This window comes from Kitasatospora sp. CM 4170 (genome assembly GCF_032110285.1).
GTDB classification, from domain to species: Bacteria; Actinomycetota; Actinomycetes; order Streptomycetales; family Streptomycetaceae; genus Kitasatospora; species Kitasatospora aburaviensis.
In genome coordinates this window covers 6,067,501-6,125,171 of sequence record NZ_CP134877.1, presented here as the reverse complement: position 1 = coordinate 6,125,171, position 57,671 = coordinate 6,067,501, and the positions used below count along the sequence as shown (strand labels likewise).

Sequence of the window (57,671 nt, the reverse complement as noted above, 5' to 3'; positions counted from 1 at the left end):
GTGGGGTGCAGCGGGTGGCCGAGCAGCAGCGACTGCTCGGCGGCCAGGAAGTGCGAGGCCTCCGGCCCGCCGGGGGCGGCGGCGGTGCGGCGGTGGGCGAGGATGTCGGCGGTGCGGACCACCGAGTCCGCGACCCGGGCGGCGAGGTCCGCGACCTGGCCGGGGTCGGGCCGGTCGGCGGCCGCGGCGGCGATCAGGGCGGCGGCGGTGACGGCGTCCACCGGGGCGTCGGCGGTGCCGTCGCCGGCCGAGAGGGTGGCCGGGCCGAAGCGGTGCCAGCCGGCCGGCGACCAGTACCGGACCGGTGCGCAGAGCCGGGCGGCGCCGCCGAGGACGGCGATCCGGAGCCGGCCGTCCCGGCCGGGCAGGGCGCCGGTCTCCCGCGCCCAGCACCGCAACAGGGCTTCCAGACCGGCCTGTTCGGCGGCGACGGCCGGGTCCGGGTGCAGCAGCGGGTCGGGGTCGACGGCGGTGGCCGCGGCGGGTCGGGCCGGGGCGGGACGGCGCGCCGGAACGTCGGGCGGGGCTCCGGTGAGGGCGGTGCTCAAGGCTGCTCCTTGGGGCGCGTGGATGCGGACGCGCACGGGTGGTGGAGGGGTTGGCGGGCGCTCGCACCGTCGCGTCAGGTAAGGGTTACCTATCCCTGACGGGTGATCACAAGGACGACTCACTCGTACGGGTGAAGACCGGTGATTGTTCACCCGTGGGGTGATCACCCCTGCCTGTCGTGGCAACGAGACGGCCCGGCGTTCGTCACAGATCGATGACCTCCCGCCGGTTCCGGAACCCGGGGGCCGCCCGGTGCCGTCCTGGTGGCCAGTGGGAGACTCCAAGGCGGCCGGCCGGCGCCGCAGCGGTGCGGCCGGGAAACAGGACTAGCTGGGGGAAGTGACACCATGCCATCGATCCACAGGCCAGCCGTGGCCGCGGCCCTCGCCGCCGGAACGCTGTTCGCCGTCAGCGCCTGCGGCCCGGACGGCCCCTCCGGAGACGCCGGAGGCACGAACGCCGCGCCTCCGCCGGCCTCGGCGAGCGCCACCGGCTCCGCCGCGGGGGGCGGCGGCGTGATCGGCGGCCTCACCCTGCCGACGGGCATCCCGACCAGTCTGCTGGAGGGCCTGCCGAAGAGCTGGGACGACCTGAAGAAGTGGAAGTACGAGGACTGGGACAACTGGGCGTCCAAGCACGTCTTCAACAACCCGGTCGTCAAGGACTTCTGGAACCCGGACAAGATGGGCGACTCCAAGCCGGCCGACCCGGCGCCGCCCACCGCCAAGCCGGCCGGCGACGCCGGGGTCACCGACCCCGAGCCGCCGGCGGTCAAGGCGGTCCCGGTGGCCCGCCCCTACACCAAGCAGCCGTCCGGGAAGGTGTTCTTCAGCGCCGAGGGCGGCCGGGGCAACTGCTCCGCCACGGTGATCGCGGACCCGGCGCACCCCGGCAAGAGCAACCTGGTCTGGACGGCCGGGCACTGCGTCCACCAGGGCAAGGGCGGCAACTTCTTCAAGGACCTCGTCTTCGTGCCCGCCTACAACAACTCCGGTGCCTCCAGCGGCGGCAAGAAGGCCCCGCTCGCGGAGCTGGCGCCGCTGGGCACCTGGTGGGCCAAGGACGTGGTGACCTCGCCGCAGTGGACGGTCGAGGGCGGCGGCACCGGTGACTCGGCCAGCCAGTACGACTTCGCGGTCATGCGGGTGCAGAACCAGAACGACACCGGCAAGTCGCTGGAGGAGACGGTCGGCTCGGCCGTCCCGGTCTGGTTCGACGCCCCGCGCGACAAGCTCTCCGTCGCGGCCGTCGGCTACCCGCTCTACAAGCCCTTCGACGGGCAGGAGCTGTACAAGTGCGACGGCGGCAAGCCGGTCCGCCTCTCCTTCGACCCGAAGCGGCCGTCGATGCTCACCATCGGCTGCAACATGACCCAGGGCTCCAGCGGCGGCGGCTGGTTCGCGACGATGCCGGACGGCAAGCTCGCGCTGGTCAGCAACACCTCCATCGGCACCCAGGACCACACCTCGCTGAGCGGCCCGTACCTGGAGACGGTCGCCAAGCAGGCGCTGGAGTACATCTCGCGGAAGCAGAAGTAGCGCCAAGCGTCCGAACGACCGAACGACCGACGGGGACCGATCACCATGCGACTGACCATCAGGGCACTGTCGACCGGGGCACCGACCGCCGGGGCACCGACGCCCGGGGCGCCCGACCACCGGCCGCGGCGCGGCCGCCGGGCCGCACCGGCGACGGCGGCCGTGCTGGCCGCGCTCGCGCTCACCGCGACCGCCTGCGGGCCGGACAACGAGAAGAGCACCGACGCCGGGGCGACGCCGGCCGCGACCGCCGCCACCGCGCCCGGGGGCGGCAAGCCCGGGCTGCCCACCAGCCTGCAGGACGTCGCCGGCTGGAAGCTGGACGACTGGGCGCGGTTCATCGGCGACAACGCCTTCGTCAACGAGGTCGTCCAGGGCTTCTGGTCGATCGCCAAGATGGAGGACGCCAAGGGCCGGGCCACCCCCGAGTACTCGCACAAGTCGGCCGGCAGCTCCGTCCAGCGCGACGAGCCGCCGGCCGCGATCCCGGCCAAGCCGCAGCCGCACCCGTACAGCCCGGCGACGGCCGTGGTCGGCAAGATCTTCATGACCGCACCCGAGGGCGACTCGATGTGCTCGGGCACCGTGGTCTCCGACCCGGTCAACCCGGGCCGCAGCAACCTCGTCTACACCGCCGCGCACTGCCTGCACGACGGCAAGGGCGGCACCTGGCTGAAGAACATCGTCTTCGTCCCCGGCTACAACCGGGACGGCCAGGCCAGCCGGGGCAAGCGGTACACCGAGCAGCAGGTCTCCCCCTACGGCCGGTGGACGGCGGTGAAGGCGCTGGTCTCGCCGAACTGGGTGAAGGAGAGCGGCGTCGGCCCGAACTCCCAGTTCGACTACGGGATCATCCGGGTCCGCAACGAGAACGGCTCCGGCCTCTCGCTGGAGGAGGCGGTCGGCGGCTCGATCCCGATCTGGTTCAACGCGCCGCGCGAGCAGATCACTTCGGCGTTCTCCTACGGCTACCCCGCCGAGCGGCCGTTCGACGGCATGGAGCTCAACCACTGCGACTCGGCCGTCCGCCCGGGCCGGCTCTCCTTCGACCAGACCCGCCCGCCGATGTACGTGATCGGCTGCACCATGACCGGCGGCTCCAGCGGCGGCGGCTGGTTCATCACCAGGGACGGCAAGCCGAACCTGATCAGCGTCAACTCGATCGGCAACCGCAACCCGTCCGAGTACATGGCCGGCCCCTCCCTCCAGGAGCAGGCGAAGCAGGCCTTCGACTACTTCTCCAAGAACGCGAAGTGACGCCGGGCAGCCCCGGCACCCGCGAACGCCGGCGGCCCCGGACCCCTCGTACGGGGGTCCGGGGCCGCCGGCGTTCGGTTCGGCCGCGCGCCCGGCCCTACGCGGTCGCGACCGCGAAGTGCTCCAGCTCGGCGGCCAGCTCGGCCGGCACCTTGGCATGCACCAGGGTGCCCTCGGCGGTGTGCTCGGTGGAGAGCAGCTCGCCCTCGGCGTGCACCCGGGAGACCAGGCCGCCCTGGGTGTACGGCACGAGCGCCTGCACCTCGACGGCCGGCCGCGGGAGCTCGTCGTCGATGAGCTTCAGCAGCTCGTCCATGCCCTGGCCGCTGCGGGCCGACACCACGATGGCGTGCGGCTCGCGGCGCAGCAGCCGCTGCAGCACGAGCGGGTCGGCCGCGTCCGCCTTGTTGATCACCACGATCTCCGGCACGTTCTGTGCGTCGACCGAGACGATGACCTCGCGGACCGCCGCCAGCTGCGTCTCCGGCTCGGGGTGCGAGCCGTCCACCACGTGCAGGATCAGGTCGGCGTCGGCGACCTCCTCCATGGTCGAGCGGAAGGCCTCGACCAGGTGGTGCGGCAGGTGCCGGACGAATCCGACCGTGTCGGCCAGCGTGTAGAGCCGGCCGCTCGGGGTCTGCGCCCGGCGCACGGTCGGGTCGAGGGTGGCGAACAGCGCGTTCTCCACCAGCACGCCCGCGCCGGTGAGCCGGTTGAGCAGGGAGGACTTGCCGGCGTTGGTGTAGCCGGCGATGGCCACGGACGGCACCTGGTGGCGCTTGCGCTCCTGGCGCTTGGTGTCGCGGCCCTTCTTCATGTCGGCGATCTCCTTGCGGAGCTTCGCCATCTTCTCGCGGATCCGGCGCCGGTCGGTCTCGATCTTGGTCTCACCGGGACCACGGGTGGCCATGCCGCCGCCGGACGAGCCGGAGCCACCACCACCCATCTGCCGGGAGAGCGACTGCCCCCAGCCGCGCAGGCGCGGCAGCATGTACTGCATCTGCGCGAGCGAGACCTGCGCCTTGCCCTCGCGGGACTTGGCGTGCTGGGCGAAGATGTCGAGGATCAGGGCCGTCCGGTCGACGACCTTGACCTTGACCACGTCCTCCAGGTGGATCAGCTGGCCCGGGGTGAGCTCACCGTCGCAGACCACGGTGTCGGCACCGGTCGCCGCGACGATGTCGCGCAGTTCCCGGGCCTTGCCGGAGCCGATGTAGGTGGCCGCGTCGGGCTTGTCACGGCGCTGGATGACGCCGTCCAGCACCTCGGAGCCGGCGGTCTCGGCGAGGGCGGCGAGCTCGGCGAGCGAGTTCTCCGCCTCCTCGACCGTGCCGTCGGTCCAGACGCCGACGAGCACCACGCGCTCCAGCCGGAGCTGGCGGTACTCGACCTCGGTGACGTCCTGGAGTTCGGTGGAGAGTCCGGCGACGCGCCGCAGGGCGGCTCGCTCGCTGCGGTCGTACTGGTCGCCGTCGTAGTGGTGGCCGAGGTCCTCGTCGATGGCCGCGAGGTCCTCGTCCATGAGGGCGTCCGCTCGCCGGCCGTCGATGCGGCGCGGGGCGTCGGCGTGGTCGCGGGTGTCGAACGTGGAGGTCATTCTGTCCTTTGGCTGCTGGTCGGATGGCCTGTCTGCGTGACCGTACCCGACGGTCACACCCGGAGTCTGCCCAGCTGCCGCCCCGTCTACCGCTCGGGCGAGGTGTGAGCTACCCCTCGGGACCGCGGACCCGTGCGGGCAGGTTCTCCCATTGCCCGGTGAACGCCGCGGACCGGCCGTGAATTCCCCATGATGGTCGCACGCCCGGCGCGGGCGGGTCATCCCCATTTCCCCCGGACGCCGCCGCTCCCCCGGGCCCGGTGCCCTCCCCGGGCGGCGCCGGCTCCGCCGCACCGGCCGGGGTGCGCGCGGCGGCGGCGCCCTCGGGGGCGTGCGGCCGGCTGACGTCGTACACCCCGGAGACCCGCACCATCGCCCGCATCACGGCGGCCAGCACCGCCGGGTCGGGCAGCTCCAGGGTGTAGGTGTGCCGCACCCGCAGCTCCTGCGGCGGCTCGACCTCGGCGGAGACGATCCCGACGCCCTCGCCGGAGATGGCCGCGGTGAGGTCGGCCAGCAGCCGGGGCCGGTTGAGCGCCTCGGCCCGCAGGGTGGCCCGGAAGCCGGACGGCGGGGCGCCGCCGGGCTGCCAGTGGATCTCCAGGGCGCCGCGCCCGTCCGCCCGCATCCGCTCCCCGGCCGGGCAGCCGGTGCGGTGCACGGCGACCGCGCCGCCGCGGATCGCGAAGCCGCTGACCTCGTCCGGCGGCACCGGGGTGCAGCACCGGGCCAACCGGACCGGCACCCCGGGCCGGCCGGTCACCGCCACCGGGGCGGCGCCGCGCTCGGCGGCACGGTGCGCGGGCGGCACGGGCTGGCCGGCCGAGGGGCCGGTGCTGACCACCGGGACGCGGGCCGGGTGGTCGGCCAGCCACCGCTCGATGGCCAGCCGGGCGGACGGGGTCCGGGCGTGCGCCAGCCAGTCGGGCGCCGGGCCGGACGGCCGGGCCGCCGGGTCGCCCTGCTCGGTCAGGACGGCGATCCGGTCGCCGTCCTGGAGCACGGTGGAGAGCGCGGTGAGCCGGCCGTTGACCCGGGCGCCGATACATCGGTGGCCGGTCTCCTCGCCGAGCAGGTAGGCGGCGTCGACGCAGCTGGCGCCGGCCCTCAGCTGAAGCGTTTCGCCGGTCTCGGTGACGACGGTGATCTCGCGGTCGCCGGCGAGGTCGGCGGTGAGGGCGGACCAGAAGGCGTCCGGGTCCGGCGTCTCCTGCTGCCATTCCAGGAGCCGGCTGAGCCAGCCGGGCCGGGCCGGGTCGGTGCGGTCCAGCTCGTCGCCTCCCTGGTCGGCGCCGGCCCCCGGCTGCCGGGGGTCGCCCAGGGCGACCACGCCGGTCTCGGCGACCTCGTGCATCCGCCGGGTGCGGACCAGCACCTCCACCACCGCGCCGCCCTCCAGCGCCACCGCGGTGTGCAGCGACTGGTACAGGTTGAACTTGGGGGCGGCCACGAAGTCCTTGAACTCGCCGGGCAGCGGCGTCCAGCAGGTGTGCAGCTCGCCGAGGACGGCGTAGCAGTCCGCGTTCTCCTCCACCACCACCAGCAGCCGGCCGAAGTCGGCGGGCTGCGGCCCCTGCGGCCGTCCGTCCCGGCCGGGCGCGGCGGCCCGTTTGAGCAGCACCCGGTGCAGCGAGACGCAGTGCCGGGGGCGGACGGCGACCTCGGCGGCCACCCCGGCCTCGGCCAACTGACGGGCCAGGGTCCGGGCGAAGGGATCGAGCAGCGTGTCCGGCCCGTCCTCGTGCCCGGCCAGCAGCGCGCGGGTGCGCCGGCACTCCTCCGGGTGCAGGGTGGCGAAGACGATGTCCTCCAGCTCCGCCTTCAGCACCTGGATGCCCAGCCGCTCGGCCAGCGGGATCAGCACGTCCCGGGTGACCTTGGCGATCCGTACCTGGCTGGCCGGCTTCATGTGCCGGATGGTGCGCATGTTGTGCAGCCGGTCGGCGAGCTTGATCACCATCACCCGGACGTCGTCCCCGGTGGCGACCAGCATCTTGCGGAAGGTCTCGGCCTCGGCGGCCGCTCCGAAGTCGACCTTCTCCAGCTTCGTCACCCCGTCGACCAGGTAGGCGACTTCGGGGCCGAACCCCTCGGCCACCTGATCCAGCGTCAGATCGGTGTCCTCAACGGTGTCGTGGAGGAGAGAAGCGACCAAGGTGGTCGTCCCGGCGCCGAGTTGGGCCAGGATCATGGTGACGGCCAGCGGGTGGGTGATGTAGGGCTCGCCGCTCTTGCGCTTCTGCCCGCGGTGGCTCGCCTCGGCCAGCCGGTAGGCGCGACCGAGCAGGCCGAGGTCGGCCTGCGGGTGGTGGCTGCGGTGGACCCGGACCAGCGGCTCGATCGCGTCCGGCACCGGCGGGCGGCCGGTGGCCAGCAGGGCGGCGCGCCCGGCCCGGCCCAGCGCGGCCCGGCCGAGCCCGCCGAGGGGGCGCCTGGCCCCGGCCTGCCGTGCGGACGTCGGCTGCCCCGCCAGGGGCTGCCCGGCTTCGATGGTCATCAGCGCCTCCGGCAGCAGTCACCGGTTGCCTGCTACCCCGACGCGGGGTGATCGACCCGGTGGTCCATGCTACCGAGCAGAGCACGTTCCGCGACGCCCTGCTTCCCGTCCGTGAGCCGGATCACCCGAACGGGGGGATTCGCCGCCGCGCGAAATGGGCAAACCGCCCGCGGTTCAGCCCTGGAGGGCCGCCAGCCACCCCGCGTCGAGCTCGCCGCGGGCCACGATCACCGCCGGACCGGTCTTCTCCACCCGGCCGTCCGGGTACTCGGTGATCACCAGCCGCCCGCCCAGCACGTCCACGGTGTAGCTGACGGCCTCGCCGGTGACGGCGGGGTCGAGGCCGTCCCGGCGGATCGCGGCGACCGCGACGGCGCAGGCGCCGGTTCCGCAGGAGAGGGTCTCGCCGGAGCCGCGCTCGTGCACCCGCATCGCGACGTGCCGCGGCCCGCGGTCCACCACGAACTCGACGTTGACGCCGTCCGGGTAGGCCTCGGCGGGGCTGGTGAGCGGCGCGCTGCGCAGCTCGCCGGCGTGGTCCAGGCTCTCCACGAAGGCGACCGCGTGCGGGTTGCCCATGTTGACGTTGCGGGCCGGCCAGCGCCGCTCGCCGACCGCGACCTCGATCCCGTCCGGGCCGGGCAGCTCCGCGCGGCCCATCCCGACCGTGACGTCACCCGGCGTGCCGTCCTCGGCGTCCGCGGCGATCCGAACCGTCCGCACGCCGGCCCGGGTGGCGACGGCCAGCTCGCCCGGCTCGGCCAGTCCGGCGTCGACCAGGTAGCGGGCGAAGACGCGCACGCCGTTGCCGCACATCTCGGCGATCGAGCCGTCGGCGTTGCGGTAGTCCATGAACCACTCGGCCCGGTCGGCCTGGTCGGCCGCGGCCGGGTCGGCGGCCGAGCGCACCACGCGCAGCAGTCCGTCGGCGCCGATGCCGGCCCGGCGGTCGCAGAGCGCGGCGACGGCCTCGGGGCCGATCACCAGCCGGCCGTCCGGGTCGGGCACGATGACGAAGTCGTTCTGGGTGCCGTGGCCCTTGAGGAACGGAAGGCCGGCGGGCTGCGGGGAGGATTCGCTCACCCTCCCGATGGTACTGAGCGGGCGCCCGCCCCGGCCCGGCGGACCACCTGTCGGACCGCTCGCCGGACGGCCCGTCGGGCGGCCCCCCGGGGCGGGGTCAGCGCAGGTGGACGACGCGCCAGAGCGCCAGCGCGCAGGCGGCCAGCACGATCAGGGTGTAGACCACGATCGCCTTCCAGCCGGCCCGCCGGCCGGAGCCGCGGCGGGGCAGGCCCGGCCACTTGTACCCGGCGTGCCGGGCGGCCATCGCGCCCCAGCCGACCGAGGCGGCGGTGAGCAGCAGGCCGAGCATCCCGATCATCGCCGAGCCCGCGCCGGCCGAGCCGAAGGCCAGCGGGAAGGCGAACATCAGCGAGCCGGCGGTGGCCAGCAGCGCGATCGGCAGCGTCTGCCACCAGCGGAGCCGGCGGCGCGGGCGGATCTCCCGCTCGTGCACGGCACCGGAGGGGGCGCTGTCCAGCGCGGGCAGCGCGACGGCGTACGACGTGGGGCCGTCGAGGCCCGGCAGCACGGGAAGGTCCGGCAGGGTCGACGCGTCGAGGTCGTCGGCCTGCGCGGTGGCCCCGCCACTCGTCGGCCTGGCGCTCTGGCCGGCTTCGGGGCCGGTACCCGTGGACACGCGGCCTCCCCTGACAGTTCGACACGAGTGTGCACTCGCGGCCGGGCGCGGTCGGCCCATCCGGACCGACCCTTATGACCTCGATGATGGCATGTCCAGGGGTGCGTTCCGGGCCTGACCGGGGTCGTCGGGTGATCCGTGGCCATCACGTGATCGGGCCGTAACCCCCGGTTCGTCCTGCACGGCCACCTGCGCGCGCAGGTGCACCGCCGAATGGCCGGATCCCGTCTACGACGCGGCGGATTCCTGACGGTCGATCAGCTCCAGTGACCGGGCGAGCAGCTCGGCGGGGTCGGCGCCGGCCGGACGGGAGAGCCAGTGGATCCGGTCGTCGCGGCGGAACCAGGACTCCTGGCGGCGGGCGAACCGCTTGGTCGCCCGGACGGTCTCGGCCCGCGCCTCGTCCTCGGTGCACTCCCCCGCGAAGTGGTCCAGGACCTGCTGGTAGCCGAGCGCCCGGGAGGCCGTCCGGCCCTCGCGCAGCCCGAGCTTCTCCAGCGCCCGCACCTCGTCCAGCAGTCCGGCCTCCCACATCCGGTCGACCCGCAGGGTGATCCGCTCGTCGAGTTCGGGGCGCGGCACCGCGACCCCGATCTGCACCGCGTCGTAGACGGCGGTGTTGCTCGGCAGGTTGGCGGTGAAGGGCTGCCCGGTGATCTCGATGACCTCCAGGGCCCGGACGATCCGCCGCCCGTTGCCCGTCAGGATCGCCTCGGCGGCCGCCGGGTCCAGCTCGGCCAGCCGCCGGTGCAGCGCGTAGGGGCCGAGCTGCTCCAGCTCGGCCTCCAGCCGGGCCCGGACCGCCGGGTCGGTGCCGGGGAACTCCATCTCGTCGATCGCCGCCCGGACGTACAGCCCGGAGCCGCCGACCAGGACGGGGGTGCGGCCCGCGGCGATCAGCCGGTCCATCTCGGCCCGGGCGAGCCGCTGGTACTCGGCGACGCTCGCGGCCTCCGTGACGTCCCAGATGTCCAGCAGGTGGTGCGGGACGCCGCCGCGCTCGTCGAGGGTGAGCTTGGCGGTGCCGATGTCCATGCCCCGGTAGAGCTGCATCGAGTCGGTGTTGATCACCTCGCCGCCGAGGCTGCGGGCGATGGCGACGGCCAGGTCGGACTTGCCGGCGGCGGTCGCGCCCACGACGGAGACCACGCGGGGCCGGGCGGGGAGGGACGGGGCGGCGGTACGGGAGGTGCTCACCGGACCAGTCTCGCAAAACCGCCGCCGCGCCGGTGTCCTCCCCACCGAGCCGGTCCTACTGGGCGACGATATGACTGATTTCGGCCATTTCCGCAATTGAGAACGGTTCGGCCACGACGAACGTTGAGCAGGAGACGGAGAGGAACGGTGAGAGCGCCATGGGTCTGATGGACAACCTCAAGGGCAAGGCCGGGGAGCTGAAGGAGAAGGCCAGTGAACTGGCCGGCAAGCACAGCGACCAGATCGAGCACGCGGTGGAGAAGGCCGGCGGGGCGATCGACAAGGCCACCAAGGGCAAGTACACCGAGAAGATCGAGCACGGCACCACCAGGGCCAAGGATGCGGTGGACGACTTCGCCCACAAGCCCCGGGGGACCGGCGAACCGGGCACCCCCGGCGGCCCGGCCGGTCCGACCCCGGGCGGTCCGACGCCCGGCGGCGCGGCCCCCGGCAGCGGCCGGGGCCCGAGCGCCTGACCCGGCGGGGGCGGCGTCAGTTCCAGGTGGCGACGACGTACCCGACGCCGTACGGCGCGTCCCGGTAGCCGAGGCGCGCGGTGAGGCCGGCGCCCTCCGCGGCGCCGGCCAGCACCTGCCAGGGAGCCCGGCCCTCCGCCTTCAGCTCCGCGGCCAGGCCCGGCTCCAGCGCCGCCAGCGCGGCCACGTCCGCCGAGCCCAGCGCCTCGGCGAGGGCCGCGTCGAAGCCCTCGGCCCGCTCGTCGAGGTAGCCCGGCGCCTTGAGCGAGCGGCAGGCGCTGCCGTCGCCCATCACCAGCAGGGCGACCCGGTCGGCCAGCTGGGCCAGGCCCTGGCCCAGCCCGAGCATCCGGTCGGTGGGCGCGTCCGCGGGGACGGCGCAGGCGTGCGTGGGCAGCTTCACGCCGGCCCGCTCCAGCAGCCAGGCGCCGACGGTCAGCGAGGGCGCCAGCTCCGGCCCCTCGACCCCGCCGACCGGGAGCCGGACCACCAGCGGCACGCCGTAGCGGTGGAAGGAGCCGGCCCCGCCCTCGGTCCACACCTCGGCCTCCGGCCCGGTGCCGACCACCACGACCAGCTCCGGCCGGGCCGCGACCAGCGCGGCCAGCGCCTCGTCACAGGCCGCGCGCAGCGCCTCCAGCTCGGCGGCCGCACCGGCGGCGACCTCCGGGACGAGCAGCGGCGGACAGGGGCAGACGGCGGCGGCAACCAGCATGTGGATCACTCTAGGGCCTGTCCCGTGGATCAGGTCGGACCAGGTCGGATCGCGGCGCCCCGGACCGGAGCCCGGGCCGGCGCCCGCCGGAAACGGCAGCGGCCGGGAACGGCAGCGGCCCGGCGGGATGCAGGATCCCGCCGGGCCGCCCGGTGTCCGGGGCCGTCAGTCGCCGCAGCAGCCGCCCGCCGGGGCGGCGAGCGGCAGGGCCGCGGGGGCGCCGACGGTCGGCAGGCCGAGCATCACGCCGGCCGGCTTGGCGGCGGGCTTGGCCTGGCGCTTCTCCCAGGCGTCACCGGCCCGGGTACGGCGCACCGCGAGCGTGGGGCCCTCCGCCAGCAGGTGGTGCGGGGCGGCGTAGGTGATCTCGACGGTCACCGTGTCGCCCGGGCGCACCGGCTCGGCGGGGCGGGTGAAGTGCACCAGCCGGTTGTCGGGGGCGCGGCCGGAGAGCCGGTCGGTCCGGTCGTCCTTCTTGCCCTCGCCCTCGGCGACCAGGACCTCCAGGGTCCGGCCGACCTGCTTCTTGTTCTCCTCCCAGGAGATCTCCTCCTGGAGGGCGATCAGCCGGTCGTAGCGGGCCTGGACGACGGCCTTCGGGACCTGGTCCGCCATCTCCGCGGCCGGGGTGCCGGGGCGCTTGGAGTACTGGAAGGTGAAGGCGTTGGTGAAGCGCGCCTCGCGGACCACGTGCATGGTCTGCTCGAAGTCCTCCTCGGTCTCGCCGGGGAAGCCCACGATGATGTCGGTGGAGATGGCGGCGTCCGGCATCGCCTCGCGCACCTTCCGGATGATCCCCAGGAAGCGCTCCTGCCGGTACGAGCGGCGCATCGCCTTGAGCACGGTGTCGGAGCCCGACTGCAGCGGCATGTGCAGCTGGTGCATCACGTTCGGGGTCTCGGCCATCGCGGCGATCACGTCGTCGGTGAAGTCGCGCGGGTGCGGCGAGGTGAAGCGGATCCGCTCCAGGCCCTCGATCTGCCCGGCGGCGCGCAGCAGCTTGGAGAAGGCCTCGCGGTCGCCCAGGTCGGAGCCGTAGGCGTTGACGTTCTGGCCGAGCAGGGTGACCTCGATGACGCCCTCGTCCACCAGCGCCTCGATCTCGGCGAGGACGTCGCCGGGGCGGCGGTCCTCCTCCTTGCCGCGCAGCGCGGGGACGATGCAGAAGGTGCAGGTGTTGTTGCAGCCGACCGAGATGGAGACCCAGGCGGCGTAGGCGGACTCGCGGCGGGTCGGCAGGGTGGAGGGGAAGGTCTCCAGCGACTCCAGGATCTCGACCTGGGCCTTCTTCTCGACCGCGGCCCGCTCCAGCAGCGCCGGCAGGTGGCCGATGTTGTGGGTGCCGAACACCACGTCGACCCAGGGGGCCCGCCGGACGATGCTGTCGCGGTCCTTCTGCGCCAGGCAGCCGCCGACGGCGATCTGCATGCCCCGGTTGCGGGTCTTGGCCGGCGCCAGCTGGCCGAGGTTGCCGTACAGCTTGTTGTCGGCGTTCTCCCGCACGGCGCAGGTGTTGAACACCACCAGGTCCGGGTCGCCCTCGGCCCCGGCCTTGACGTAGCCCGCCTCCTCCAGCAGGCCGGCCAGCCGCTCGGAGTCGTGGACGTTCATCTGGCAGCCGTGCGTGACGACCTTGTAGCTCTTCAATCCGCTCTCACCGCTCACCAGACCAGGGTACGGGCACCCGCGAAGCGGATTTCCCCTGGCTTTCCCCCGGCTTTCCCCGGGGCTCCGCTCCGGCCCCGCCCGCCGCCCGTCCGCCGGTCCCGCACGGGGCCCGCACCGGTGTCCGGGTGCCGGGCGCCCGCGCCGCGCGGCCCGCCGCGCGTCCGTCCTGCGGTTCGCCCCTCCCGTTCGCCCGGCGCGCCTGGCACTATCCCTGCATGGCCCCCAGTTCCCAGCCCCGACCCGGCGCGCTCCGCGCAGCGGCCCGCAGCCCGCTGTGGCGGGCGGTGCTGGTCCTGGTGCTGGTGCTGGCGGGGATCGGCGGCTGGTGGCTGTCGGCCGGCCGCTCGCCCGGCTACCCGCGCGGCGAGACCGGCTTCGCCACCGGCGTGCAGCGGGGCGTCTACGACCGGTACGGGCAACTGCTGGAGTCCCACATCGGCAAGGCGATGCCCGGGGTGCAGCTGCGGTTGGACAACACCCAGGGCTCGATCGACAACCTGGCCCGGGTGACCGGCGGCCAGGACGACTTCGCGATCGCCACCGCCGACGCGGTGGCGCAGTACTCCGGCCCCGGCAAGGACCGGTTGCGGGCGATCGCCCGGCTCTACGACGACTACCTCCAGCTGATCGTCCCGGTCTCCTCGCCGGTGCACCGCACGGCCGACCTGAAGGGCCTGCGGGTGGGCGTGGGCCTGCCGCAGTCCGGGGTGAACCTGGTGACCCGCCGGCTGCTGGCCTCGGCCGGCCTGGACCCGGACCACGACATCCGGCCGGTGATGCTGGGCGTCGGCGACGCGGCCGACAAGCTGCGGACCGGCGAGCTGGACGCCTTCTTCTGGTCCGGCGGGCTGCCGACCAGCGCGCTCACCGACCTCTCCGACCACGTCCGGATCCGGCTCGTCCCGCTCGGCGACCTCGCCGAGGCCGTGCACAAGGTCGAGGGCGGCGGCACCGACGCCTACCGGGCGGCCACCATGCCGAAGGGCACCTACCCCAACGCCGAGCCCAAGGAGCCGGTCGCCACCGTGGCCGTGCCCAACCTGCTGATCACCCGCAGCGACGTGGACACCGCCCTGGTCGAGGGCATGACCCGGCTGGTGATAGACAGCCGCGACCAGATCGGCTCCCAGGTGCACGCCGCCCAGCTGGTGGACCTGCGCACCGCGGTCTACACCGACCCGCTCCCGCTGCACGAGGGCGCCATGCGCTACTACCGCTCGGTGAAGCCGTAGGTCGCTCGCGTCCGACCCGGCCCTCAGGCCCGGCCCGGGCTCTCCGCCCGCGGCACCGCCAGGGTCACGGCGAGGCCGGTCGGCTTCACCGGGGCGAAGGTGAGCGAGCCGCCGGCGGCCTGCAGCAGGGTGCGGGCGATCGAGAGGCCGAGGCCGGAGCCGTCCACGTTCTGGTGGCGCGCACTGCGCCAGAAGCGGTCGCCGGCCCGGGCCAGCTCCTCCTCGGTGAGGCCGGGCCCGCAGTCCGAGACGGTCACCGCGACCTCAGCGCTCCGGACGGCGACCAGCACCCGCACCCGGCTGCCGGACGGCCCGAACTTCAGGGCGTTGTCGACCACCGCGTCCAGGGCGCTGCCGAAGCCGATCGGGTCGGCCATGCCGAGCGCCACCGCCGGTCCCTCCCAGGCGAGCTCGACATCGCGCTGGAGGGCCACCGGGCGCCAGGCGTCCGCCCGGGCCAGGCTGAGCGCGGCCAGGTCGGTCGGCTCGGGCGCCGGGCGGGCGTGCTCGGCGGTGGCCAGACCGAGCAGGTCGTCCAGCACCCGGGCCAGCCGGGCGCCCTCCTCGCGCACCCCGCCGAGCTCCTCCTCGTGCCCCTCGGGCAGCTCCAGGCCGAGCACCTCGACCCGCAGCAGCAGTGCCGCCAGCGGGTTGCGCAGCTGGTGCGAGGCGTCCGCGACGAAGGCCTTCTGCTGGTCCAGGGCGAGCACCACGTGGTCGGCCATGTCGTTGAACGAGCGGGCCAGGCGCTGCAGTTCGGGCGGCCCTCCGCCGGGCGCGACCCGGGCGTTCATCCGGCCGGTGGCGATGTCGTGGGTGGCCCGGTCCAGCGTCCGGACCGGGCGCAGCACCCACTCGGTGAGCCGGACGGCCAGCAGCACCGCGACGATCATCGCGGCCGCCTCACCGGCCCCGATCACCAGCCAGCTGTGCAGCATCCGGGTGCGCAGCGCACCGGTCGGGGACTCGCTGAGCACCACCGCGACCACGTCGCCGTCGCGCACCACCGGGGTGGCGATGGTGAGCGTGCGGTCCGAGGTCCACGGCCAGACCTGGGGCGGGTTGTGGCTGCGCCGCCCGTCCAGCGCCTCCTGGAAGGCCTGCTCGCCCCAGCCGCCGGCCGGCACCCGCCACTGCGCCGGGGCGGTGGCGATCGGGACGCCGTCGCGCTGGAAGATGCCGAGCCGTACGCCGTACAGCTCGTGGTAGCGGGCCACCTCGGCGTCCAGTGCGTGCCGGCGGCTGAGGTCGCCGGGGGCCGGCTCGGGGTCGCCCTTGAGGGCGGACTCCAGGCCGGAGACGCCTGAGGTGGGCAGGTCCTGGGCGAAGCGGGCGGCGTCATCGAGCCGGTCGACCACCACCCGGCTCTGCTCGGCGGCCGCGACCGCAGCGGCGAGCGGCAGCCCGAGGGCGGCCAGGACGCAGAGCATCAGCGCGAGCAGGATGCCGAGCAGGCGGGTGCGCACGTGCGGTCAGTGCTCCGCGCGGGCCTGGGGGGCGTCCGCGGCGGCCGCCGGGGACTCGGGGATCAGCCGGTAGCCGACGCCCCGGACGGCCTCGACCAGGCCGGGCAGGGCGAGCTTGGTGCGCAGCGAGCCGATGTGCACCTCCAGGGTGCGGCCGTTGCCCTCCCAGCCGCTGCGCCAGACCTCGCTGAAGATCTGCTCGCGGCGGTAGACCACGCCGGGGCTCTGGGCGAGCAGCGCCAGCAGGTCGAACTCCTTGCGGGTGAGCGGGACGTCCCGGCCGTCGACGCTGACCCGGCGGCGTTCGCGGTCGATCGTGATGCCGCGGGACTCCAGCGGGCCCCGCTGCTGCGGGACGGCGTCGGGCGTGGGGACCGAGACGGCGGCGGGGGCGGCGCCGCGGCGGGCGACGGCGTGGATCCGGGCGAGCAGCTCGCCCATGTCGTAGGGCTTGGTGACGTAGTCGTCGGCGCCGAGGTTGAGGCCGTGGATCCGGGAACGGATGTCGGCGCGCGCGGTGACCATGATCACGGGCACGCCGCTGCCGGCCCGGATCCGGCTGCACACCTCGAAGCCGTCGCGGTCGGGCAGTCCGAGGTCGAGCAGGACCACCCGGTACGGGTCGTTGCCGTCCGGCACCAGCGCGTCGAGCGCCTCGTGCCCGCTGCGGGCGTGCCTGACCTGGAAGCCGTGCCGTCCCAGCACCGCGACCAGCGCGGCGGCCACGCGTTCGTCGTCCTCGACGAGCAGCAGTCGCATCGTTCCTCCTTTCCCCGACGTTCCCCGGGGTGTTGCGTGGTGTTCGCGGGCCCCACCGGGCAGGTCCCGGTCCTGCGCAGTATGGGCCAGTGGAGCGCCGGACGCCAGGCTCGGCCACGACCCGGGACCGGCCGGGACGGCGTGCGCCGGGGCGGAAGCCCGCTGTCACCGCGCGGCCCCATCGGTGTCACGTGCCCCTGCGGGGGCGGGGTGAACAGTCCGCGCCCGGCGTGTGGCCGGATCGTGATCCTCAAGTTCCGCTCAGATCGGCTGACGTGCCATCGTCATGGCTCCTATGGTCACCTTCCACCGGGGGCCGCGGCTCCGCCGGCCGAGGCCCCCGGCTCCACCCACCACCATTGCCGCCCACGGGAGTTCAGCTCTCGGGCCGAACCCAGGGAGCAGGCGCGATGACCGAGAGCCTTGTCAAGCACCCCAGTGCCGCGAACGCCCCCCTGGTGGTACTGAGCGGGGTGAACAAGCACTTCGGCGCGCTGCACGTGCTCCAGGACATCAACCTGGAGATCGCGCAGGGTGAGGTGGTCGTGCTGATCGGCCCGTCCGGCTCCGGCAAGTCCACGCTCTGCCGGACGATCAACCGGCTGGAGACCGTCGACTCCGGCACGATCACCATCGACGGCCGGCCGCTGCCCGCCGAGGGCCGCGAACTGGCCCGGCTGCGGGCCGAGGTCGGCATGGTCTTCCAGAGCTTCAACCTCTTCGCGCACAAGACCGTGCTGGAGAACGTGGTGCTCGGCCAGGTCAAGGTCCGCAAGATCGGCCGCGACCGGGCGGTGCGGACCGCCCGCGAGCTGCTGGAGCGGGTCGGTGTCGGTGCACAGGCGGACAAGTTCCCGGCCCAGCTCTCCGGCGGCCAGCAGCAGCGCGTCGCGATCGCCCGGGCACTGGCGATGAACCCGAAGGTGATGCTCTTCGACGAGCCCACCTCGGCGCTGGACCCGGAGATGATCAACGAGGTGCTGGAGGTCATGCGCCAACTGGCCGCCGACGGCATGACGATGGTCGTCGTCACCCACGAGATGGGCTTCGCCCGCTCCGCCGCCAACCGCGTGCTGTTCATGGCGGACGGCCGGATCGTCGAGCAGAACACCCCCGAGGCCTTCTTCACCGCGCCGCGCAGCGACCGCGCGAAGGACTTCCTCTCCAAGATCCTGCACCACTGACCCCGCCGGACCCATCGGGCCGGCCAACGGGTGACGGCGGCGACGACGCCGCCGTCACCCCGGCCTGCCCGGCCAACTTCCTGTCGCCAGAGCCCGGTCGATCCGTGGCTTCGCCCGAGGAGAGCTACCCCCATGAGGACTCGTCGCACCTTCGCCGTCGCGCTCTGTGTCATCGCGCTCACCGCCACCGCTGCCTGCGGCAAGGACGGCTCGCCGAGCAGCACCGCGGCCACCGGCGCCGGCGGCACGCCCGCTCCGCAGCTGCCCACCTACACCGTCAAGACCGACGTCAAGGTGGACTCGGCCCGGCTCGCCGAGGCCAAGAAGCGCGGCCAGCTGATCATCGGCGCCAAGGCCGACCAGCCGTTCCTCGGCTTCGAGGACGTCGCCACCGGCGACCGCAGCGGCTTCGACATCGAGATCGCCAAGATGATCGCCGCCGACCTCGGCTTCACCCCGCAGCAGATCAAGTGGCAGACCCTGGTCTCCTCGCAGCGCGAGCCCGCCATCGACAAGGGCCAGATCGACTTCTACGTCGGCACCTACAGCATCAACGACGAGCGCAAGAAGACGGTCTCCTTCGCCGGCCCGTACTACATCGCCGGCCAGGACCTGCTGGTCAAGGCCGACAACACCGCGATCACCGGCCCGGAGTCGGTCAACGGCAAGAACGTCTGCACCGCCACCGGCTCGACGTCGATCAAGAACATCCAGCAGTACTCGCCGAAGATCACCCAGTTCGACAGCTACTCGGCCTGCGTCGACAAGCTGCTGGCCGGCGAGGTCGACGCGGTCACCACCGACGACGCGATCCTCAAGGGCTACGCCTCCAAGTTCGCGCCCAAGCTCAAGGTGGTCGGCAAGCCGTTCACCAAGGAGAACTACGGCGTCGGCCTGGCCAAGGACGACGCGGCGCTGCGCGGCGCCATCAGCGACGCCCTGAAGGCCCACCAGGACAACGGCGACTGGAAGAAGGCCTACGACGCCACCCTCGGCCTCTCCGGCTCCAGCGCGCCGCAGCCGCCGGCCCTGGAGCGCTACTGATCCCCCGTCGGGCCTGACCACGTCGGGCCCGACCCGTTCCTGACCGATTCTGAGAGGAGGGCCGCCAGATGGGCATACTGTTCGAGGACGACAACTTCGCACTGTTCCGCGACGGTTTCCTGCAGACGATCGAGCTGAGCGCACTCAGCGCGCTGCTCGCCCTGCTGCTGGGCACCCTGCTGGCGGCCTTCCGGGTCTCCCCCGTGCCGGTGCTGCGCGGCTTCGGCACCGCCTGGGTGACGCTCTTCCGCAACACCCCGCTGACCCTGCTGTTCTTCGCCGTCGCGTTCGGACTCCCCCGGCTCGGCGTGCACTTCAGCCACCTCGTCTTCGCGGTGCTGGCGCTCGGCAGCTACACCGCCTCGTTCGTCTGCGAGGTGCTGCGCTCGGGCATCAACACCGTGCCGCTCGGGCAGGCCGAAGCGGCCCGCAGCCTCGGCCTCACCTTCGGCCAGACCCTCACCTCGGTCGTCCTGCCGCAGGCCGCCCGGACCGTGCTGGCCCCGATGAGCAGCGTGTTCATCGCGCTTCCGAGGAACTCGGCGATCGCCGGCGCGTTCAGCGTCCCCGAGCTCTACAGCGTGCAGCAGACGCTCTCCGAGCGCGGCTACTCGATCTTCGCCATCTTCTTCTGGGTGGCCTGCGCCTATCTGGTGATCAGCGCCACCGTCGCCCTCGTGTTCCGCTTCCTGGAAGACCGCCTGGCGGTGGCCCGATGAACGAGCGGAGCGAGCGAACCATCGAAAGGTGCGCGCCGGTGAATGCCCCTGCCGAGCGGAGCGAGGTGGCCGCATGAGCTCCCTCTTCACCCGCGCCTCCACGGCCAGCGTCCTCTACGACGCCCCGGGCCCCCGGGCCCGCGCCCGCAACCGGATCCTCGGCGTGCTGGCGCTGGCCGGCATCGCCGGGCTGCTCTGGTACGCCTACTCGGCGCTCGACGAGAACGGCCAGTTCGACCCCCAGCTCTGGGACGCGTTCCAGTACAACACCGTCCAGCAGCGGATCGTCGACGGCCTGCTCGCCACCCTGGAGGCCTTCGGGCTGGCAGCGGTCTTCTCGCTCGTGCTGGGCGCGCTGCTCGCCGCCGGGCAGCTCTCCGACCACAAGCCGGTCCGCTGGGCGGCGGTCTCGGTCGTCCAGTTCTTCCGGGCGATGCCGCTGCTGATCCTGATCGTCGCGCTCTACTACGCCTTCTTCGCCAGGGAGCCGATGTGGGCCCTGGTGCTCGGGCTCACCCTCTACAACGGCTCCGTCCAGGCGGAGATCATCCGCAGCGGTGTCAACGCCGTCCCGCGCGGCCAGGGCGAGGCGGCCTACGCGCTCGGCATGGGCAAGACCCAGGTGATGACCCTCATCCTGGTCCCGCAGGCGATCCGCTCGATGCTGCCCTCGATGATCGGCCAGCTGGTCGTCACCCTCAAGGACACCTCGCTCGGCTTCATCATCACCTACCATGAGCTGCTGTTCGTCGGTAAGGCGATCGCCAGCCAGCCGCTGAACGCCGCGGGCTTCCCCTACATCCCGGTCGTCCTGGTGATCGGCCCGATCTACATCGCGATGTGCCTGCTGCTCACGGCGCTCGCCCGGTGGATCGAAGCACGTGGCCGTCGCGGCGCGAACCGGCGCACATCAGCTGCTGCTTGACGGACACGCAGGTGAACTGTTGCATTGCTCTTCGTGACACCATCCGGGACCATCCTCGCGGCATATGACGCCACCCCGTCGGCCCGGCCGTGCCCGGAGGTACGCGAGCACACCGCCCCGGCCCGGCCGCGTCCGGGGGGCCCGGCATGGACCCGGTGATCGTCGTCGGGGCCGGACCGGTCGGTCTGGCCCTGGCGCTCGCGCTCGCCCGGCACGAGGTGCCGTCCATCGTCCTGGACGAGGGCTCCGGGCTCTGCCCCGAGGGCCCGCGCAGCGTCGTCCTCGGGCCCGACACGGCCGGCTTCCTGACCCGGATCGGCTACCCCCGGGCCGTGTCCGACGCCGCCCAGTGGGACGCCTTCGCCGTCTGGCGCCGCCGCCAGGAGGTGCTGCGGATCGACCTCTCCGACAGCCCCGTCCTGCACCTGCCCCAGCACCGGCTGCAGCGCGGCCTGCGCGACGCCCTGACCGGCACCCCGCTGGTCAGACTGGTCCCGCTGAGCCGGGTCACCAGGCTCGAACAGGACCGCGACGGCGTCGGCGTCCACACCCGCAACCCGCAGGACGGCACCGAGACCTGGTGGCGCGGCAGCCACCTGGTCGGCTGCGACGGCGCCCGCTCCACCGTCCGCAAGCTGCTGAAGATCCGCTTCCCCGGCCGGCCCGCCGTCGACCGCAACGCCGTCGCCACCGTCCGGGTCGACCTGCCCTTCACCGAGGCCCGGCTGCACCGCGAGCCGCCGTGGCGCGGCGACCGCGAGGCCTCCGCCCGCCCGCTGCCGGACGGCGTCTGGCGGATCGACTGGCGGCTGCCCCCCGGCAGACCGGCGCCCAGCGAACCGGTCGACCCGCACGCCACCTGGCCCGGCATCGTCACCGGCGACACCCTGCTCACCCGCGTCACCGCCACGCTCACCGCCTGGTGCGGCGAACTCCCCCGGTACGAGCTGCTCGCCGCCGCCGACCACACCGCCCAGCAGCGGCTCGCCGCCCGCTTCCGCGACGGCCGCTGCTTCCTCGCCGGCGACGCCGCCCACCTGCACGGCGCGCTCGGCATGCAGAACCTCGCCGACGGGCTGCGCGACGCCGACAACCTCGCCTGGCGCCTCGCCCTCGCCTGGCACCTCCACACCGGCGGCCCGCAGCCCGGCGGCACCCTGCTCGACGGGTACGAGGCCGAGCGGCGCGGCGCGGTCGGAGCCCGGCTGCGCGCCGTCGACCAGGCCATGCCGCTGCTGCGCCCGCTGCGCGGCTGGCAGGCCACCCGTCGCTCGCTGCTCACCGGCTCGTTCCGCAAGCACGCACCGCTGCTGGCCGACGGCCAGCTCGGCACCGGCCGGTTCGGCGGGCCCCCGGCCTACCCGGCGGCCCCTTCCGGCGTCCCCGGCCGGGTGCCGGTCCAGCGCGGCGGCCGGAGCACCACCTCGCTCAGCGAGCTGCTGCCCGCCACCGCGCCCGGCGTCCTGGTGCCGGACCTGCCGGTCCTGGCCACCGACGGCACGCCGGACCGGCTGCACGCGCGGCTCGGTTCGACCTTCCTGCTGCTGCTGGTCGCCCCCGGCACCGCCGTCTGGTCCGCCGAGCACTGGCTGGGCGCCGGGCTGATGCCGCGGCTCGCCGAGGTCGCGGCGGCGCTGCCGGTGCCGGCCGAGGTCCTGGTCACCGAGGAGTACCCGGGGGCCGGGCCGCACACCGTGCTGCTGATCCGACCGGACGGCCACCTGGTCGGCGTCACCCAGGGCGCGGCGGCCGAGGACCTCCAGGCGCTGGCCGACGGGGCCCGCGGCGGGCCGCAGCCGCTGAGCGGCACGGCCGAGGCGGCGGACGATGGGCGTCCCGGCGCGGCGGGCGGTCCCGCGGGTTCGGGCGGCACGGGCGGTTCAGGCGGCTCGGCGGGGTCGAGCGGTTCAGGCGGCTCGGCGGGGTCGAGCGGTTCAGGCGGCTCGGCGGGGTCGAGCGGTTCCGCCGGCTCGGCGGGGTCGGGCGGCGCGGCGGGCGCGGGTCGGGCCGCGGGTGTCGGCGGGGCCGCCGGCGTGGGCCGCGTTGCGGGCGTGGGCCGGGCTGCGGGCGGCGCGCCCGGCGGTGCCGTCGCCGGGCCGGCCGCCCCCGCGGTGGACTCCGCTAGCGGGCCACCTCGGTGACCCGGCTCTCCCGGACCACCGTCACCCGGATCTGGCCCGGGTAGGTCAGCTCCTCCGACACCTGCTTGGCGACCTCCCGGGCGATCACCTGCGCCCCGAGGTCGTCCACCACCTCCGGCCGCACCATCACCCGCACCTCACGGCCGGCCTGCATCGCGTACACCGCGGCCACCCCCTCGTGCGCCCGGGCGATCTCCTCCAACCGCTCCAACCGGCGGACGTAGACCTCCAGGGACTCCTTGCGGGCCCCCGGCCGGCCGCCCGAGCAGGCGTCCGCCGCCTGGACCAGCACCGCCTCGACCGTCTGCGGCTCCACCTCCCCGTGGTGCGCGGCGATCGCGTGCACCACGTCCTCCGGCTCCCCGAACCGCCGGGCGAGCTCCGCCCCGATCGCCGCGTGGCTGCCCTCGACCTCGTGCGTCATCGCCTTGCCGATGTCGTGCAGCAGCGCCGCGCGCCGCGCCGGCTCCGGGTCCACCCCGAGTTCGGCGGCCATCATCCCGGCCAGGTGCGCCGACTCCACGAGGTGCCCCAGCACGTTCTGCCCGTACGAGGCCCGGTAGCGCAGGGTGCCGAGGGTGCGGACCAGCTCCGGGTGCATCGCGCCGACCCGCACCGCCAGCAGCGCGTCCTCACCGGCCCGGACGCACCGCCGCTCGACCTCCTCGCGGCTGCGCTCGTGGACGTGCTCGATCCGCAGGGGGTGGATCCGGCCGTCCTCGACCAGTTGTTCCAGGGTGAGCCGGGCGGTCTCCCGGCGGACGGGGTCGAAGCAGGACAGCTGCACCGAGGCCGGGGTGTCGTCGATGATCAGGTTGACGCCGGTGACCGCCTCGAAGCTGCGGATGTTACGGCCCTCGCGACCGATGATCCGGCCCTTCATCTCCTCGTTGGGCAGCCGGAACACCGACACCGCGGTCTCGGCGGTCTGCGCGGCCGCGATCCGCTGGATCGCCCCGGCGACGATCGCCCGGGCCCGCTCCTCGCCCTCCTCCTTCGCGGCCCGCTCGATCCCCCGGACCGTGACGGCCGCCTCCCGCCGGGCCTCCGTCTCGGCCGCCCGGACGAGTTGGGCCCGTGCCTGGCCGGCCGAGAGCCCGGCGGTGCGCTCCAGCTCCGCCTCCCGGCGCCGCAGCAGTTCGTCGGCCTCGCCCCGGGCCCGCGCCACGTCGGCGGTCCGCTCGGCGAGTTCACCCTCACGGAGGTCCAGCCGGCGCAGCTCCTCGGTCAACCGCTCCTCGCGCCGGTCGAGTTCGGCCCGCAGCTGGGCGGCCTGGCCCTCGGCCCACCGCCGGGCCCGCTCGGTCTCGGCCGCGGCGCGCCGCTGCGCGGCCTGGAGCCGCCGGACCATCAGCCAGGCCGTCGTCACGACGGCGATCAACGCCACCGCCGACAGCAGGGAGGCGACCGATCCGGTGCTCAGCGCGATCCTCATCCTGGCCACTCCCCGTCCCTGCACGGCGCGCCGTCCGGGGCAACCGCGACCGGGTCCGGGCAGGCCTGCCCGAGGCGTGGCCGAGGAGTGATCGACGCGCTCCCGCACTGAGTGCGAGGCTAAGCGCAGGTTACGAAACGGTCAAGACTGGCCCGGGAGTTGGCGAACCCCCACCCCGAGCCGCCGTCAGTCCCACCCGTAGGCGGATGGTCCGTCCACGTCCTCTCCGTCCGGACCCGCTCCGGCCTCCTCCGCATCCAGCGCCTCGCGCACCACCCGGAAGGCGAGACCCTCGGAGTAACCGCGCCGGGCCAGCATGCCGACCAGCCGTCGCATCCGGGCCTGCCGCTCCAGGCCCCTGGTCGTCCGGAGCCGGCGCTCGACGAGCTCGCGGGCCGCCTCGGTCTCGTCGTCCTGGTCCAGCTGTGCGAGCGCCTGCTCGGCGAGCTCGCCGGCCACGCCCTTGGTCCGCAGCTCCTGGGCCAGCGCCCGCCGGGACAGCCCGCGGACGGCGTGCCTCGACTCCACCCAGGCCCGTGCGAAGGCCGCGTCGTCGATCAGCCCGACCTCTTCCAACCGGGTCAGCACCTCGTCGGCGACGTCCTCCGGGATCTCCCGCTTGCGCAGGGCGTCGGCGAGCTGCTTGCGGGTCTTGGCCGCTCCGGTGAGCAGCCGCAGGCAGATGTCCCGCGCCCGGGCCTCCGGGTCGGCCGACTCCTCCGCGGCGGCCCGGCGGGGCTGGTCGGAGCGGCGGGGCCGCTCGGCGCCGCGACGCCCCGCACGCCCGCGCGAGCCGGCGCCGCCCGGGGCGTCGCCGTCCGGGTCACCGCCGTCCAGGGTGTCGTCGTCGGGGAGTGCGCCCTCGGCCGGAATCGCGCTGCCGCGGCCGACCCGGCGCCGAGCGCGCTCCGGGCCGAACCCGTACTCCTCGCCGACCGGCTCGGCCCGCTCGCGGGCACGCCGGCCGGCCTGCCGTCCGGACGCGGGCGGGGCCGGGGCGGCCGCACCCCCGTGACCGGCCGCCTCGCCCCCGGCCCGGTGGTCGGCGGTCGTCTCCTCCACCAGCGCCGACCGGCGCCGACGACGCCCACCGGGCAGCTCGGACGCGGACACCAGCCCGAGCCCGCCGCCCAGCAGACCGGCGCCGTCCCGGGCCTCCGGTTCGTCCGAACCACGCCGTGCCGACGCCCTCGCCCGGCCCGGCGCCCGAGCGGGCTCGGGCCAGGACTCGGGCTCAGGCCAGGACTCGGGCTGGGCCTCCGGCCCACGCCCGTGCCTGCGCCCGCGCGGGGACCTCGGCTCGAACTCCGGCTCGAACTCCGGCTCGGGTTCGGGCTCCGGCTCGGCCACCGCGGCGAACCAGTCCGGCGGACCGTAGTCGTCGTCCTCCGGGCCCGCCGGGCCGCCGCCCTCCGCCGTGCTGTGCTGCGTCAACGGCTCAGGCCTTGGCGGCCGCCGCCGTCTTCTTCGCCGCGGCCGTCTTGGCGGCGGTCGCGGTGATCGGCTTGGCAGCGGCGTCGGCGGCCGGCGCCTCGCCCTCGGCGGGCTCCTCCGTCTTCGGACCGATGCCCAGCTTGCCCTTGATCTTGCGCTCGATCTCGTCGGCCAGCTGCGGGTTGTCGCGCAGGAAGTTGCGGGCGTTCTCCTTGCCCTGGCCGAGCTGGTCGCCCTCGTACGTGTACCAGGCACCCGACTTGCGGATGAACCCGTGCTCGACGCCCATGTCGATCAGACCGCCCTCGCGGCTGATGCCCACGCCGTAGAGGATGTCGAACTCGGCCTGCTTGAACGGCGCGGCGACCTTGTTCTTGACGACCTTCACCCGGGTGCGGTTACCGACCGCCTCGGTGCCGTCCTTCAGGGTCTCGATCCGGCGGATGTCCAGCCGGACGGAGGCGTAGAACTTCAGCGCCCGGCCACCGGTCGTGGTCTCCGGCGAGCCGAACATGACGCCGATCTTCTCGCGGAGCTGGTTGATGAACACCGCGGTGGTGTTCGACTGGTTCAGCGCACCGGCGATCTTGCGCAGCGCCTGGCTCATGAGCCGGGCCTGCAGACCGACGTGCGAGTCGCCCATCTCGCCCTCGATCTCGGCGCGCGGGACGAGCGCCGCCACCGAGTCGATGATCACCAGGTCGATCGCGCCGGAGCGGATCAGCATGTCGGTGATCTCCAGGGCCTGCTCACCGGTGTCCGGCTGGCTGACCAGCAGGGCGTCGGTGTCCACGCCGAGCTTCTTGGCGTACTCCGGGTCGAGCGCGTGCTCCGCGTCGACGAAGGCGACCGTGCCGCCGGCCCGCTGGGCGTTGGCCGCCAGGTGCAGGGTCAGCGTGGTCTTGCCGGAGGACTCGGGGCCGTAGATCTCGATCACTCGGCCGCGCGGAATGCCGCCGACGCCGAGGGCCACGTCCAGGGCGGTGGACCCGGTGGGGATCACGTCGATCGGCTCGTTGGCCTTCTCGCCGAGGCGCATCACCGAGCCCTTGCCGAACTGCCGCTCGATCTGGGCGAGTGCGGTCTCAAGGGCCTTCTCGCGGTCCGTACCTGCCATGGCTTCCACCCTCGGGTTCTGTGCTGTGCGCTTCATCGTCCTCGACGCTAGCGCGTCCCACTGACAAACGGCCCCGACCGGGCTCGGCCTGTGGAAAACTCCTCGCCGGAGAGTACAAAGAACATCTGTTCGATTCAAGCCGGAACACGTTCGACCCGGGCCCGTCCGGCCCGGACCGGCCCGCCCTACTGCTCCCCGCCCCCGCCCTTCGGCTCCCGGCCCGAGTCGGCGCCGGGACCCGCACCGGAGCCCGGGCCGGCGTCGGGCTCCACCCCCGCCCCGACCATCCGCCGCAGCCGGCGCGCCGCCTCCCGACGCAGCTCCCGCCGGGCCCGCCGCTGCTCCCCCCGGTCGATCCGCGGGTCGGTCGCCACCTCGTAGCGCCGGACGTAGGTGCCGACGAAGCCCTGCAGGGTGGCCGCCGCCGGGATGGCGATCAGCGCGCCCACCGCGCCCAGCAGCGCCGCGCCCGCGATCACCGAGCCGAACGCCACCGCCGGGTGCACGTCCACCGTCCTCGCGGTGATCCGCGGGTGCAGCAGGTAGTTCTCGACCTGCTGGTAGACCACCACGAACACCAGCACCCAGAGCGCGTCCACCGGCTCGACGGTGAGCGCGACCAGCACCGGGAGCGCGCCGGCCAGGTACGTCCCGATGGTCGGCACGAACTGCGACATGACGCCGACCCAGACGGCCAGCGCGGCCGAGTACGGGAGGTCGAGCAGCGCGAACATCACCCAGTGCCCGGCCGCCGACGCGACCGCGAGCAGCGCCCGGGAGTAGAGGTAGCCGCCGGTCTTGGCCAGCGCGATCTCCCAGGCGCGCAGCACCTCGCCCTGCTTCGCGGGCGGCAGCAGCGAGCAGACGGTCCGCCGCACCCGGGGGCCGTCGGCCGTGAAGTAGAAGGTGAAGAGGCCGACGGTGAAGGCCTGGAAGAGCCCGCCGATCAGGGTGGAGGAGACGCCCCAGACGTTGTCGGCGGCCTGCTGGGCGTAGGACTCGATCGCGCCGGAGTCCTTGAGCAGCTTCTTCTGCAGCTCGTCCAGCGAGAGGTCCTGGTGGAAGGTCCGGTTGATCCAGCCGATCAGGTTGTCGAGCAGGTGCGGCAGGTCGCCGGCGATCTTCGCGACCTGGTCGACCAGCAGCGTGCCGAGCGCGGCCAGGAAGCCGGCCACCGCGATCGCCACCGCGACGAAGACCAGGAAGGTGCCGACGCCCCGGCGCACGCCGCGGGCCGCCATCCGGTCCACCGCCGGCTCCAGCGCCAGCGAGAGGAAGAAGGAGACCAGCAGCATCACGAAGAGGTCGATCAGCTGGTGGAAGGCCCAGTCGGCGAGTTTGAACAGCCCGACCATCACCAGCGCCAGCACCATGGCGCGCGGCAGCCAGCGCGGCATCCCGGTGCCCCAGAGCCCGCCGGCCGCGCCGGGGGCGGGAGCGGTTTCCGGAGCGGGCTGCGGGCCCGCGGCCTCGTCGGCGACCTGCGCCGACCGGTCCGAATTCTGCGGTTCTGCGCTGCTTGTCACCCGAACAGTCTGGCCCATGCCCGGGACCCGCCCGGGCACCGGGCGCCGGCCGCCGGGCGTCCGCCGGCGGCCCGGACGCCTCAGCGCAGCAGCGTCGAGACGCCCTGCGTGTCGCAGACCACGCGCCAGACGTCCTTGGCCTCCCAGCCCGCCTCCAGCGCCTGGCGCACCGTCCGCCCACCCAGCTCGGTCATCACGTGGTCGGTGGCGAACGACTCCGCGTACGCCTCGCCGAAGTGCGCGTGCATCCGTCGCCAGAACTCGGTCAGCCTCATGCCGACCAGTATCCCGGACCGGCCCCCGGCGCGGTCGGCCGCCAGTCCGCCGCGTCCAGGGCGTACTCGACCTCGCCCAGCTCGGTGCCCGGGATCGGCTCCGGGTAGTCCTCGTGGAAGGTCCGGACGTAGCGGAGCCCGGCCTTCTCCATCACCCGGCGCGAGCCGCTGTTGACGGCCATCGTGTACGCCACCACCCGGCGCACGCCGAGCCGGGCGAAGCCCCGGTCGATCAGCGCCCGCGCGCCCTCGGTGGCGTAGCCGCGCCCCCAGGCCGCCCGCCGCAGCCGGTAGCCGAGCTCGATCTCGCCCGGGTCCTCCTGATCCGGCGGGCGGAACTCGAACCAGCCGAGGAAGGCGCCGCCGGCCCGCTCCTCGGCCGCCCACCAGCCGAGGTCGCCGTAGCGCTCGTAGTGGGCGAAGTAGAGCGGCAGCAGGGTGTTCTCGACGTGCGCCCGCGGAGTGGCCCGGCCGCCGGTCAGGTAGCGCATCACCTGGGGATCGCCGTCCAGCTCGACCAGCCGGTCGGTGTCGGCGGTGGTGAACCGGCGCAGGACCAGCCGTTCGGTGGTGAGGTGGACGTCCATCCCCCGATCCTCGTCCACGGCCCGCCCGCCCGTCACCGGGTTTTCGGCCGTGGGCGCGCCGCCCCCGAGGCCCCGCCCCGAAGCGCCCGCCTCGAACACCCGCCCCCCGACGCGCACCCCCGGCGCCGTTCAGTGCGGGAGCACCAGCGTGCCCGCCCCGTAGTACTGACGGTCCCCGCAGGCCTGCGGCCCCGGCGGACAGGAGGCGGCGGCGGTCGTCGCCAGCAGTTCGGCGAGCCGGTCCGAGCCCCAGTCCGGGTGGAGCGCGGCGGCCACCGCGACCGCACCGGTCACGTGCGCCGCCGCCATCGAGGTGCCGGCCAGGGCGGCGTACTGCCCGCCGGGCCAGTCGGAGACGATCGCGCCCTGCGTGCCGCCGTCCGGATCCCCGCCGGGCGCGGCCAGCGAGACCCGGCCGCGCCCGTAGTTGGAGTACGCCGAGGGGTGGCCGTCCCGGTTGAGGGCGGTCACCGTGACCACCCCGGGCAGCTCGCCCGGCAGCCGGACGCACTCGGTGCCGAGGTAGCGGGACTGCGCCGGACCGGAGGTGCGGTCGTTGGGGCTGCGGTCGTCGGTGCGCGGGGCGCCGAGGTCCTGCCCGTCGTTGCCGGCCGAGGCCACGACCACGGCGCCCTGCCGCCGGGCGTAGCCCACCGCGCGGTCCACCGCGGCGGTCAGCGCGGCCTGGTCGGGGTCCTGCGGGCAGTTGTACTTCCACGGGTCGGCGAAGTAGCTGTTGTTGATCGCCTTGGCGCCGTGGTCGGCGGCCCAGAGCATGCCGCAGACGATGTTCTCCGCGTAGTACTGGCCGAGCGGGCCGAGCAGCCGGACGGCGGCGATCCGCACGCCCGGCGCGACCCCGCTGACGCCGTGGCCGTCCCGGGCCGCGCCGACGATCCCGGCGACGTGGGTGCCGTGGCCGCTCTCGCCCACCCCGAGGTCGGGCCGCCAGGCACCGGTCCGGGCGTCGGGGCGGCCGTCGGCGCAGGAGGCGGAGCTCTTCGGGTCGACGGCGGCCCGCAGGTCCGGGTGGGTGTCGTCGACGCCGGAGTCCAGGACGGCCACCAGCACCCGGCGCAACGCGTCGGCCGCGGGCGCGCCCGGGCCGGCCGACGGGGTGCGCAGCACCGTGGGCGAGGTGTCGCCGCCCGGGCCGCCGGCGACGCCGAGCATGGCGAGGTTCCAGGCGTCGTGCTCGCCCGGGTCGGCCACGGTCGCGGTGGTGTCGTCCGCCCGGTCCGCCGTGCGGCTGCCGCCGATGTCCCCGGGCCCGTCGGTGCCGTGGCCGGCGAGGACCGCCGGGCCCCCGGCAGCGCCGCCGCCGTTCCCGGATCCGCCGTCGGTGCTGCGCCCGCCGTCGGCGCGGTCGACGCCGATCCCCGCGCGGAAGTCCCCCGCGCCGTCGAGCGGGCGGGGCGGGCCGGGCACCGGCGCGGTCCGGGTGGCGCCGACCGCGGCCACGCCGGGCCGGGCCCGGACCTTGTCGGCGAACCCCCCGGTGCCGTACGCGAGCACCACCCCGATCTGCGGGTACTCCTGGACGACCTGGCCCCCGGCGGCCCTGGCCTCGGCGCCGGCCCGGGCCGCCCCGGCGGCGTCCGCCTGCTCGGCCAGCACCAGGTAGCTGAGGTAGGACCGGCCCGGCCCGGCCACGTACGGGACGGCGCCGCCGACCACCAGCGCGGTGAGCAGCATGGCGAGCAACGCCCGGAGGGGCCCCTGAGCCCGGCCCCGGCGGCGCCGGGCGGGACCACTGCCGGACGGGTGCGCCTGCGCCATCGCACGGTCTCCGCTCGTCGGTCCCGGTGGTCAGGGAGGGTCGGGCCACCGGGGAGGCCCGGCGGCCACGGAAGGATCATGTGCCTGAATCATCACCATATGAGCTGTCTGTCCATTCTGCCTTCCCGACTGCTCTGCCCCGCCCCGCCCGGCCCCCGGACCGCCCCGCCCGCCGCCCGGACCGCCTCCGCCCGGTCCCTGGACCACCCCCGCCCGACGCCCGGACCACCCGCCACGGTCGGCAGGACCCCCGATGTCAGTGCCACCCGGCACCATGGGGGCATGGCGCCGCAGAACCACTCCCAGTCGCCCGCCGACCCGCTGGCCGGCTTCGCCCCGGCCACCCGGGCCTGGTTCACGGGCGCCTTCCACGCGCCCACCACCGCGCAGGCCGAGGCCTGGCAGGCCATCGGCCGGGGGACGGACGTCCTGGTGGTCGCCCCCACCGGCTCCGGCAAGACGCTCGCGGCCTTCCTCTCCGCGCTCGACCGCCTCAGCAGCACCCCGCCGCCCGCCGATCCCAAGCGCCGCTGCCGGGTGCTCTACATCTCGCCGCTCAAGGCCCTCGCCGTCGACGTCGAGCGGAACCTGCGCGCCCCGCTGACCGGCCTGCACCAGGCCGCCGTCCGGCTCGGCCTGCCCGAGCCCGACGTCGAGGTCGGCATCCGCTCCGGCGACACCCCCGCCGCCGACCGCCGCCGCTTCGCCACCCACCCGCCGGACATCCTGATCACCACCCCCGAGTCGCTCTTCCTGCTGCTCACCTCCGCCTCCCGCGAGGCGCTGCGCGGCATCGACACGGTGATCCTGGACGAGGTGCACGCCGTCGCCGGCACCAAGCGCGGCGCCCACCTGGCGCTCTCGCTGGAGCGGCTGGACGAGCTGCTGGACCGCCCGGCCCGCCGGATCGGCCTCTCGGCCACCGTCCGCCCGGTCGAGGAGGTCGCCCGCTTCCTCAGTCCGCAGCGCGGCGCCACGGTGGTCCAGCCGGCCGCCGCCAAGGAGTTCGACCTCTCCGTCGTCGTCCCGGTCCCGGACCTCGACGACCTGCCCGCCGCCCCCGCCGGCCCGGGCGCCGACGACGACCCGCAGCGCCAGACCTCGATCTGGCCGCACGTCGAGGAGCGGATCGTCGACCTGGTCACGGCCCACCGCTCGACCATCGTCTTCGCCAACTCCCGCCGCCTCGCCGAGCGGCTCTGCAACCGGCTCAACGAGATCGCCCACGAACGGGCCACCGGGGCCGCCGCCCCCGAGGCCCACGCCCCCGCCCAGCTGATGGGCGGCTCCGGCGCCGCCAGGGGCGTCCCGGCGGTGATCGCCCGGGCCCACCACGGCTCGGTCTCCAAGGAGCAGCGCGCGCTGGTCGAGGAGGAGCTCAAGGCCGGCCGGCTGCCCGCGGTGGTCGCCACCTCCAGCCTGGAGCTCGGCATCGACATGGGCGCCGTCGAGCTGGTGGTCCAGGTCGAGTCGCCGCCCTCGGTCGCCTCCGGCCTCCAGCGGGTCGGCCGGGCCGGCCACCAGGTCGGCGCGGTCTCCACCGGCGTCTTCTTCCCCAAGTACCGGGGGGACCTCGTCCAGTCGGCCGTCGTCACCGAGCGGATGCGGGCGGGCCGGATCGAGGCGCTGCGCATCCCGCGCAACCCGCTGGACGTGCTCGCCCAGCAGCTGGTGGCGATGACGGCGCTGGACGCCTGGCCGGTCGACGACCTGCTCGCCGTGGTCCGCCGGGCCGCGCCGTTCGCCACCCTGCCGCAGTCCGCCTTCGACGCCGTGCTCGACATGCTGGCCGGCCGCTACCCCTCGGACGCCTTCGCCGAGCTGCGCCCCCGCCTGGTCTGGGACCGGGTGGCCGGCACCGTCACCGGCCGCCCCGGCGCCCAGCGGCTCGCCGTCACCTCCGGCGGGACGATCCCCGACCGCGGGCTGTTCGGCGTCTTCATCGCCGGGGCGGACCCCAAGAAGGGCGGCGGCCGGGTCGGGGAGCTCGACGAGGAGATGGTCTACGAGTCCCGCGTCGGCGACGTCTTCACCCTGGGCACCACCTCCTGGCGGATCGACGAGATCACCCACGACAAGGTGCTGGTCACCCCGGCCCCCGGCGTCCCCGGCCGGCTCCCGTTCTGGAAGGGCGACACCCTCGGCCGCCCGCTCGAACTGGGGCGGGCCCTCGGCGCCTTCACCCGCGAGCTGGGCGCCCTCGCCCCCGAGGCCGCCACCGCCCGGCTCAAGCAGGCCGGGCTGGACGACTGGGCCGCCGGCAACCTGCTGGACTACCTCGCCGAGCAGCGCACCGCCTGCGGCCACCTCCCGGACGACCGCACCATCGTGGTGGAGCGCTTCCGGGACGAACTGGGCGACTGGCGGATCGTCATCCACTCCCCCTTCGGCGCCCAGGTGCACGCGCCCTGGGCCCTCGCCCTCGGCGCCCGGCTGCGCGAGAAGCACGGCCTCGACCCGCAGGTCATGCACGCCGACGACGGCATCGTGCTCCGCCTCCCGGACGCCGACCTGCTGGCCCCCGACTTCGACTTCGGCCGCCCCGCCGAGAAGCCGGCCGACGACGACGCCCCGGTCGGCGCCGACGCCGCCCTCTTCGACCCGGGCGAGATCGAACAGCTCGTCACCGACCAGGTGGGCGGCTCGGCGCTGTTCGCCTCCCGGTTCCGCGAGTGCGCCGGGCGCGCGCTGCTGCTCCCGCGCCGCAACCCCGGCAAGCGCACCCCGCTCTGGCAGCAGCGCCAGCGCGCCGCGCAGCTCCTCGAAGTCGCCTCCGAGTACGGCTCCTTCCCGATCGTCCTGGAGGCGGTCCGGGAGTGCCTCCAGGACGTCTTCGACGTCCCCGGGCTGGTCGAGCTCATGGGGGACCTCGAATCCCGGGCCGTCCGCCTGGTCGAGGTCACCACCCCCGAGCCCTCCCCGTTCGCCCGCTCCCTGCTCTTCGGCTACGTCGCGCAGTTCCTCTACGAGGGCGACTCCCCGCTGGCCGAGCGCCGCGCCGCCGCCCTCTCGCTCGACTCCCGGCTGCTCTCCGAACTGCTCGGCCAGGCCGAGCTGCGCGAGCTGCTCGACCCTCAGGTCCTCGCCGAACTGGAGGCCGAGCTCCAGCGCCTCACCCCCGACCGCCGGATCAAGGACGCCGAGGGCGTCGCCGACGCACTGCGGCTGCTCGGCCCGCTCAGCGAGGCCGAGCTCACCGCCCGCGGCGCCGAGCCGCTCCGGGCCCTGGAGCTGGAGGCCGCCCGCCGGGTGATCGCGGTCCGGATCGCCGGCGAGCAGCGCTGGGCCGCCATCGAGGACGCCGGGCGCCTGCGCGACGCCCTCGGCACCCCGCTGCCGGTCGGCGTCCCCGAGGCCTTCACCGAGCCGGTCAAGGACCCGCTCGGCGACCTCCTCGCCCGGTACGCCCGCACCCACGGCCCGTTCACCGCCGCCGAGGCCGCCGCCCGCTTCGGCCTGGGCACCGCCGTGGTCACCGGCACCCTGCACCGGCTCACCGCCGCCGGCCGCCTGGTCCAGGGCGAGTTCCGCCCGCCCGGCGCCCACCTCCCCGCCGGGGAGGCCCCGGGCGCGGCCGCCCTCGACGGCCACACCGCCACCGTCGAGTGGTGCGACGCCGAGGTGCTGCGCCGGCTCCGCCGCCGTTCGCTGGCGGCGCTGCGCCAGGAGGTCGAGGCCGTCCCGCCGCGCGCCCTGGCCGCCTTCCTCCCCCAGTGGCAGCACCTGGCCGGCCACCGGCTGCGCGGCCCCGACGGGCTGCTCCGGGTGGTGGAGCAGCTCCAGGGCACCGCCCTGCCCGCCTCCGCGCTGGAGAAGCTGATCCTCCCGGCCCGGCTCGCCGACTACACCCCCGGCCTGCTGGACGAGCTGATGGCGGCCGGCGAGATCGGCTGGTCCGGCGCCGGCGCCCTGCCCGGCAAGGACGGCTGGATCAGCCTGCACCTCGCCGAGAACGCCCACCTGCTGCGCCCCGATCCGGTCCCGCCGACCGTCACCCCGGTGCACACCGCGCTGATGGAGGCACTGGCCGGCGGCTACGGCCTGTTCTTCCGCCAGCTGGTGGCCCACCTCCCGGACACCCCCGAGGCGGAGCTCGTCGAGGCCCTCTGGGACCTGGTCTGGGCCGGCTACGTCAGCAACGACACGCTGGCCCCGCTGCGCGCCCTGCTCGGCTCGGGCCGCACGGCCGGCTCGACGGCCCACCGGGCGCCCCGGGCCACCCCGCGCGGCCGCTACGGCGGGGCGGGCCGCCCGTTCGGCCGGGTCGGCGGCGCCCTGCGCAGCGGCCCGCCGGCGGTCGCCGGCCGCTGGTCGCTGCTGCCGGCGTTCGCCACCGACCCGACCGTCCGGGCCACCGCCCAGGCGCAGAGCCTGCTGGACCGGCACGGCCTGCTCACCCGGGGCACGGTGGCGGCCGAACGGGTCCCGGGCGGCTTCGCCGGCGTCTACCGGGTGCTGGCCGCGATGGAGGAACGCGGCCGGGCCCGCCGGGGGTACTTCGTGGAGGGGCTGGGCGGCGCCCAGTTCGCCATGGAGGGCGCCGCGGACCGGCTGCGCTCGGTCAACGGGCGGCTGGAACGGGCCCGGGCCGCCGAATGGCCGGCCGGCCCGGCCGCCGAGCCGCCCCAGGTGCTGGTGCTGGCGGCCGCCGACCCGGCCAACGCGTACGGCGCCGCCCTGCCCTGGCCCGATCCGCCCACCGCCCCGGGCGCCAGGGAGGCCAAGGCGCACCGGCCCGGCCGCAAGGCGGGTGCCCTGGTGGTCCTGGTCGACGGCGAGCTGGCGCTCTACGTCGAGCGCGGCGGCAAGTCCCTGCTGGCGTGGGCGGAGGCGGAGGCCACCGTCGCGGCGGCCGCCGGGGCGCTGGCCGCGGCCGTCCGGCAGGGCGCGCTCGGCAGCGTCACGGTCGAGCGGGCCAACGGCGAGCAGGCCCTGGGCTCGGCCCTCGGCGCCGCGCTGGAGGAGGCCGGCTTCCACGCCACCCCGCGCGGACTGCGCCTGCGGCCCTGAACCCGGCCCCGACAGGCGCCCGGCCGCCCGGGCCCGGCCCGGACACGGCTCCGGACACGGCTCCGGACACGGCGGAGGCCGTGAGGCGGGATCCCGCCTCACGGCCTCCGGACGCACGACGGCGCCCCGGTACCGCACGACTCCTGGTCACCCGATCGGAGGGTCCGCCTCCGCCCGGGCCGCCGGCTCACCCGTTCGGCGCCGCACCGGACCGGTGGAGCGCCAGTCCGCATGGACCGGGATCAGTCCCAGCCCCCAACCGCCGGCCGCGAGCAGCCCCAGCGCAGCACCGTCGGTCGGCCGGCCCTGGATCACGAACAGCCAGAGACCGGACCCAGCGGCCAACAATGACAGGACCAGCCCCAGTGGCCGGAGCACCGGCCGCCGCGCCCGTATTCGGGCGCCGGCACAGGCTGTCGCAGCTCTCCGCATGATCGCCCTCCTCGGCTCGTCCCGGGCACCGGGCGCCCGGGCGTCGAGGCCGGATCAGGCGGCGACCACGTCCATCGCGGCGGTCTTGGGCGAGAGGTTCGCCCGGTCGGCGCCGGGGGCGGGCAGCGGTACCGGTTCGAGCACCGGCCTCAGCAGTTCACCTTCGGAGAGGGTGGCCATCGCCGCAAGTTCGGCGAGCGACAGTTCGTCGCTGACCTCGCGCATGACCTCGGACATACGGACGTCGAGTGCGTCGCAGATCGCGGAGAGCAGCTCCGAGGAGGCCTCCTTCTGTCCCCGCTCGACCTCGGAGAGGTACCCGAGCGAAACCCTGGCGGCCGCCGACACCTCGCGGAGTGTGCGGCCCTGGCGCTGGCGCTGCCGACGCAGTACATCGCCCAGTAGGCGACGGAGCAGGATCATCGGTGCCTCCCTCCTCGGACTGCGGATCGAGATGTCACGCCCCCACCGTACCGCCTTGCCCGCTTCGCGTGCGGGGACCATGGTCGTGTTCACTCTGGGCTGCAAGGCTGTCCCCTCCCCTGTTTCGGTGTCGAATCCGGACCGACGGGCACGTCCCCGCACCCTCCGCGCGGCACCCGGCCACCGCCAAGCCACTCGTTCGCCACCTGGTTTCTGCCCAACCAGGCCCTTCGATGTAACACGATCCTCCAGTCGCACCGTGCCCGGATGCCGGTTCGGCAGATCTCGGTTCGGTGGAGATCCTCCCGAGCAGGGGGTTTCCTGAGAAGTTCCTGCGAAGCTCCGGCGAATCCGGCGCGGTACCGAGACCGCTGGAGCACCGCTGGGGCGTCCTGGTGACGGGTCAGCGGGCGGACGGTCCGGACGGGAGCCGCCCGACGAGCAGCTCCAGGGCGGCGGTCACCGCCCCGTGACGGATTGTGGCACGCTCGCCCGACAACCGGGGCGAAGTGACCAGAGTTCCCCCCGGACCGGCGACCGCGAGGTGTACGGTGCCCACCGGCTGCCCGTCCTGCGGCTCCGGACCGGCCACCCCGGTCGTCGCGAGCCCGTACGTGGCGCCCAGCAGCCGCCGCACGCCCTCCGCCATCTGCCGGGCCACCACCGGGTGGACGGCGCCGTGCACGGCCAGCAGGCCCTCGTCGACGCCGAGCACCGAGGCCTTCAGCTCGGTCGCGTACGCGGTGACCGACCCCCGGAAGGTCGCGGACGCCCCGGGGACGTCCACCAGCGCGGCGGCCAGCAGCCCGCCGGTGAGCGACTCGGCCACCGCCAGCGTGCCGCCCTCGCCGCGCAGCGCGGCGTGCGCCTTCGCCGCCAGCTCGAAGTCCCTGTCGTCCACCCCGTCCGCCCCTCTCACCGGCCGGCGCGCTCCGCGGCCAGCCCCTCACGGCGCAGGCGCAGCGCCTGCCCGACGTAGTCCAGCGCGGTGCCGACGGTCAGCAGCACCGCCAGCCCCATCAGTACGGCCCGGGCGGTGGCCAGCCAGCCGGTCAGCTCAAGGACGTACATGCCGACCGCGATTCCCTGGGTGAGCGTCTTCAGCTTGCCGCCCCGGCTGGCCGGGATGACGCCGTAGCGGATCACCCAGAACCGCATCAGGGTGATGCCGAGCTCACGGGCCAGGATCACCACGGTGACCCACCAGGGCAGGTCGCCCAGGATCGACAGGCCGATCAGCGCCGAGCCCATGATCGCCTTGTCGGCGATCGGGTCCGCGATCTTCCCGAAGTCGGTGACCAGGCCCTTGCGCCGGGCCAGCTCGCCGTCGAACAGATCGGTGATCATCGCGATGGCGAACGCGGCCCAGGCGACCGAGCGCCACTTCGGGTCGTGCCCGCCGTCGGCGAAGAGCAGCGCCACGAAGACCGGCACCAGCAGCAGCCGGAGCATCGTGAGCATGTTGGCGATGTTCCAGATCCCCGGGGACGGCGGCACCGCGGCCGCCGGTCTGCCCGGGTGGGCCGCGGTCGGGGCGCCTGGCCCCTGGATCATGCCCCGACCCCCGGCGCCTCGGCCCCCGAGGTCCTCGGCAGCCGCACCTGCTCCAGCGCCTCGGCGACCAGGTCGACGCCCTCGCTGGCGACGACGCGGGCCCGGTAGAACTGGCCGATCTCGGGGTGCTCCACGCCGGTGAGCGTGGTCTGGCCGTCCGTCTCGGGCGCCTGGTGGGCGGCGCGGCCCTCGACCAGGTCGCCCTCCACGGACTCGATCAGCACCTCGACCTCGGTGCCGATCCGCTGCTCGGCCCGCTGGGCGGTCATCTCCTCGGCGAGCCTGGTGAGCCGGTTCAGCCGGTCCGCGACCACGTCCTCGGGCAGCTTGCCGTCGTAGGTGGCGGCCTCGGTGCCGTCCTCGTCGGAGTAGCCGAAGACGCCGATCGCGTCCAGGCCGGCGTGCGTGACGAACCGCTCCAGCTCGGCGAAGTCCTCCTCGGTCTCACCGGGGAAGCCGACGATGAAGTTGGACCGGGCGCCGGCCTGCGGGGCCTTGCCCCGGATGGTCCCGAGCAGCTCCAGGAACTGGTCGGTGGAGCCGAAGCGGCGCATCCGGCGGAGCACGGCGGGCGCCGAGTGCTGGAACGAGAGGTCGAAGTAGGGCACCACGTCGGTGGTGCCGGTCATCGCGTCGATGAGCCCCGGCCGCATCTCGGCCGGCTGCAGGTAGGAGACCCGGACCCGCTCGACGCCCTCGATGGCCGAGATCTCGCCGAGCAGCGTCTCCAGCAGCCGGATGTCGCCGAGGTCCTTGCCGTACGAGGTGTTGTTCTCGCTGACCAGGACGACCTCGCGGACGCCCTGCGAGGCCAGCCACTGGGCCTCCTGCAGCACGTCGGAGGGGCGGCGCGAGATGAAGGAGCCGCGGAAGGCCGGGATGGCGCAGAAGGAGCAGCGGCGGTCGCAGCCGGAGGCGAGCTTCACGGAGGCCACCGGGCTGTCGTCCAGCCGCTTGCGCAGGGTGCGCGGGCCGGAGGCGGGGGCGAGGCCGTCCGGGAGGTCGGCGATGGGCTCGGCCTCGGACTGGGCGCCGTGGCCCGGCAGGGCGACCTCGGCGGCCGCCGCCTGGCGCTCGACCGGGCTCAGCGGCAGCAGCTTGCGACGGTCGCGCGGGATGTGCGGGGCGTGGTGGCCGCCGGAGAGGATGGTCTGCAGGCGGTCGGAGATGTCGGAGTAGTCGTCGAAGCCGAGCACGCCGTCGGCCTCGGGGAGCGCGTCGGCGAGCTCCTTGCCGTAGCGCTCGGCCATGCAGCCCACGGCCACGACGGCCTGGGTGCGGCCGTGACCCTTGAGGTCGTTGGCCTCCAGCAGGGCGTCCACGGAGTCCTTCTTGGCGGCCTCCACGAAGCCGCAGGTGTTGACGACGGCGACGTCGGCTTCGGCGGCGTCGTCGACCAGCAACCAGCCGTCGGCTTCCAGTCGCCCGGCGAGTTCCTCGGAGTCCACCTCGTTGCGGGCGCATCCGAGCGTGACAAGGGCGACAGTACGGCGTTCAGGCATAGGGCCAAGATTAACGCGCGGCCGCCGGGGCCGTTTGCCCCGGAGGCCGCGCGCCACCGATTACCGGATCTTCACAGGGCCCACAGGCCCCGTGCGGTCAGCCCGCCTGCGGGTCGCCGGGGGTGTACGTGACGTGCACCACCTGGCCGTTCTTGCCCGCCGGACCGAGGTCCTTGCCGTTGACGTACACGTGCACGGCTCCGGCGTTGCCGATCACCAACTTGATCTGCTTGGGGTCGGTGAAGGTCTGGTCCTGACCCTCCTCGATGTTGTTCTGGAAGAGCGACTTGCCGTTGCCGTCCAGCGCGGAGACCCAGCTGGTGTCCTTCTCGGCCACCAGCTTCACGGTGACCTTGTCGGCCGGGGCGGCCGCGATCGCCGCGACGCTGGGTGCCGGCGCGGGCGGCTGGACGCTCGGCGACGGCGCCGGGGCGAGGGAGCCGGTGCCGGAGCCGCTGGGCAGCGGCGCGCTGGCGGAGCCGGTCGAGGTGCCGCCGGTCTTGCCGCTCACCAGGTTGAAGCCGATCAGGGCGACCACCGCGACGATCGCGGCGACCATCGCGGCGGTCCAGTTCGGCCGGCCGCGGTTGGGGACCTTGATCGGCGCGTTCTCGATCAGCTGGGTCGGGCGCTTGGAGGCCGGGGCGCCGCCGTGCGCGGCGTCGTAGCGCTCCACCAGGGCCTCGCCGTCGACACCCACCGCCCGGGCGATGGAGCGGATGTGGCCACGGGCGTAGAAGTCGCCGCCGCAGCGGGCGAAGTCGTCCTCCTCGATGGCATGCACGATCGGCACCCGGACCCGGGTGGCTGTACTGACCTGATCCACCGTGAGTCGGGCCTCGATCCGGGCAGCGGAAAGCACCCGGCCGATGCTCACGGCATCGGCCGCCTGCTCCGCGCCGCCGGACGGCTGGGCGGACGACGGGGCGTTCTCGCGGTCGGGGGACTTGCCGATGGTCACGGGGCACGCCTTTCGAGCGGATGGCCACCTGCTGGGGAACAGTCTAGGGGCGCGGGCGGATCGTTTCTCAAGCGGAACAGGACCGAATGCGCACGGCCGGCCGGATCGGCCCCCGGCCTGCCACTGAGCGGTCGTCAGGGTGGTGGCCGCGGTTTACGGAACCGTTCCTTCCGCCCTGGGACGCGATGCCCCTCCGCTCGGTTCCGCACACCGTTCCCCCTCCTCCGTACGGGTGAAGACCGGCCCGGGGGCACGCCCCGTCAGCCGCGGATGCTCAGGATCACCCCGTCCAGCTCGTCCGGCTTCACCAGCACGTCGCGGGCCTTGGAGCCCTCGCTCGGACCGACGATCCCGCGCGACTCCATCAGGTCCATCAGCCGGCCCGCCTTGGCGAAGCCGACCCGCAGCTTGCGCTGGAGCATCGAGGTGGAGCCGAACTGGGTGGAGACCACCAGCTCGGCCGCCTGGATGAGCAGGTCCAGGTCGTCGCCGATCTCCTCGTCGATCTCCTTCTTCGGACCGCCGCCGACGGTCACGTCGTCCCGGTAGGCCGCCGACAGCTGGTCCTTGCAGTGCTGCACCACCGCGGCGATCTCCGCCTCGGTGACGAACGCGCCCTGCATCCGGATCGGCTTGCTCGCGCCCATCGGCAGGAACAGCGCGTCGCCCTTGCCGATCAGCTTCTCGGCGCCCGGCTGGTCCAGGATGACCCGCGAGTCGGCCATCGCCGAGGTCGCGAACGCCAGCCGGGACGGCACGTTGGCCTTGATCAGACCGGTCACCACGTCCACCGAGGGCCGCTGGGTCGCCAGCACCAGGTGGATGCCGGCGGCCCGGGCCAGCTGGGTGATCCGGACCACCGAGTCCTCGACGTCGCGCGGGGCGACCATCATCAGGTCGGCCAGCTCGTCGACGATGACCAGCAGGTACGGGTACGGCGCCAGCTCGCGCTCACTGCCGAGCGGCGGGGTGACCTTGCCGGCCCGCACCGCCGCGTTGAAGTCGTCCACGTGCCGGAAGCCGAACGCGGCGAGGTCGTCGTAGCGCAGGTCCATCTCGCGCACCACCCACTGGAGGGCCTCGGCGGCCTTCTTCGGGTTGGTGATGATCGGCGTGATCAGGTGCGGGATGCCCTCGTACGCGGTCAGCTCGACCCGCTTGGGGTCGACCAGCACCATCCGGACCTCGTCCGGGGTGGCCCGGGCCAGCACCGAGGTGATGAGGCAGTTGATGCAGGACGACTTGCCCGCGCCGGTCGCGCCCGCCACCAGGATGTGCGGCATCTTGGCGAGGTTGGCCATCACGGTGTGGCCCTCGACGTCCTTGCCCATCCCGACCACCATCGGGTGGGTGTCCTCGGCGGCCGTGCGGGAGCGCAGCAGGTCGCCCAGGTTGACCATCTCGCGGTCCCGGTTCGGGATCTCGATGCCGACCGCGGACTTGCCCGGGATCGGGCTGATGATCCGCACGTCGGGGCTGGCCACCGCGTACGCGATGTTCTTGGCGAGCGCGGTGATCCGCTCGACCTTGACCGCCGGGCCGAGCTCGACCTCGTACCGGGTGACCGTCGGGCCGCGGGTGAAGCCGGTGACCCGCGCGTCCACCTTGAACTCGGTGAAGGTGCCGGTGAGCTGGGCCACCACCTCGTCGTTGAGGGCGCTGCGGGCCTTGGCCGGCCCGCCGCGCTCCAGCAGGTCGAGCGGGGGGAGCCGGTAGGTGGTGTCGCCGGAGAGCTGGAGCTGCTCCATCCGCACCGGGGCCGGGCCGTGCTCCTCCGGCGCCCCCGGGCCCGCGCCGCTGCGGGCGGCCGGGACGGCGGGCTCCTCCGGCGGAGCCGTACGGTCCTGCACCTGGTGCATCATGTTCGCCACCGCCGAGGAGGCGGGCACGCCGTAGACCAGCGCGCCGTCCAGGTCGGCGGCGGCGCCGGCGGCGAGGTCGCGGGTGGCGTACGGGTCCTCGGTGTCGGGGGCGGGCGGCTCCTTGGTGAACATGTCGGGGGCGGCGGCGTCCGGCTCGTCCTCGGCCGACTGCTTGCGCCGGCGGCGGCGCCGGCGGGCGCCCACCTCGTCCTCCGGGGCGTCACCGGTGTCCACGGTGAACGGCAAGGCCGAGGGGTCGGCGTCCTCGGGCGGCTCGGTGGAGAGCTCGCGCTCCGGCGTACGCCCCCCGGCGGCCCGGTCCTGCGGGCCGGGCTCGACCACGCCGAGCCGGACCCCGACGGCGCGCAGCCGCTCGGGGATCCGGTTGACCGGGGTGGCGGTGGTGACCAGCAGGCCGAAGAAGGCCAGCAGCAGGAGCAGCGGCACCGCGAGCGGAGGCCCGGCGGCGGCCATCATCGGGGTCGAGACGGCCCAGCCGACGATGCCGCCGGCCGCCCTTATCCGGGTCGCGCCACTGCCCATCATGGGGGCGCCGCAGCCGATGTGGACCAGGCCGAGCACGCCGACCACCAGCGCGCTCAGGCCGATCATGATCCGCCCGTTGGCCTCCGGCAGCTCCGGGTGGCGCATCAGCCGGACCGCGATCGCCAGCAGCAGGAACGGCACCAGCACGTCCAGCCGGCCGAACAGGCCGGAGACCACGTTGGTGGCCGCCTCGCCGAGCCAGCCCTGCGGGCTGAACCAGGTGCCGGCGGCGGTGACCAGCGCCAGCGCGAACAGCAGCAGGCCGACGCCGTCCTTGCGGTGCGCCGGATCGAGGTTCTTGGCACCGTCGCCGAAGCCGCGGAAGACCGCGCCCAGGGCGTGTGCCAGGCCCAGCCAGACGGCCCGGACGGCGCGGAAGAGCAGCGGCTGCGGGGGCGGCGGCGGTGCGGCCTTGGCCGCGGCCTTCTTCGCCGGAGCGGCCTTCTTGGCGGCCGCCTTCTTCGCGGGCGGCTTGGCCGGAGCCTTCGCCGCGGCCTTCTTGGACGGTCCCGGGCTCGATGTGCTTGCCGCGCTTCCGGGCGAACGTGTGGCCATGGCTCAGCAGCCTACCGGGGTCGGCGGACTGAGCACATGTGACCGACCCCCGCTCGCCGGACGTGTCGCAGACACACCGTCACAGCGGTCGGAATCCACCCGAAGGTGTGAAAGGGGCTGCGCTCACTCGACGCCGGGACGGAGCGCGTCCAGCGCCCGGCGCAGGCCGCCCAGCTTCCGCTCCAGGTGCGCCGCGGTGGCGGACACCCCGCCGTCCTCGGTGCCGTCCAGCTGCTTGACCAGCGCCTCGGCCTGCTCCTCCACCGAGGCCAGCCGCGCCGACAGCTCGCCCAGCAGCGCGCCGCCGATGGCCGGCTGCCCGCCGCCCGCCTCCAGCTGCAGCCGCAGCAGCGCGGCCTGCTCCTTGAGCTGGCAGTTCTTCACGTAGAGGTCGACGAAGACCGAGACCTTGGCGCGCAGCACCCAGGGGTCGAACGGCTTGGAGATGTAGTCGACGGCACCGGCCGCGTAGCCGCGGAAGGTGTGGTGCGGCCCGTGGTTGATCGCGGTCAGGAAGATGATCGGGATGTCCCGGGTGCGCTCGCGCCGCTTGATGTGGGCGGCCGTCTCGAAGCCGTCCATGCCGGGCATCTGGACGTCCAGCAGGATCACCGCGAAGTCGTCGGTGAGCAGCGCCTTGAGCGCCTCCTCACCGGACGCGGCGCGCACCAGCGTCTGGTCCAGCGCGGAGAGGATCGCCTCCAGCGCCAGAAGGTTCTCCGGCCGGTCGTCGACCAGGAGGATCTTCGCCTTCTGCATTCCGACCCGCCCTCCTGTCGCCTGCCTGCCTGGGGAAGGCACCCGCGTACTGCCCACCACTACCCCGGTCATGCTAGCCGCACCCCCTCGCCCGGCACACCGCTCCGTCGCGACCCGGTTCGGAGCAGCACGCAGCCAGTGCTCCGGCGCACGCTCAGCAGTGCGTTGCCGACCGGTCACTGTTCGCAACGATCGGTGACCCTACCGGGTTCCCGGCCCTCCCCGCCAGCAAACCGGCCGCCGAGTGGCGCGAACCCCGGAGCGGGCCCCGGCGTTCGCGCCCCTGCGGGCGTTCAGGCCCGGCCGCCGTTCAGCCAGTCGTGCATCACGGACAGCAGGTGGTCGGTCTCGACCGGCTTGGTGATGTGGTCGGTGGCACCGGCCTCCAGCGACTTCTCCCGGTCGCCCTTCATCGCCTTGGCGGTCAGCGCGATGATCGGCAGACCAGCGAACTGGGGCATCCGGCGGATCGCCTCGGTGGTCGCGTAGCCGTCCATCTCCGGCATCATGATGTCCATCAGGACCAGCGCGACGTTCTCGTGCTGCTCCAGCATCTCGATGCCCTCGCGGCCGTTCTCGGCGTACAGCACGGTCAGGCCGTGCTGCTCCAGGACGCTGGTGAGCGCGAAGACGTTGCGGACGTCGTCGTCCACGATCAGCACCTGCTGGCCGTCGAAACGCGCGTCCACGCGGCCGGCCGGGCGGACCGCCGGCGCGGCGGCCGGGACGCGGACCTCGGCGGGGACGGCCGGCCCGGCGGCCCGGCGGCGCTCCACGGCACCCCGGCGGCGCTCCTCGGCGAGTTCGCGGACCTCCTGCGCCCAGTGGTCGGCCGGGTTCTCGCCGACCGGGACGGGCGTGCCGGCCGGGGTGACCGCGACCGAGGCGCGCACCGGCGCGGCGTTCGCCGCGGGCTGCGGCACGGCGTCCGGGGCCTGGGTGTGCAGCGGCAGGTACAGCGTGAACGTGGAGCCCCGGCCCAGCTCGCTCTCGGCGTGGATCTCACCGCCGAGCAGGCGGGCGATCTCCCGGCTGATCGACAGGCCGAGGCCGGTGCCGCCGTACTTGCGGCTGGTGGTGCCGTCGGCCTGCCGGAACGGCTCGAAGATCTCCCGCAGCTTGTTGCCGGGGATGCCGATGCCGGTGTCCGATACGGCGAAGGCGATCAGCGCGTCGTCCGGGCCCTGGATCGTGCCGGCCTCCAGCAGGCGCTCCCGGACGTGCTGCGGGACGTCCGGGCCGGCCGGCCTGATCGAGAAGTCGACCGCGCCGGCGTCGGTGAACTTCACCGCGTTGGAGATCAGGTTGCGCAGCACCTGCTGGAGCCGCTGCTCGTCGGTGTGCAGGGTGACCGGCAGGGCGGGCGAGACCCGGACGGCGAAGTCCAGGTTCTTGTCCAGCGCGACCGGCTGGAAGGTGGCCTCGACGTAGTCGACCAGCTGGACCAGGGCGATCCGGGCCGGGCGGACGTCCATCTTGCCGGCCTCGACCTTGGAGAGGTCCAGGATGTCGTTGATCAGCTGGAGCAGGTCGGAGCCGGCGCCGTGGATGGTGTCGGCGAACTCGACCTGCTTGGGCGAGAGGTTGCCCTCGTTGTTGTCCGAGAGCAGCTTGGCCAGGATCAGCAGCGAGTTGAGCGGGGTGCGCAGCTCGTGCGACATGTTGGCGAGGAACTCGCTCTTGTACCGGGACGCCAGTGCGAGCTGCTCGGCGCGCTCCTCCAGGACCTGCCGGGCCTCCTCGATCTCGCTGTTCTTGATCTCGATGTCGCGGTTCTGCTGGGCGAGTTGCGAGGCCTTCTCCTGCAACTCCTCGTTGGTCCGCTCCAGTTCCTCCTGGCGCGCCTCCAGCTCGGCCGACCGCATGGAGAGCTCCGCGGTCAGCCGCTGGGACTCCAGCAGCAGGCCCTCGGTCTTGGTGTTGACGCTGATGGTGTTCACGGTGACGCCGATCAGGTCGGCGATCTGGTTCAGGAAGTCCAGGGCCACGGTGGTGAAGGAGCTGAAGGTGGCCAGCTCGATCACGCCCAGCAGCCGGCCCTCGAACAGCACCGGCAGCACCACGATGTGGGCCGGCGAGGCCTCGCCCAGCCCGGACGCGATCTTGAGGTACCCGGGCGGGGCCTCCTTGAGGATGATCGCCCGCTTCTCCACGGCCGCCTGGCCGATCAGCGACTCGCCGGGCCGGAAGGTGGTCGGCATCGCCCGGCGCTGGTAGCCGTAGCTGCCGATCAGCCGCAGCACGGTGTCGTTCTCGTCGTCGTCCTCGGTGATCAGCTCCGCGGTCCGGCCGGCCGGCTGGGCCAGGAAGAACGCGCCGTGCTGGGCCGAGACCACCGGCGTCAGCTCGGTCATGATCAGCGAGGCGACCGCCTCCAGGTCACGGCGGCCCTGCAGCAGGCCGGAGATCCGGGCCAGGTTGGTCTTGAGCCAGTCCTGCTCCTGGTTGGTGCGGGTGGTCTCGCGCAGGTTGGCGATCATCTGGTTGATGTTGTCCTTGAGCTCGTCGAGCTCCCCGGCGGCGTCCACGTCGATCCGCAGCGACAGGTCGCCCCTGGTCACGGCCGTCGCGACCTGCGCGATCGCCCGGACCTGCCGGGTCAGGTTGTTGGCCAGCTCGTTCACCGACTCGGTGAGGTCCTGCCAGGTGCCGTCCACGCCCGGCACCCGGGCCTGGCCGCCGAGCCGCCCGTCGGTGCCCACCTCGCGGGCCACCCGGGTCACCTCGTCGGCGAACGAACCCAGCTGGTCGACCATCGTGTTGATGCTCGTCTTGAGCTGCAGGATCTCGCCCCGCGCGTCCACGTCGATCTTCTGCGAGAGGTCGCCGCGGGCCACCGCGGTGATCACCAGCGCGATGTTGCGGACCTGGCCGGTCAGGTTGTTGGCCATCAGGTTGACGTTGTCGGTCAGGTCCTTCCAGATGCCGGCCACGCCCGGCACGCTCGCCTGACCGCCCAGCGTGCCGTCGGTGCCCACCTCGCGGGCCACCCGGGTCACCTCCACCGCGAAGGCGGAGAGCTGGTCGACCATCGTGTTCAGGGTGCCGGCCAGCGCCGCGACCTCGCCCTGCGCCTCGATGTCGATCTTCTTGGAGAGGTCACCGCGGGCCACCGCGGTGGCGACCTCGGCGATGTTGCGGACCTGACTGGTCAGGTTGTTGGCCATCAGGTTGACGTTGTCGGTCAGGTCCTTCCAGATGCCCGACACCCCGCGCACCCGCGCCTGGCCGCCCAGGATGCCCTCGGTGCCCACCTCCCGGGCCACCCGGGTCACCTCGTCGGCGAACGCCGAGAGCTGGTCCACCATCGTGTTGACGGTGGTCACCAGCTCCAGGATCTCGCCCCGGGCGTCGACGGTGATCTTCTTCGACACGTCGCCGCGCGCCACCGCGGTGGTCACCTCGGCGATGTTGCGCACCTGGCTGGTCAGGTTGTTGGCCATCAGGTTGACGCTGTTGGTGAGGTCCTTCCACGTCCCGGACACCCCCGGCACGCTCGCCTGACCCCCGAGAATGCCCTCGGTGCCGACGTCCCGGGCCACCCGGGTCACCTCGTCCGCGAAGGCCCCGAGCTGGTCCACCATCGTGTTGATGGTGTTCTTCAGCTCCAGGATCTCGCCGCGCGCGTCCACCTGGATCTTCTGCGACAGGTCGCCCCGGGCGACCGCCGTCGTCACCTGGGCGATGTTGCGCACCTGGTCGGTGAGGTTGTTCGCCATGAAGTTGACGTTGTCGGTCAGGTCCCGCCAGACGCCGGCCGCACCCGGCACCTGCGCCTGACCGCCCAGCCGGCCCTCGGTACCGACCTGGCGCGCCACCCGGGTCACCTGCTCGGCGAAGCCCGACAGCTGGTCCACCATCGTGTTGATGGTGTTCTTCAGCTCCAGGATCTCGCCGCGCGCGTCCACCTCGATCTTCTGCGAGAGGTCCCCGCGCGCCACGGCGGTCGTCACCTGGGCGATGTTGCGGACCTGGCCGGTCAGGTTGTCGGCCATGAAGTTCACCGAGTCGGTCAGGTCCCGCCAGACCCCGGCGACGCCCGGCACCTGCGCCTGACCGCCCAGCCGGCCCTCCGTGCCCACGTCCAGGGCCACCCGGGTCACCTGCGCGGCGAAGCCGTTGAGCTGGTCCACCATCGTGTTGACGGTGTTCTTCAGCTCCAGCATCTCGCCGGCCACCTCGACCGTGACCTTGCGCGACAGATCGCCCTTGGCCACCGCGGTCGTCACCTGGGCGATGTTGCGCACCTGCGCGGTCAGCCGGCCGGCCATGGTGTTGACCGAGTCCGCGAGGTCCTTCCAACTGCCCGAGACGCTGCGCACCTTGGCCTGGCCGCCGAGCTTGCCCTCGGTACCGACCTCGCGGGCCACCCGGGTCACCTCGTCGGTGAACTCCGACAGCTGGTCCACCAGGCCGTTGACGGTCCGGCCGATCTTCAGGTACTCGCCGCGCAGCGGGTGGCTCACCCCGTTGCCGTGCAGCGAGCGCAGCTCCATCTTCTGGTCCAGGTCGCCCTCGGCGATCGACGCCAGCACCCGGCCGACATCGGCCATCGGCCGGGCCAGGTCGTCGATCAGCGCGTTGCAGTTGTCGACCGCCGCCATCCACGCGCCCTCGCCGGCGCCGGTCTCCAGCCGCTCGTTCAACCGGCCCTCGCGGCCCACCGCCCGGCGCACCCGGGCCAGTTCACCAGTCAGGTGCTGGTTGCGCTCGGCGACCTCGTTGAACACCGCGGCGATCTCGGCCAGCGGCCCGTCGCCCGGCACCGTCAACCGGCGCCGGAAGTTGCCGTCCCGCATCGCCGTGAGCGCCGCCAGCAGCTTGCGCAGCTCGGCGGGCTCGGCTCCCCGGCTGTGGTTGGCCCGCCGGCCGGCCGCGCTCCGCGGCGCGGCCCCGGACCGCCCGCCACGCTGAGCGGGCGGCGTCGTACCGGTTGCGTCCTTGGTGGCCGAACTCAACGGGCCCCTCCCAGATCGTGAACTGCCCGGCGTCCGACCCGCGGCCCGCCTGGGCCCGGAACCGGACACCGGCCCGGCGCATCTGCGCCCCGGCGGCCACGCGGCCGACCGGGACCCGCATCGACCGTACTGCTCCGGACGGCCGTCGCGGACCCCCCAGTCTGGCAGCACCTGCGCCGGGTATACGGCCGGTTGCGCTCGGTTGGTACCGCCCCGACCGAAACAGGTGGGCAGAATCACCCTCAGGTGCCTGTTTCGACGCCCCGCCCCCGCGGGGAACCAACCGGAAAGTAGGGTGGAGCGCTGCACCGGGCCACGACCCGACCCAGCGCCGCCGCTCACCCCGCCGGCGCGTCCGGGGAGTCGGCGCCGCGACCCGGGCAGCCAGGGCCAGAGCAGAGGAGAAGTGGCAACGTGGTCACCGCGCGCGCAGCCGCCACCTTCGAACCCGTCGGTCGGTCCGCCGGCGCCGCACGGGCGTTCGTCCGGGACGCGCTGCTCGGCTGGGGCCTGCCCGAGGTGGTCGACGACGCCGTGGTCCTGGTCAGCGAACTGGTCACCAACGCCGTCGTGCACGCCGGCACCGCCGCCGAGGTCTGCTGCCTTCGCGAGACGGAGACCGTCCGGATCGAGGTCACCGACCACCACCCCGAACGCGGCCTGCCCGCCTACGCCGACGTCCCCGTCACCGCCTCCGACCGCTACGCCGACCCCGACGGCGAGGGCGGCCGCGGCCTGCTGATGTGCTCCGCCCTGGCCGAACGCTGGGGCGTCGAGTACGCCGCGGGCAGCAAGACCGTCTGGTTCCGCCTCCCCCTGCCGGCCCACGTCGCCGGCACCCGGTACGCCGTGCCCGCCACGCCCGGCAGCGAACTGCCCAGCAGCACCGGCCCGCTGCACGTCGCCGTGGTCCAACTCGACGACGACGGCCGCGTCGTCGCCTGGAACCCCGACGCCGAGGCGCTCTTCCGGCACCCCGCCGACACCGTCCTCGGCCGCCCCTGGGCCGACCTCGCCGTCTGGCCCCAGGGCCCCGGCACCGGCCTCGGCCTGGCCGCCACCCTCCGGCTGGCCCGCTGGGAGGGCAGCTTCGGCCTGCGCCGCGCCGACGGCGGCACCGTCGAGGTCTACGGCGTACAGGTCCGCGTCCGCGACACCGAGGGCATCCCCTCCACGCTCTGTCTGCTCGTCCTCGAACCCGACCGCGCGGTGCTGCGCTCCCCCGCCCGCGCCCTGCCCGGCGACAAGGCCGAACCGGGCGGCGCGCGGCTCGACCTGCTCGCCGGCTCGGTCGGCACCGACGACCTCGACACCCTGCTCCAGCGCACCGTCGAACGCGCCCGCGACCTGCTCGACGCCGACGCCGCGTACGTGCTGCTCACCACCGAGGACGAGACCGAGTTCGAGGTCCGCGCCGCCACCGGCCTCACCACCGGGCACCGCCGCCACGCCCGCTTCCCGGTCGAGACCGGCAACCGCTACGACTCCGCCCGGATGCCGTCCGTCCACGAGGACCTCAGCACCCGCCCCACCGGCCTCGCCCTCCTCACCGACAGCGGACTGCGCTCCCTGCTCACCGTGCCGCTCAAGGTCGAGGGCCGGCTGATCGGCTCGCTCGGCATCGCCGCCGCCGCACCCGGCCGCTACGACAACGAGGACGCGCTGCGGCTGCAGTTCGCCGCCGACCGGGTCGCCCTCGCCATCGAGAGCACCCGGCTCACCGAGCTCGAACGGCTCCGCCGCGGCTCGCTCTCCTTCCTCGTCGAGGCCTCCGACCTGCTGGCCGGCACCCTGCAGCACGAGCAGACGCTCGCCCTGATGGCGCAGATGGCCGTCCCCACCCTGGCGTCCTGGTGCGCCGTCTACACCAACGGCGACCACGGCGCCCCGGCTTCGCTCGCCTTCGTCCTGCACGAGGACGAGGACCGGATCGACCCGCTGCGCGCCCTGCTCGACAAGACCGCGGTCCCCGAGTCCGGCCCCACCCACGGCGTCCGCTTCTGGACCGCCCCGACCGACACCGCGCGCGCCGGCGGACTCGCCGACAGCCCCGAACTCGGCGGCCTGCTGGGCGAGACGGTGGTCCTGCCGCTCACCGCCCGCAACCGCGTCATCGGCCTGCTCGCACTCGGCGCCCCGGCCGGCATCCGGTTCCGCCAGGAGATCCTGGAGCTGGCCGAGGACCTCTCCCGCCGCGCCGCCCTCGCGCTCGACAACTCCCGCCTCTACTCCGAGCGCACCGCCACCAGCCAGGCCCTGCAGCGCAGTCTGCTCCCGCCGGACCTGCCCGAGATCCCGGGCGTCGAGGTGGACGTCTACTACCAGGCCGCCGGCGAGGGCAACGAGGTCGGCGGCGACTTCTACGACCTCTTCACCATTCGCGAGGGCACCTACGGCTTCGCCATCGGCGACGTCTGCGGCACCGGCCCCGAGGCGGCCTCCGTGACCGGCCTCGCCCGCCACTCGCTGCGCCTGCTCGCCCGCGAGGGCCTGGACGCGCCGCAGGTCCTCAGCCGGCTCAACGCGGCCATCCTGGACGAGGGTTCGCGCAGCCGCTTCCTCACCCTGCTCTACGGTGAACTGACGCCGCAGCCGGACGGCAGCACCGAGCTCTCGCTGGTCTGCGCCGGCCACCCGCTGCCGCTGCGGCTGCGCACCGACGGCCAGGTCGACCGGGCCGCCACACCGCAGCCGCTGCTCGGCGTCATGGACGAACTCGACCTCACCGCCGAGCGGTTGGTGCTCGCCCCCGGCGAGGTCCTGCTCTGCGTCACCGACGGCGTCACCGAACGCCGGGAGGGGCGGCGGATGCTGGGCGACGACGGCCTCGCGGAGGTGCTCACCGGCTGCACCGGGCTGACCGCCGGGGCGGTGGCCCTGCGGGTACAGCGGGCGGTCGAGCGGTTCGCCCCGGAGCCGCCCTCCGACGACATGGCGATCCTCACCCTGCGGGTGCCCACCCAGCGCACCGGCTGAGGGCTCGGGCCCCGGGGCCGCCCCGCGGGCTCATCCTGGGCTCTCCGCGGCCCGGCCCGGGGCTCTCCGTGCCCGGCCCGGCCCCCTTGGTGTGACGCCGATGAGCGATCGTGAGCGTTCCACAGCTGACGACGTCACAAATTGTGCGATTCACAAGGGTACAAGCTTGTCCGGCCGGGTACACCGATCTCACCGGGGAATCCCCCGGCGGGGACACGACCAGCGGATCTCCGCTGAGCCGTCATTCTGACCGCAGCCGTCGCACGCTCCAGCCGTGCGCCCTCGGCGCGGTCGCGCGCATCCACCTCATCGAACATCACCCATGTGGTCGATCGCGCCCTGCGCGCGCCCAGAGTGAAAGGAGCCTCCGGTGAGCAACGACGCTACCGGGGCACAGAACGCCCGCTCCACCGGAGCCGACGCGGGTAACCTCGGCTACCTCGCCCTCGGCCTGACTCTCCTCGCCTACGGTCTTCTCTCCACCGGCCTCCTCGGCGGCACCGGGGTAGGGGACTCGGCACACCTCGCCCACCTCGTCGGCGGTCTCACCCTGTTCATCGCCGGTGTCTGGCAGCTCCGCGGCGGCGAGGGCTTCACCGGGACGGCCTTCACCAGCCTCGGGGCCTTCTGGGCCACCTGGTCCGCAGCCGGCGGGGCCGGCAAGAACGCCGCCGGGCTCTTCCTGCTCCTGTGGGCCCTGCTCGCCCTCACCCTCACCGCCGCCAGCTGGAACGCGGGCCTGTTCAGCCGCGCCGTCTACGGGCTGCTGACCGTCTCCCTGGTGCTCTCCGCCTTCGCCACCTTCAACACCTCCGGCGGTCTCGCCAAGTTCGCCGGCTGGGTCGCCGCGGCCTCCGGGCTCGTCGCCTGGTACTGGGCCACCGCGTCGCTGACCAACAGCGCGTGGGGCCGGGCCGTCCTGCCGGTCAAGTAGCCGCAGAAACGCCGTGGGCCGGTCCTCCCCGCTCGGGGAGGACCGGCCCACCGGTGTCTGTGCCTCCGTGGCCTCCGCGGCCGCGGTGGCGGCCTCCTCAGCCGCGGGTGTCGGCCCGCTCAGCCGTCGGTGCACCGGCCGGCGAGGCCCCGGCCCGAGCCGCCGCCCGGCGGGCCTGCCGACGGGCGAAGCCCGCCTGAGCCGCGTAGGCGAGCAGGAGGATGGCGACGGCGACCAGGCCGTCCGCCCAGAAGTGGTTGGCCGTGACGACCACGACCGCGACCGTCAGGACCGGATGCAGCACCATCAGCCAGCGCAGTGGACTCGGGGACACCTTGATCACCGCGACGGCCGCGAGCACGCACCAGGCCACGTGGACGGAGGGCATCGCCGACAGCTGCGCGGGCACCACCCCGCCGACCGCACCGCCGTACACCGACTGCCCGTACTCCGCCGCCACGTCGACGAACCCGTCCTGCGGCAGCATCCGGGGCGGCGCCACCGGGATGAACTGCACCAGGAGGCAGACCGCCGTCGTGATCACCACGGTGGTCCGCACCCACGCGTACCGCGCCCGGTGCCGGAGGTACACCCACGCCAGCACGGCCAGCATGACCGTGAAGTGCATGGCGGCGTAGTAGTAGTTCGCCGCCCGCACCAGGACCGGGTACGGCGTCACGGCGGCCTGCCAGGCCGCCTCGTCCGGCAAGCCGACCACCAGCTCCGCCCGGTGGATCCAGCTCGCCCGGTCCAGCGCGTGCTCGGTGCTCATCAGCGAGAGCTTCCCCACCAGCTGCCAGAGCGCGAACAGCGCCAGCAGCGTGCCGGCCTCCCGCAGCAGCGCCGGGAGCGGACCGCGCCGCCACCTCGACGCCGCGTAGGAGCCCCCGTAGAGCGCGGCCGCGGCGCCCCCGGCGGACTGCCAGGTAAGGGTCAGGTTCTGCAACGGTGCGCGCCTCTCCGCCGAGCCGAGGTGTGGTGGCAGAGACGTTAACGCAAAATGGCCCCCTCCAACATTGGAGGGGGCCATTTCGGAATGATTGTTCGGCGGCGTCCTACTCTCCCACAGGGTCCCCCCTGCAGTACCATCGGCGCTGTGAGGCTTAGCTTCCGGGTTCGGAATGTAACCGGGCGTTTCCCTCACGCTATGACCACCGAAACACTATGAAACTATCTGCCGCCCACCCGCAGAGCGGTGGGGGTCGTTGTTTCAGAACAACACAGTGGACGCGAGCAACTGAGGACAAGCCCTCGGCCTATTAGTACCGGTCAACTCCACCCCTCACAGGGCTTCCATATCCGGCCTATCAACCCAGTCGTCTACTGGGAGCCTTACCCTCTCAAGGAGGTGGGAGTGCTCATCTCGAAGCAGGCTTCCCGCTTAGATGCTTTCAGCGGTTATCCCTCCCGAACGTAGCCAACCAGCCATGCCCTTGGCAGAACAACTGGCACACCAGAGGTTCGTCCGTCCCGGTCCTCTCGTACTAGGGACAGCCCTTCTCAACACTCCTACGCGCACAGCGGATAGGGACCGAACTGTCTCACGACGTTCTAAACCCAGCTCGCGTACCGCTTTAATGGGCGAACAGCCCAACCCTTGGGACCTACTCCAGCCCCAGGATGCGACGAGCCGACATCGAGGTGCCAAACCATCCCGTCGATATGGACTCTTGGGGAAGATCAGCCTGTTATCCCCGGGGTACCTTTTATCCGTTGAGCGACGGCGCTTCCACAAGCCACCGCCGGATCACTAGTCCCTACTTTCGTACCTGCTCGACCCGTCAGTCTCACAGTCAAGCTCCCTTGTGCACTTACACTCAACACCTGATTGCCAACCAGGCTGAGGGAACCTTTGGGCGCCTCCGTTACCCTTTAGGAGGCAACCGCCCCAGTTAAACTACCCACCAGACACTGTCCCTGATCCGGATCACGGACCCAGGTTAGACATCCAGCACGACCAGAGTGGTATTTCAACGACGACTCCACAACAACTGGCGTTGCTGCTTCAAAGTCTCCCACCTATCCTACACAAGCCGAACCGAACACCAATATCAAGCTATAGTAAAGGTCCCGGGGTCTTTCCGTCCTGCTGCGCGAAACGAGCATCTTTACTCGTAATGCAATTTCACCGGGCCTATGGTTGAGACAGTCGAGAAGTCGTTACGCCATTCGTGCAGGTCGGAACTTACCCGACAAGGAATTTCGCTACCTTAGGATGGTTATAGTTACCACCGCCGTTTACTGGCGCTTAAGTTCTCAGCTTCGCCCCACCGAAATGGAGCTAACCGGTCCCCTTAACGTTCCAGCACCGGGCAGGCGTCAGTCCGTATACATCGCCTTACGGCTTCGCACGGACCTGTGTTTTTAGTAAACAGTCGCTTCTCGCTGGTCTCTGCGGCCACCCCCAGCTCGGAGTGCAAGACTCGTCACCAGGAATGGCCCCCTTCTCCCGAAGTTACGGGGGCATTTTGCCGAGTTCCTTAACCATAGTTCACCCGAACGCCTCGGTATTCTCTACCTGACCACCTGAGTCGGTTTGGGGTACGGGCCGCCATGAAACTCGCTAGAGGCTTTTCTCGACAGCATAGGATCATCCACTTCACCACAATCGGCTCGGCATCAGGTCTCAGGCTACGTGTTGTGCGGATTTGCCTACACAACGCCCTACACCCTTACCCCGGGACAACCACCGCCCGGGCTGGACTACCTTCCTGCGTCACCCCATCGCTCACCTACTACCCCGTTGGGTCACCGGCTCCACCACGTCCCATTGTCCGAAGACTCCGGGCCGGCTTCACGGGCTTAGCATCAAGAGGTTCAGCGTTGGCGCTTCAAAGCGGGTACGGGAATATCAACCCGTTGTCCATCGACTACGCCTGTCGGCCTCGCCTTAGGTCCCGACTTACCCTGGGCAGATCAGCTTGACCCAGGAACCCTTGGTCAATCGGCGCAAGAGTTTCCCACTCTTGTATCGCTACTCATGCCTGCATTCTCACTCGTATACCGTCCACGACTGGTTTCCACCGCCGCTTCACCCGGCACACGACGCTCCCCTACCCATCACAGCAGGCGTTGGCCCTTCATGCTGCAATGACACGACTTCGGTGGTGTGCTTGAGCCCCGCTACATTGTCGGCGCGGAATCACTTGACCAGTGAGCTATTACGCACTCTTTCAAGGGTGGCTGCTTCTAAGCCAACCTCCTGGTTGTCTCTGCGACTCCACATCCTTTCCCACTTAGCACACGCTTAGGGACCTTAGTCGGTGTTCTGGGCTGTTTCCCTCTCGACCATGGAGCTTATCCCCCACAGTCTCACTGCCACGCTCTCACTTACCGGCATTCGGAGTTTGGCTAAGGTCAGTAACCCGGTGAGGCCCATCGCCTATCCAGTGCTCTACCTCCGGCAAGAAACACGTGACGCTGCACCTAAATGCATTTCGGGGAGAACCAGCTATCACGGAGTTTGATTGGCCTTTCACCCCTAACCACAGGTCATCCCCCAGGTTTTCAACCCTGGTGGGTTCGGTCCTCCACACGGTCTTACCCGCGCTTCAACCTGCCCATGGCTAGATCACTCCGCTTCGGGTCTTGGGCATGCAACTCAAACGCCCTATTCGGACTCGCTTTCGCTACGGCTACCCCACACGGGTTAACCTCGCTACACACCGCAAACTCGCAGGCTCATTCTTCAAAAGGCACGCAGTCACGGCCAGCAGGCAAGCCCACTGACGACGCTCCCACGGCTTGTAGGCACACGGTTTCAGGTACTATTTCACTCCGCTCCCGCGGTACTTTTCACCATTCCCTCACGGTACTATCCGCTATCGGTCACCAGGGAATATTTAGGCTTAGCGGGTGGTCCCGCCAGATTCACACGGGATTTCTCGGGCCCCGTGCTACTTGGGAGATGAGCAAGCAAGCCGTACAGATTTCGCCTACGGGGTCTTACCCTCTACGCCGGACCTTTCGCATGTCCTTCGACTATCCATACGGTTTCTGACTCGCCCAGCCGCCGGCAGACGACTGAAGCTCATTCCCACAACCCCCAAGCGGCAACCCCTGCCGGGTCTCACACCACTTGGGTTTAGCCTCATCCGGTTTCGCTCGCCACTACTCCCGGAATCACGGTTGTTTTCTCTTCCTGCGGGTACTGAGATGTTTCACTTCCCCGCGTTCCCTCCACACTGCCTATGTGTTCAGCAGCGGGTGACAGCCCATGACGACTGCCGGGTTTCCCCATTCGGACACCCCCGGATCAAAGCTCGGTTGACAGCTCCCCGGGGCCTATCGTGGCCTCCCACGTCCTTCATCGGTTCCTGGTGCCAAGGCATCCACCGTGCGCCCTTAAAAACTTGGCCACAGATGCTCGCGTCCACTGTG

General features: G+C 73.2%; 38 protein-coding genes and 2 rRNA genes (1 of these 40 running past the window's edge). 12 read left to right on the top strand and 28 right to left on the bottom strand.

Features of this window, described 5'->3' with window-relative positions; genetic code table 11:
• Positions 1–548, bottom strand: partial view of an IucA/IucC family protein gene (locus tag RMN57_RS26160; protein WP_313765744.1) — the beginning only. It extends 1,273 nt beyond the left edge of the window; 548 of the gene's 1,821 nt are visible here — the first part of the coding sequence; the start codon lies at positions 546–548; its stop codon lies beyond the left edge, outside the window.
• A gap of 348 nt (positions 549–896) precedes the next feature.
• Here RMN57_RS26160 and RMN57_RS26155 point away from each other — a divergent pair, with 348 nt between their 5' ends.
• A complete protein-coding gene (locus RMN57_RS26155; protein ID WP_313765743.1) occupies positions 897–2,087 on the top strand; it encodes a trypsin-like peptidase domain-containing protein in 1,191 nt (396 codons plus the stop codon).
• Between the two features lie 45 nt (positions 2,088–2,132).
• Positions 2,133–3,344, top strand: coding sequence for a hypothetical protein (locus tag RMN57_RS26150; protein ID WP_313765742.1), 1,212 nt, complete (start codon positions 2,133–2,135; stop codon positions 3,342–3,344).
• Between the two features lie 97 nt (positions 3,345–3,441).
• On the opposite strand, the gene hflX is transcribed toward RMN57_RS26150, so the two are convergent.
• From hflX to miaA, 5 genes are all read right to left on the bottom strand, one after another.
• Positions 3,442–4,941 carry a GTPase HflX gene (gene hflX / locus RMN57_RS26145; protein WP_313765741.1) on the bottom strand — a complete coding sequence of 500 codons (1,500 nt, stop codon included), beginning with the start codon at positions 4,939–4,941 and terminating at the stop codon, positions 3,442–3,444.
• A 109-nt stretch (positions 4,942–5,050) separates the two neighbouring features.
• Complete coding sequence (locus RMN57_RS26140; protein ID WP_313765740.1) at positions 5,051–7,438, bottom strand: HD domain-containing protein; 2,388 nt, start codon at positions 7,436–7,438, stop codon at positions 5,051–5,053.
• Positions 7,439–7,612: 174 nt separating this feature from the next.
• A complete protein-coding gene (gene dapF / locus RMN57_RS26135; protein ID WP_313765739.1) occupies positions 7,613–8,521 on the bottom strand; it encodes a diaminopimelate epimerase in 909 nt (302 codons plus the stop codon).
• 97 nt (positions 8,522–8,618) lie between these two features.
• Positions 8,619–9,140 (bottom strand): hypothetical protein, encoded by a 522-nt coding sequence (locus tag RMN57_RS26130; RefSeq protein WP_313765738.1) that lies wholly within the window; start codon positions 9,138–9,140, stop codon positions 8,619–8,621.
• Positions 9,141–9,368: 228 nt separating this feature from the next.
• Positions 9,369–10,337, bottom strand: coding sequence for a tRNA (adenosine(37)-N6)-dimethylallyltransferase MiaA (miaA, locus tag RMN57_RS26125; protein ID WP_313765737.1), 969 nt, complete (start codon positions 10,335–10,337; stop codon positions 9,369–9,371).
• A 158-nt stretch (positions 10,338–10,495) separates the two neighbouring features.
• Here miaA and RMN57_RS26120 point away from each other — a divergent pair, with 158 nt between their 5' ends.
• Entirely contained in the window at positions 10,496–10,813 is a 318-nt protein-coding gene (locus RMN57_RS26120) for an antitoxin (RefSeq protein WP_313765736.1), read from the top strand.
• A 16-nt stretch (positions 10,814–10,829) separates the two neighbouring features.
• Here the strand turns inward: RMN57_RS26120 and RMN57_RS26115 are convergent, their stop codons facing one another.
• Complete coding sequence (locus RMN57_RS26115) at positions 10,830–11,528, bottom strand: class III extradiol dioxygenase subunit B-like domain-containing protein (protein WP_313765735.1); 699 nt, start codon at positions 11,526–11,528, stop codon at positions 10,830–10,832.
• 165 nt (positions 11,529–11,693) lie between these two features.
• On the bottom strand, positions 11,694–13,193 hold the full coding sequence (gene miaB, locus RMN57_RS26110; protein WP_313765734.1) for a tRNA (N6-isopentenyl adenosine(37)-C2)-methylthiotransferase MiaB: 1,500 nt from the start codon (positions 13,191–13,193) through the stop codon (positions 11,694–11,696).
• A gap of 218 nt (positions 13,194–13,411) precedes the next feature.
• Here miaB and RMN57_RS26105 point away from each other — a divergent pair, with 218 nt between their 5' ends.
• On the top strand, positions 13,412–14,428 hold the full coding sequence (locus tag RMN57_RS26105) for a TAXI family TRAP transporter solute-binding subunit (RefSeq protein ID WP_313765733.1): 1,017 nt from the start codon (positions 13,412–13,414) through the stop codon (positions 14,426–14,428).
• A 23-nt stretch (positions 14,429–14,451) separates the two neighbouring features.
• Here RMN57_RS26105 and RMN57_RS26100 read toward each other — a convergent pair whose 3' ends face one another.
• Both RMN57_RS26100 and RMN57_RS26095 read right to left on the bottom strand, forming a co-directional pair.
• The gene (locus tag RMN57_RS26100) at positions 14,452–15,894 is read right to left on the bottom strand and encodes a HAMP domain-containing sensor histidine kinase (protein WP_313765732.1); all 1,443 of its coding nucleotides are present in this window, start codon (positions 15,892–15,894) and stop codon (positions 14,452–14,454) included.
• A 6-nt stretch (positions 15,895–15,900) separates the two neighbouring features.
• Entirely contained in the window at positions 15,901–16,653 is a 753-nt protein-coding gene (locus tag RMN57_RS26095; RefSeq protein ID WP_238863978.1) for a response regulator transcription factor, read from the bottom strand.
• Positions 16,654–17,063: 410 nt separating this feature from the next.
• Here RMN57_RS26095 and RMN57_RS26090 point away from each other — a divergent pair, with 410 nt between their 5' ends.
• The 5 genes from RMN57_RS26090 to RMN57_RS26070 all read left to right on the top strand — a co-directional run bounded on the left by RMN57_RS26090 (position 17,064) and on the right by RMN57_RS26070 (position 22,666).
• Complete coding sequence (locus tag RMN57_RS26090; RefSeq protein WP_313765731.1) at positions 17,064–17,837, top strand: amino acid ABC transporter ATP-binding protein; 774 nt, start codon at positions 17,064–17,066, stop codon at positions 17,835–17,837.
• A 132-nt stretch (positions 17,838–17,969) separates the two neighbouring features.
• Positions 17,970–18,881, top strand: a complete 912-nt coding sequence (locus RMN57_RS26085) for a glutamate ABC transporter substrate-binding protein (protein WP_313765730.1) — start codon at positions 17,970–17,972, stop codon at positions 18,879–18,881.
• Positions 18,882–18,949: 68 nt separating this feature from the next.
• Positions 18,950–19,600, top strand: coding sequence for an amino acid ABC transporter permease (locus tag RMN57_RS26080; protein WP_313765729.1), 651 nt, complete (start codon positions 18,950–18,952; stop codon positions 19,598–19,600).
• 73 nt (positions 19,601–19,673) lie between these two features.
• Positions 19,674–20,525: an amino acid ABC transporter permease gene (locus RMN57_RS26075; RefSeq protein WP_313765728.1), complete on the top strand. Its 852-nt coding sequence runs from the start codon at positions 19,674–19,676 to the stop codon at positions 20,523–20,525.
• Positions 20,526–20,671: 146 nt separating this feature from the next.
• The gene (locus tag RMN57_RS26070; RefSeq protein WP_313765727.1) at positions 20,672–22,666 is read left to right on the top strand and encodes an FAD-dependent monooxygenase; all 1,995 of its coding nucleotides are present in this window, start codon (positions 20,672–20,674) and stop codon (positions 22,664–22,666) included.
• On the opposite strand, the gene rny is transcribed toward RMN57_RS26070, so the two are convergent.
• The 7 genes from rny to RMN57_RS26035 all read right to left on the bottom strand — a co-directional run bounded on the left by rny (position 22,647) and on the right by RMN57_RS26035 (position 30,819).
• Positions 22,647–24,101: a ribonuclease Y gene (gene rny, locus RMN57_RS26065; RefSeq protein ID WP_313765726.1), complete on the bottom strand. Its 1,455-nt coding sequence runs from the start codon at positions 24,099–24,101 to the stop codon at positions 22,647–22,649. The two genes, RMN57_RS26070 and rny, sit on opposite strands and share 20 nt — an antisense overlap.
• Positions 24,102–24,287: 186 nt before the next feature.
• The gene (locus RMN57_RS26060; protein WP_313767969.1) at positions 24,288–24,974 is read right to left on the bottom strand and encodes a regulatory protein RecX; all 687 of its coding nucleotides are present in this window, start codon (positions 24,972–24,974) and stop codon (positions 24,288–24,290) included.
• 565 nt (positions 24,975–25,539) lie between these two features.
• A complete protein-coding gene (gene recA / locus RMN57_RS26055; RefSeq protein WP_313765725.1) occupies positions 25,540–26,652 on the bottom strand; it encodes a recombinase RecA in 1,113 nt (370 codons plus the stop codon).
• A gap of 185 nt (positions 26,653–26,837) precedes the next feature.
• Positions 26,838–28,049, bottom strand: a complete 1,212-nt coding sequence (locus RMN57_RS26050; protein ID WP_313767968.1) for an AI-2E family transporter — start codon at positions 28,047–28,049, stop codon at positions 26,838–26,840.
• A gap of 209 nt (positions 28,050–28,258) precedes the next feature.
• Positions 28,259–28,453, bottom strand: coding sequence for a DUF3046 domain-containing protein (locus tag RMN57_RS26045; RefSeq protein ID WP_313765724.1), 195 nt, complete (start codon positions 28,451–28,453; stop codon positions 28,259–28,261).
• Positions 28,450–29,040 carry a GNAT family N-acetyltransferase gene (locus RMN57_RS26040; RefSeq protein WP_313765723.1) on the bottom strand — a complete coding sequence of 197 codons (591 nt, stop codon included), beginning with the start codon at positions 29,038–29,040 and terminating at the stop codon, positions 28,450–28,452. Before RMN57_RS26040 ends, RMN57_RS26045 begins: the two co-directional genes overlap by 4 nt.
• 129 nt (positions 29,041–29,169) lie before the next feature.
• Complete coding sequence (locus tag RMN57_RS26035; protein WP_313765722.1) at positions 29,170–30,819, bottom strand: S8 family serine peptidase; 1,650 nt, start codon at positions 30,817–30,819, stop codon at positions 29,170–29,172.
• Positions 30,820–31,101: 282 nt separating this feature from the next.
• Here RMN57_RS26035 and RMN57_RS26030 point away from each other — a divergent pair, with 282 nt between their 5' ends.
• Positions 31,102–35,829: an ATP-dependent helicase gene (locus RMN57_RS26030; protein ID WP_313765721.1), complete on the top strand. Its 4,728-nt coding sequence runs from the start codon at positions 31,102–31,104 to the stop codon at positions 35,827–35,829.
• 486 nt (positions 35,830–36,315) lie between these two features.
• On the opposite strand, the gene RMN57_RS26025 is transcribed toward RMN57_RS26030, so the two are convergent.
• From RMN57_RS26025 to RMN57_RS25990, 8 genes are all read right to left on the bottom strand, one after another.
• The gene (locus RMN57_RS26025) at positions 36,316–36,684 is read right to left on the bottom strand and encodes a helix-turn-helix transcriptional regulator (RefSeq protein WP_313765720.1); all 369 of its coding nucleotides are present in this window, start codon (positions 36,682–36,684) and stop codon (positions 36,316–36,318) included.
• A gap of 403 nt (positions 36,685–37,087) precedes the next feature.
• Positions 37,088–37,564 carry a CinA family protein gene (locus RMN57_RS26020; RefSeq protein WP_313767967.1) on the bottom strand — a complete coding sequence of 159 codons (477 nt, stop codon included), beginning with the start codon at positions 37,562–37,564 and terminating at the stop codon, positions 37,088–37,090.
• Between the two features lie 35 nt (positions 37,565–37,599).
• Complete coding sequence (gene pgsA, locus RMN57_RS26015) at positions 37,600–38,238, bottom strand: CDP-diacylglycerol--glycerol-3-phosphate 3-phosphatidyltransferase (RefSeq protein WP_238863990.1); 639 nt, start codon at positions 38,236–38,238, stop codon at positions 37,600–37,602.
• The gene (rimO, locus tag RMN57_RS26010; protein WP_313765719.1) at positions 38,235–39,740 is read right to left on the bottom strand and encodes a 30S ribosomal protein S12 methylthiotransferase RimO; all 1,506 of its coding nucleotides are present in this window, start codon (positions 39,738–39,740) and stop codon (positions 38,235–38,237) included. Before rimO ends, pgsA begins: the two co-directional genes overlap by 4 nt.
• 97 nt (positions 39,741–39,837) lie before the next feature.
• Entirely contained in the window at positions 39,838–40,701 is an 864-nt protein-coding gene (locus RMN57_RS26005; protein WP_313765718.1) for a RodZ domain-containing protein, read from the bottom strand.
• Between the two features lie 260 nt (positions 40,702–40,961).
• Positions 40,962–43,664 (bottom strand): DNA translocase FtsK, encoded by a 2,703-nt coding sequence (locus RMN57_RS26000; RefSeq protein ID WP_313765717.1) that lies wholly within the window; start codon positions 43,662–43,664, stop codon positions 40,962–40,964.
• 123 nt (positions 43,665–43,787) lie between these two features.
• Positions 43,788–44,423: a response regulator gene (locus RMN57_RS25995; RefSeq protein ID WP_313765716.1), complete on the bottom strand. Its 636-nt coding sequence runs from the start codon at positions 44,421–44,423 to the stop codon at positions 43,788–43,790.
• Between the two features lie 293 nt (positions 44,424–44,716).
• Positions 44,717–49,222 (bottom strand): HAMP domain-containing protein, encoded by a 4,506-nt coding sequence (locus tag RMN57_RS25990; RefSeq protein WP_380236666.1) that lies wholly within the window; start codon positions 49,220–49,222, stop codon positions 44,717–44,719.
• A gap of 573 nt (positions 49,223–49,795) precedes the next feature.
• On the opposite strand from RMN57_RS25990, the gene RMN57_RS25985 reads away from it, so the two are divergent.
• The gene (locus tag RMN57_RS25985) at positions 49,796–52,357 is read left to right on the top strand and encodes a SpoIIE family protein phosphatase (protein ID WP_313765715.1); all 2,562 of its coding nucleotides are present in this window, start codon (positions 49,796–49,798) and stop codon (positions 52,355–52,357) included.
• A gap of 370 nt (positions 52,358–52,727) precedes the next feature.
• Entirely contained in the window at positions 52,728–53,291 is a 564-nt protein-coding gene (locus RMN57_RS25980; protein WP_313765714.1) for an acetate uptake transporter, read from the top strand.
• Between the two features lie 97 nt (positions 53,292–53,388).
• Here the strand turns inward: RMN57_RS25980 and RMN57_RS25975 are convergent, their stop codons facing one another.
• The 3 genes from RMN57_RS25975 to RMN57_RS25965 form a co-directional block, all read right to left on the bottom strand.
• Entirely contained in the window at positions 53,389–54,237 is an 849-nt protein-coding gene (locus RMN57_RS25975; protein ID WP_313765713.1) for a phosphatase PAP2 family protein, read from the bottom strand.
• 96 nt (positions 54,238–54,333) lie between these two features.
• Positions 54,334–54,450, bottom strand: a 5S ribosomal RNA gene (rrf, locus tag RMN57_RS25970).
• Positions 54,451–54,530: 80 nt separating this feature from the next.
• Positions 54,531–57,649, bottom strand: a 23S ribosomal RNA gene (locus RMN57_RS25965).
• Between the last annotated feature and the right edge of the window lie 22 nt (positions 57,650–57,671).

Excerpts from the sequence above, each read along its gene's own strand:
- hflX (WP_313765741.1), bottom strand. The coding sequence starts at position 4,941 with ATGACCTCCACGTTCGACACCCGCGACCACGCCGACGCCCCGCGCCGC.
- RMN57_RS26040 (WP_313765723.1), bottom strand. The coding sequence starts at position 29,040 with ATGGACGTCCACCTCACCACCGAACGGCTGGTCCTGCGCCGGTTCACC.
- RMN57_RS26115 (WP_313765735.1), bottom strand. The coding sequence starts at position 11,528 with ATGCTGGTTGCCGCCGCCGTCTGCCCCTGTCCGCCGCTGCTCGTCCCG.
- RMN57_RS26035 (WP_313765722.1), bottom strand. The coding sequence starts at position 30,819 with ATGGCGCAGGCGCACCCGTCCGGCAGTGGTCCCGCCCGGCGCCGCCGG.
- rimO (WP_313765719.1), bottom strand. The coding sequence starts at position 39,740 with ATGCCTGAACGCCGTACTGTCGCCCTTGTCACGCTCGGATGCGCCCGC.
- RMN57_RS26105 (WP_313765733.1), top strand. The coding sequence starts at position 13,412 with ATGGCCCCCAGTTCCCAGCCCCGACCCGGCGCGCTCCGCGCAGCGGCC.
- RMN57_RS25995 (WP_313765716.1), bottom strand. The coding sequence starts at position 44,423 with ATGCAGAAGGCGAAGATCCTCCTGGTCGACGACCGGCCGGAGAACCTT.
- RMN57_RS26080 (WP_313765729.1), top strand. The coding sequence starts at position 18,950 with ATGGGCATACTGTTCGAGGACGACAACTTCGCACTGTTCCGCGACGGT.
- RMN57_RS26075 (WP_313765728.1), top strand. The coding sequence starts at position 19,674 with ATGAGCTCCCTCTTCACCCGCGCCTCCACGGCCAGCGTCCTCTACGAC.
- RMN57_RS26050 (WP_313767968.1), bottom strand. The coding sequence starts at position 28,049 with ATGCCGCGCTGGCTGCCGCGCGCCATGGTGCTGGCGCTGGTGATGGTC.
- RMN57_RS26150 (WP_313765742.1), top strand. The coding sequence starts at position 2,133 with ATGCGACTGACCATCAGGGCACTGTCGACCGGGGCACCGACCGCCGGG.
- RMN57_RS26045 (WP_313765724.1), bottom strand. The coding sequence starts at position 28,453 with ATGAGGCTGACCGAGTTCTGGCGACGGATGCACGCGCACTTCGGCGAG.
- RMN57_RS26095 (WP_238863978.1), bottom strand. The coding sequence starts at position 16,653 with ATGCGACTGCTGCTCGTCGAGGACGACGAACGCGTGGCCGCCGCGCTG.
- RMN57_RS26025 (WP_313765720.1), bottom strand. The coding sequence starts at position 36,684 with ATGATCCTGCTCCGTCGCCTACTGGGCGATGTACTGCGTCGGCAGCGC.
- RMN57_RS26000 (WP_313765717.1), bottom strand. The coding sequence starts at position 43,664 with ATGGCCACACGTTCGCCCGGAAGCGCGGCAAGCACATCGAGCCCGGGA.
- RMN57_RS25990 (WP_380236666.1), bottom strand. The coding sequence starts at position 49,222 with ATGCGGGACGGCAACTTCCGGCGCCGGTTGACGGTGCCGGGCGACGGG.
- RMN57_RS26140 (WP_313765740.1), bottom strand. The coding sequence starts at position 7,438 with ATGACCATCGAAGCCGGGCAGCCCCTGGCGGGGCAGCCGACGTCCGCA.
- RMN57_RS26030 (WP_313765721.1), top strand. The coding sequence starts at position 31,102 with ATGGCGCCGCAGAACCACTCCCAGTCGCCCGCCGACCCGCTGGCCGGC.
- pgsA (WP_238863990.1), bottom strand. The coding sequence starts at position 38,238 with ATGATCCAGGGGCCAGGCGCCCCGACCGCGGCCCACCCGGGCAGACCG.
- rny (WP_313765726.1), bottom strand. The coding sequence starts at position 24,101 with ATGAGGATCGCGCTGAGCACCGGATCGGTCGCCTCCCTGCTGTCGGCG.
- RMN57_RS26085 (WP_313765730.1), top strand. The coding sequence starts at position 17,970 with ATGAGGACTCGTCGCACCTTCGCCGTCGCGCTCTGTGTCATCGCGCTC.
- RMN57_RS26070 (WP_313765727.1), top strand. The coding sequence starts at position 20,672 with ATGGACCCGGTGATCGTCGTCGGGGCCGGACCGGTCGGTCTGGCCCTG.
- recA (WP_313765725.1), bottom strand. The coding sequence starts at position 26,652 with ATGGCAGGTACGGACCGCGAGAAGGCCCTTGAGACCGCACTCGCCCAG.
- RMN57_RS26090 (WP_313765731.1), top strand. The coding sequence starts at position 17,064 with ATGACCGAGAGCCTTGTCAAGCACCCCAGTGCCGCGAACGCCCCCCTG.
- RMN57_RS26120 (WP_313765736.1), top strand. The coding sequence starts at position 10,496 with ATGGGTCTGATGGACAACCTCAAGGGCAAGGCCGGGGAGCTGAAGGAG.
- RMN57_RS26155 (WP_313765743.1), top strand. The coding sequence starts at position 897 with ATGCCATCGATCCACAGGCCAGCCGTGGCCGCGGCCCTCGCCGCCGGA.